Annotated in this window: 50 protein-coding genes and 1 pseudogene; 27 read left to right on the forward strand and 24 right to left on the reverse strand. The window is 65.0% G+C overall.

The window, feature by feature from the left end; all coding sequences use genetic code 11:
• Positions 1-472: 472 nt before the first annotated feature.
• The 4 genes from I2488_RS09590 (at position 473) to I2488_RS09605 (ending at position 2,545) form a co-directional block, all read left to right on the forward strand.
• Positions 473-1,063 carry a hypothetical protein gene (locus I2488_RS09590; protein WP_196275572.1) on the forward strand — a complete coding sequence of 197 codons (591 nt, stop codon included), beginning with the start codon at positions 473-475 and terminating at the stop codon, positions 1,061-1,063.
• A 140-nt stretch (positions 1,064-1,203) separates the two neighbouring features.
• A complete protein-coding gene (locus I2488_RS09595; RefSeq protein ID WP_196275573.1) occupies positions 1,204-1,383 on the forward strand; it encodes a hypothetical protein in 180 nt (59 codons plus the stop codon).
• 383 nt (positions 1,384-1,766) lie between these two features.
• A complete protein-coding gene (locus tag I2488_RS09600) occupies positions 1,767-1,937 on the forward strand; it encodes a hypothetical protein (RefSeq protein ID WP_196275574.1) in 171 nt (56 codons plus the stop codon).
• Positions 1,938-1,984: 47 nt separating this feature from the next.
• A complete protein-coding gene (locus I2488_RS09605) occupies positions 1,985-2,545 on the forward strand; it encodes a recombinase family protein (RefSeq protein WP_196275575.1) in 561 nt (186 codons plus the stop codon).
• Here the strand turns inward: I2488_RS09605 and I2488_RS09610 are convergent.
• The gene (locus I2488_RS09610; protein WP_196275576.1) at positions 2,486-3,205 is read right to left on the reverse strand and encodes a hypothetical protein; all 720 of its coding nucleotides are present in this window, start codon (positions 3,203-3,205) and stop codon (positions 2,486-2,488) included. The two genes, I2488_RS09605 and I2488_RS09610, sit on opposite strands and share 60 nt — an antisense overlap.
• Positions 3,206-3,294: 89 nt before the next feature.
• Positions 3,295-3,951 (reverse strand): annotated as a pseudogene (locus tag I2488_RS09615) (magnesium chelatase domain-containing protein); the annotation flags it as partial.
• 161 nt (positions 3,952-4,112) lie between these two features.
• Here I2488_RS09615 and I2488_RS09620 point away from each other — a divergent pair.
• Positions 4,113-4,811, forward strand: coding sequence for a hypothetical protein (locus I2488_RS09620; protein WP_196275577.1), 699 nt, complete (start codon positions 4,113-4,115; stop codon positions 4,809-4,811).
• Between the two features lie 3 nt (positions 4,812-4,814).
• On the opposite strand, the gene polA is transcribed toward I2488_RS09620, so the two are convergent.
• Complete coding sequence (gene polA / locus I2488_RS09625; RefSeq protein WP_196275578.1) at positions 4,815-7,652, reverse strand: DNA polymerase I; 2,838 nt, start codon at positions 7,650-7,652, stop codon at positions 4,815-4,817.
• A gap of 280 nt (positions 7,653-7,932) precedes the next feature.
• Between polA and I2488_RS09630 the strand changes: the two genes are divergently transcribed.
• Positions 7,933-8,115, forward strand: coding sequence for a hypothetical protein (locus I2488_RS09630; RefSeq protein WP_196275579.1), 183 nt, complete (start codon positions 7,933-7,935; stop codon positions 8,113-8,115).
• Positions 8,116-8,263: 148 nt separating this feature from the next.
• On the opposite strand, the gene I2488_RS09635 is transcribed toward I2488_RS09630, so the two are convergent.
• Complete coding sequence (locus I2488_RS09635) at positions 8,264-9,232, reverse strand: serine hydrolase (RefSeq protein WP_196275580.1); 969 nt, start codon at positions 9,230-9,232, stop codon at positions 8,264-8,266.
• Between the two features lie 216 nt (positions 9,233-9,448).
• On the opposite strand from I2488_RS09635, the gene I2488_RS09640 reads away from it, so the two are divergent.
• Both I2488_RS09640 and I2488_RS09645 read left to right on the forward strand, forming a co-directional pair.
• Positions 9,449-10,768: a phosphotransferase gene (locus I2488_RS09640; RefSeq protein WP_196275581.1), complete on the forward strand. Its 1,320-nt coding sequence runs from the start codon at positions 9,449-9,451 to the stop codon at positions 10,766-10,768.
• On the forward strand, positions 10,768-12,069 hold the full coding sequence (locus tag I2488_RS09645) for an acyl-CoA dehydrogenase family protein (RefSeq protein WP_196275582.1): 1,302 nt from the start codon (positions 10,768-10,770) through the stop codon (positions 12,067-12,069). Before I2488_RS09640 ends, I2488_RS09645 begins: the two co-directional genes overlap by 1 nt.
• Before the next feature lie 54 nt (positions 12,070-12,123).
• On the opposite strand, the gene metK is transcribed toward I2488_RS09645, so the two are convergent.
• From metK to hisS, 6 genes are all read right to left on the reverse strand, one after another.
• Positions 12,124-13,335, reverse strand: coding sequence for a methionine adenosyltransferase (gene metK / locus I2488_RS09650; RefSeq protein WP_196275583.1), 1,212 nt, complete (start codon positions 13,333-13,335; stop codon positions 12,124-12,126).
• A 72-nt stretch (positions 13,336-13,407) separates the two neighbouring features.
• Positions 13,408-14,988 (reverse strand): apolipoprotein N-acyltransferase, encoded by a 1,581-nt coding sequence (gene lnt, locus I2488_RS09655; protein ID WP_196275584.1) that lies wholly within the window; start codon positions 14,986-14,988, stop codon positions 13,408-13,410.
• Between the two features lie 62 nt (positions 14,989-15,050).
• Entirely contained in the window at positions 15,051-16,007 is a 957-nt protein-coding gene (locus I2488_RS09660; RefSeq protein ID WP_343071026.1) for a DUF4167 domain-containing protein, read from the reverse strand.
• Between the two features lie 196 nt (positions 16,008-16,203).
• Positions 16,204-17,070: a peptide chain release factor N(5)-glutamine methyltransferase gene (gene prmC, locus I2488_RS09665; RefSeq protein ID WP_196275585.1), complete on the reverse strand. Its 867-nt coding sequence runs from the start codon at positions 17,068-17,070 to the stop codon at positions 16,204-16,206.
• Positions 17,071-17,079: 9 nt separating this feature from the next.
• On the reverse strand, positions 17,080-18,144 hold the full coding sequence (gene prfA / locus I2488_RS09670; protein WP_196275586.1) for a peptide chain release factor 1: 1,065 nt from the start codon (positions 18,142-18,144) through the stop codon (positions 17,080-17,082).
• Positions 18,145-19,503 (reverse strand): histidine--tRNA ligase, encoded by a 1,359-nt coding sequence (gene hisS, locus I2488_RS09675; protein WP_196275587.1) that lies wholly within the window; start codon positions 19,501-19,503, stop codon positions 18,145-18,147.
• 101 nt (positions 19,504-19,604) lie between these two features.
• Here hisS and I2488_RS09680 point away from each other — a divergent pair, with 101 nt between their 5' ends.
• From I2488_RS09680 to ppa, 3 genes are all read left to right on the forward strand, one after another.
• Positions 19,605-21,563, forward strand: a complete 1,959-nt coding sequence (locus I2488_RS09680) for a M61 family metallopeptidase (protein WP_196275588.1) — start codon at positions 19,605-19,607, stop codon at positions 21,561-21,563.
• 4 nt (positions 21,564-21,567) lie between these two features.
• Entirely contained in the window at positions 21,568-22,218 is a 651-nt protein-coding gene (locus I2488_RS09685; protein ID WP_196275589.1) for a DUF1345 domain-containing protein, read from the forward strand.
• A gap of 87 nt (positions 22,219-22,305) precedes the next feature.
• Positions 22,306-22,842: an inorganic diphosphatase gene (gene ppa, locus I2488_RS09690; protein ID WP_196275590.1), complete on the forward strand. Its 537-nt coding sequence runs from the start codon at positions 22,306-22,308 to the stop codon at positions 22,840-22,842.
• A gap of 22 nt (positions 22,843-22,864) precedes the next feature.
• Here the strand turns inward: ppa and I2488_RS09695 are convergent, their stop codons facing one another.
• The 3 genes from I2488_RS09695 to I2488_RS09705 form a co-directional block, all read right to left on the reverse strand.
• Complete coding sequence (locus tag I2488_RS09695) at positions 22,865-24,205, reverse strand: mechanosensitive ion channel domain-containing protein (RefSeq protein WP_196275591.1); 1,341 nt, start codon at positions 24,203-24,205, stop codon at positions 22,865-22,867.
• 57 nt (positions 24,206-24,262) lie between these two features.
• Entirely contained in the window at positions 24,263-25,609 is a 1,347-nt protein-coding gene (locus I2488_RS09700; protein ID WP_196275592.1) for a TldD/PmbA family protein, read from the reverse strand.
• Positions 25,610-25,696: 87 nt separating this feature from the next.
• A complete protein-coding gene (locus I2488_RS09705; RefSeq protein ID WP_196275593.1) occupies positions 25,697-26,062 on the reverse strand; it encodes a hypothetical protein in 366 nt (121 codons plus the stop codon).
• A 230-nt stretch (positions 26,063-26,292) separates the two neighbouring features.
• On the opposite strand from I2488_RS09705, the gene lptB reads away from it, so the two are divergent.
• Both lptB and rpoN read left to right on the forward strand, forming a co-directional pair.
• Positions 26,293-27,069 carry an LPS export ABC transporter ATP-binding protein gene (gene lptB / locus I2488_RS09710; protein ID WP_196275594.1) on the forward strand — a complete coding sequence of 259 codons (777 nt, stop codon included), beginning with the start codon at positions 26,293-26,295 and terminating at the stop codon, positions 27,067-27,069.
• A 43-nt stretch (positions 27,070-27,112) separates the two neighbouring features.
• A complete protein-coding gene (rpoN, locus tag I2488_RS09715; RefSeq protein WP_196275595.1) occupies positions 27,113-28,600 on the forward strand; it encodes an RNA polymerase factor sigma-54 in 1,488 nt (495 codons plus the stop codon).
• A gap of 4 nt (positions 28,601-28,604) precedes the next feature.
• Here rpoN and I2488_RS09720 read toward each other — a convergent pair whose 3' ends face one another.
• The 4 genes from I2488_RS09720 to I2488_RS09735 are packed head-to-tail and all read right to left on the reverse strand — an operon-like array spanning position 28,605 to position 34,854.
• On the reverse strand, positions 28,605-29,465 hold the full coding sequence (locus I2488_RS09720; protein WP_196275596.1) for a phosphodiesterase: 861 nt from the start codon (positions 29,463-29,465) through the stop codon (positions 28,605-28,607).
• A gap of 20 nt (positions 29,466-29,485) precedes the next feature.
• The gene (locus I2488_RS09725; protein WP_196275597.1) at positions 29,486-31,369 is read right to left on the reverse strand and encodes a cytochrome c3 family protein; all 1,884 of its coding nucleotides are present in this window, start codon (positions 31,367-31,369) and stop codon (positions 29,486-29,488) included.
• Between the two features lie 7 nt (positions 31,370-31,376).
• Entirely contained in the window at positions 31,377-32,273 is an 897-nt protein-coding gene (locus I2488_RS09730; protein WP_196275598.1) for a hypothetical protein, read from the reverse strand.
• 4 nt (positions 32,274-32,277) lie between these two features.
• On the reverse strand, positions 32,278-34,854 hold the full coding sequence (locus tag I2488_RS09735) for a cyclic nucleotide-binding domain-containing protein (protein WP_196275599.1): 2,577 nt from the start codon (positions 34,852-34,854) through the stop codon (positions 32,278-32,280).
• Positions 34,855-35,103: 249 nt separating this feature from the next.
• On the opposite strand from I2488_RS09735, the gene I2488_RS09740 reads away from it, so the two are divergent.
• Together I2488_RS09740 and ctrA are read left to right on the forward strand one after the other, a co-directional pair.
• On the forward strand, positions 35,104-36,114 hold the full coding sequence (locus I2488_RS09740; protein ID WP_196275600.1) for a tetratricopeptide repeat protein: 1,011 nt from the start codon (positions 35,104-35,106) through the stop codon (positions 36,112-36,114).
• A gap of 307 nt (positions 36,115-36,421) precedes the next feature.
• On the forward strand, positions 36,422-37,123 hold the full coding sequence (gene ctrA, locus I2488_RS09745; RefSeq protein ID WP_011443965.1) for a response regulator transcription factor CtrA: 702 nt from the start codon (positions 36,422-36,424) through the stop codon (positions 37,121-37,123).
• A 75-nt stretch (positions 37,124-37,198) separates the two neighbouring features.
• Here ctrA and I2488_RS09750 read toward each other — a convergent pair whose 3' ends face one another.
• Positions 37,199-38,017 carry a helix-turn-helix domain-containing protein gene (locus I2488_RS09750; protein ID WP_196275601.1) on the reverse strand — a complete coding sequence of 273 codons (819 nt, stop codon included), beginning with the start codon at positions 38,015-38,017 and terminating at the stop codon, positions 37,199-37,201.
• Between the two features lie 112 nt (positions 38,018-38,129).
• Between I2488_RS09750 and trmB the strand changes: the two genes are divergently transcribed.
• The 3 genes from trmB to I2488_RS09765 all read left to right on the forward strand — a co-directional run bounded on the left by trmB (position 38,130) and on the right by I2488_RS09765 (position 40,378).
• Positions 38,130-38,849, forward strand: a complete 720-nt coding sequence (trmB, locus tag I2488_RS09755) for a tRNA (guanine(46)-N(7))-methyltransferase TrmB (RefSeq protein WP_196275602.1) — start codon at positions 38,130-38,132, stop codon at positions 38,847-38,849.
• A gap of 104 nt (positions 38,850-38,953) precedes the next feature.
• Complete coding sequence (locus I2488_RS09760) at positions 38,954-39,721, forward strand: sulfite exporter TauE/SafE family protein (protein ID WP_196275603.1); 768 nt, start codon at positions 38,954-38,956, stop codon at positions 39,719-39,721.
• A 129-nt stretch (positions 39,722-39,850) separates the two neighbouring features.
• Complete coding sequence (locus tag I2488_RS09765; RefSeq protein WP_196275604.1) at positions 39,851-40,378, forward strand: hypothetical protein; 528 nt, start codon at positions 39,851-39,853, stop codon at positions 40,376-40,378.
• A gap of 10 nt (positions 40,379-40,388) precedes the next feature.
• On the opposite strand, the gene nadB is transcribed toward I2488_RS09765, so the two are convergent.
• Both nadB and I2488_RS09775 read right to left on the reverse strand, forming a co-directional pair.
• The gene (gene nadB / locus I2488_RS09770; RefSeq protein WP_343071029.1) at positions 40,389-42,011 is read right to left on the reverse strand and encodes an L-aspartate oxidase; all 1,623 of its coding nucleotides are present in this window, start codon (positions 42,009-42,011) and stop codon (positions 40,389-40,391) included.
• A gap of 385 nt (positions 42,012-42,396) precedes the next feature.
• Positions 42,397-43,356 (reverse strand): ABC transporter ATP-binding protein, encoded by a 960-nt coding sequence (locus I2488_RS09775; protein ID WP_196275605.1) that lies wholly within the window; start codon positions 43,354-43,356, stop codon positions 42,397-42,399.
• Between the two features lie 71 nt (positions 43,357-43,427).
• Here I2488_RS09775 and I2488_RS09780 point away from each other — a divergent pair, with 71 nt between their 5' ends.
• The 5 genes from I2488_RS09780 (at position 43,428) to ispG (ending at position 47,062) form a co-directional block, all read left to right on the forward strand.
• A complete protein-coding gene (locus tag I2488_RS09780; protein WP_196275606.1) occupies positions 43,428-43,628 on the forward strand; it encodes a zinc-finger domain-containing protein in 201 nt (66 codons plus the stop codon).
• Between the two features lie 49 nt (positions 43,629-43,677).
• Positions 43,678-45,117, forward strand: coding sequence for a metalloprotease TldD (tldD, locus tag I2488_RS09785; protein WP_196275607.1), 1,440 nt, complete (start codon positions 43,678-43,680; stop codon positions 45,115-45,117).
• Between the two features lie 70 nt (positions 45,118-45,187).
• Positions 45,188-45,331, forward strand: coding sequence for a hypothetical protein (locus I2488_RS09790; protein WP_214652308.1), 144 nt, complete (start codon positions 45,188-45,190; stop codon positions 45,329-45,331).
• Positions 45,332-45,372: 41 nt separating this feature from the next.
• Complete coding sequence (locus tag I2488_RS09795) at positions 45,373-45,885, forward strand: GNAT family N-acetyltransferase (RefSeq protein ID WP_196275609.1); 513 nt, start codon at positions 45,373-45,375, stop codon at positions 45,883-45,885.
• A 40-nt stretch (positions 45,886-45,925) separates the two neighbouring features.
• Entirely contained in the window at positions 45,926-47,062 is a 1,137-nt protein-coding gene (ispG, locus tag I2488_RS09800; RefSeq protein ID WP_196275610.1) for a flavodoxin-dependent (E)-4-hydroxy-3-methylbut-2-enyl-diphosphate synthase, read from the forward strand.
• Positions 47,063-47,066: 4 nt separating this feature from the next.
• Here the strand turns inward: ispG and I2488_RS09805 are convergent, their stop codons facing one another.
• Positions 47,067-47,573 carry a hypothetical protein gene (locus I2488_RS09805; protein ID WP_196275611.1) on the reverse strand — a complete coding sequence of 169 codons (507 nt, stop codon included), beginning with the start codon at positions 47,571-47,573 and terminating at the stop codon, positions 47,067-47,069.
• A gap of 66 nt (positions 47,574-47,639) precedes the next feature.
• Here I2488_RS09805 and I2488_RS09810 point away from each other — a divergent pair, with 66 nt between their 5' ends.
• Both I2488_RS09810 and I2488_RS09815 read left to right on the forward strand, forming a co-directional pair.
• The gene (locus I2488_RS09810; protein ID WP_196275612.1) at positions 47,640-48,143 is read left to right on the forward strand and encodes a GNAT family N-acetyltransferase; all 504 of its coding nucleotides are present in this window, start codon (positions 47,640-47,642) and stop codon (positions 48,141-48,143) included.
• A gap of 81 nt (positions 48,144-48,224) precedes the next feature.
• A complete protein-coding gene (locus tag I2488_RS09815) occupies positions 48,225-48,818 on the forward strand; it encodes a murein L,D-transpeptidase catalytic domain-containing protein (protein WP_246465585.1) in 594 nt (197 codons plus the stop codon).
• A gap of 207 nt (positions 48,819-49,025) precedes the next feature.
• Here I2488_RS09815 and I2488_RS09820 read toward each other — a convergent pair whose 3' ends face one another.
• Positions 49,026-50,414, reverse strand: a complete 1,389-nt coding sequence (locus I2488_RS09820; RefSeq protein WP_196275614.1) for a L,D-transpeptidase family protein — start codon at positions 50,412-50,414, stop codon at positions 49,026-49,028.
• A 180-nt stretch (positions 50,415-50,594) separates the two neighbouring features.
• On the opposite strand from I2488_RS09820, the gene I2488_RS09825 reads away from it, so the two are divergent.
• Entirely contained in the window at positions 50,595-51,524 is a 930-nt protein-coding gene (locus I2488_RS09825) for a DMT family transporter (protein WP_343071030.1), read from the forward strand.
• 235 nt (positions 51,525-51,759) lie between these two features.
• Positions 51,760-54,432, forward strand: coding sequence for an aconitate hydratase AcnA (gene acnA, locus I2488_RS09830; protein ID WP_196275615.1), 2,673 nt, complete (start codon positions 51,760-51,762; stop codon positions 54,430-54,432).
• 218 nt (positions 54,433-54,650) lie between these two features.
• On the opposite strand, the gene I2488_RS09835 is transcribed toward acnA, so the two are convergent.
• Both I2488_RS09835 and dnaA read right to left on the reverse strand, forming a co-directional pair.
• Positions 54,651-55,418, reverse strand: coding sequence for a HesA/MoeB/ThiF family protein (locus I2488_RS09835; protein ID WP_196275616.1), 768 nt, complete (start codon positions 55,416-55,418; stop codon positions 54,651-54,653).
• Positions 55,419-55,612: 194 nt separating this feature from the next.
• Positions 55,613-57,001 carry a chromosomal replication initiator protein DnaA gene (dnaA, locus tag I2488_RS09840; RefSeq protein ID WP_039333734.1) on the reverse strand — a complete coding sequence of 463 codons (1,389 nt, stop codon included), beginning with the start codon at positions 56,999-57,001 and terminating at the stop codon, positions 55,613-55,615.
• Between the last annotated feature and the right edge of the window lie 116 nt (positions 57,002-57,117).

Raw genomic sequence — 57,117 nt, forward strand, 5'->3', positions numbered from 1 at the left:
GTCTGTCTTCGCTCCTCTGGCTGGTCTCCTCTCCCGGTGGTCTTTGCCAAGGCCGACCGCGACACCCCACAGGAAACGATAGGAAACCCCATGACCATTAGCGTCAGCCTTCGCGCGGCCATCAACGCGAAGTGCAAATCTTGCCTCTACGATCCAGACTGCCGAGGCTGCGGCCATTGGCGCGAGCAAGTGGAGGACTGTGCGTCCGCTAACTGCCCTCTTCACGCTGTCCGACCCCGGTCGAAGGCTGCCAAGGCCGCCTAGGAGTGCCAGAAGGCCACTTTTGCGACCGTAGAGCGCAAATTGGGGCGGCCACGCCCCCTGACTACCCAATTCCCATGTTCCCCCGCTCCTTGCCCTCAAAAGTGGGTGAGGGGCCGTCCTGTGAGGGACCGCCGCTCCGGTTGTGGCTGCCGGGGCGGCGGAAAGACATGGGCTCAAGCCACAAGCCATCTTGAACACGGAAACTCACATGGACGACATCAACGACTTAGACAGCATCCCCGGTATGCCCTCTGCCGAGAGCATCCGCACCGAATTGCTCCGAACCGCCGGGCCCGAGTATTGGCGCCCGAACGGGGAGCAGGACGGCAAGCCGACCGACTTCACTGGTCTACCGGAAGAGACCCGTAACAAGGTTCTTGGGGCCCGCGTCCTGCAAGGGCCGGGGCCATCGGCCACGCCCTACCAGCAAGCGATTTTCGATCAGCACCAGAAAGCGATTGCGCTCGAGAAAGAGGAGGCGCGGCTCCTCGAGCGTATGACCGAGATCAAGGGCTATGACCGCGACACCGGCGAGGGCATATCCAGCACGAGCGAGGATCAGATGGTCGCCCTCTCTCACTTGCTGACCCAGGTGCAGCGGGAGCGCGCTTTGCTCATGGGCGAAGGCGGGCAAATCCGCCTCCGGCGGAAGCTAGAGGAGTCCGTGCGGAAGGTTCAGGAGCGACACCGCGAAGCCTACATCATGGCCGAGGCTAAGCGCCGCGCCGCGGCTGCTGAGACCGAGGAGCGGATTGCCGCCATGGCTGCGGGCATCCGTAGGACCAAGACCAACAAGTGACCGACCGGCTTGCCCGCATCGCGAGCCGGGTTGCCCGTAAGAAGGCGAGGGGCGTAAGCCCTTCGCCGTGGGCTATCACAAAGGACCGCGCGCCTGACTTCGATCCTTGGGCGGACATTCCCGAGGATCAGCGTAGCAAGGTGACCGAGAGGCTCCCCAACGGAACCTTGGCTGAAACCTACGTTGATACGCTGGACGAGTTCCAGTTCGTTCCTGACGATCCCGAGCCCGAGGAGCCCGAACCGGTCGAGCCGGCCGGCGATCCCGAGCGGGCCGCCAAGGCGACGCAATGGACCTTCCGGGGTCAGACCTACGATTGATTTTGGCGCGAAATTCCGAACGCCCATATTCGCGCCTCACTCTTGGCCGCTCCCCCGTAGGGGGTGGCCGGTCCCTCTTTCCCCGCCGCGCGCCGGACAGCGCTACGGGAAGGGCGGGCGGGCGGCTCCCTAGACCGGTAACCCGTGCTCTTTGCCGGGGAGGGTGAGCCCCGCCCGCAAACTTTCCCGCCGTGCTGTCCTTTGCGCCTCCTAGGGGGACCGCACGGCGGGCCCTTGTCCCTGTCCAAGAAGGTATACCCATGGCGGACGTCCGGCCACTTGAGGGAAAGTGTCCGATTAGGGTTGACAGCGATTTATCGGACAGGCAATTAGAAAGGGTCTAGACCCAAATCGGACGGTCTAGCAGGATAGGAGATGCTACCATGACCACCGAGACCGCTACCGCCCTTCGCATCCGCGACGCCATCCGCTCGACCGTTGGCGCGCCCCATATCGCTCCCCGGTTCAACGTGGAGGCAGACGGCTCCCCGGAGGCTGCCACAGCGCTCCGTATTCGCACCTCGCTAGACCGCTTGCTTGGCCTTGCGGACTGACAAGGGACGGGGCCGCAAGGCCCCTTCCCGTCAAAGGAGGACAGGACATGGCACTTGTCGGATATGCCCGCGTCTCTAGCGTCGGACAGTCGCTAGAGGTTCAAGAGACCGCGCTCCGGGATGCCGGATGCACCAAAATCTTCGCCGAGAAGAAAAGCGGGAAGGGCCGCGCCGGGCGCCCTGCCCTAGCCGACGCCCTCGATTGGATCAGGGAAGGTGACACGCTGGTCATTACCCGACTAGATCGGTTGGCGCGGTCCGCCGGGGACCTTCACAACATCATCGCCCAGGTGCATTCCAAAGGCGCTGACTTTCGGGTCCTACAGCAAGGCGGAATTGATACCGCAACGTCTACCGGCAAGCTCCTCTTGGGGCTCTTGGCAGTAATCGCCGAGTTCGAGACCGACATACGCGCCGAGCGCCAACGCGACGGCATAGAGGCTGCAAAGGCCAAGGGCGTCTACAAGGGCCGTCCCGCGACGGTTGACGCCAAGGCCATACGCGCCGCCCTTGCGGCTGGCGAAGGGCCCGCATCGGTCGCCAAGCGGCTAGGGATTGCTCGCTCTACCGTCTACCGGCTTGCTGGTCCCCCGGACGGGGAGCGTTGATGCGGGCATTGCTTGGTTCGGGCGCGTTTGCGCGTTGGCCTGCTTTTTTTCGATCCGCACTTTCTTGATGTGCAACACGTCGTCCCACTTCAAGAGCACTACTTCGTCTGACGAGGTAAGGAGTGCCGCCCGTTCGCTGTCTGCCTCCACGATCTCACCGCGAAATCGCCCCTTGACGGTTAGCAACTCGGAGCACTCCGCCTCGCAGACCTCTCGCCGCTCGATACTAGCAACCACCCCGGCATAAAAGCCCGGCAGGACGTAGAGAGAATAGAGGACGAGCGTTGCACCGTAGAACAGCCAAATCGTGCGCCCTGCGCGAGTGCCTGACCCTACAACGATTTGACCTTTTACCCCCGCCAACCAACTTTGAGGAAGGACGGTAGCAAGCGGTCGTAGGAACCGAGAAATCGAGTAAACGATTGCGTAGGTGCAGCCCACAATGGCCAAACCCAAGGGCCCGACGGCCAGCACACTATACAGGTCAGGCGTGATAGCGCCCCTTAAATTAAAGGCCCTGAGATGCCCCCTGTAAAACGAGAGGCCCGCGAGATAGTCCACACCAACTAACGCGGGAACAACGGCAGCAAAAAGGCCAGCATGTGCTGAGACCGTCCCCAACAGCAGTTTAGCGCGGCTCTCCATCACGTCTTCGTTCATCTGCCCCCCAAGCGTCATGGACCGCGAGGATAGCGCGCCCAAAGCGCCGCAAGCAACTCCCCTTCAATATCAGCAAGTTCCGCTAGGGGTCCTTGCGTTCCTCTCATCAGCAGGTTGTGTCCACCAGCCGCGGCAATCTCCAGCGCGCGCTTGGCGGTTTCCTGGCCTTTGACCTGCTTGAGGTCAGGCATGCGGCGCGGCGGCTCTGCCACGCCCTGCGACGGTTGAGGCAGGCGGTGCTGCCCCTTGAGGTGATTGAGCAGGCCGATCAGGTCCGGCGCGGCGATCACGTCGATCCCGCTGGCCCAGCGCGCCTCCGGCCCCTGCGCGGCGGGGCAGATCAGGCCCTTGTCCTCGCCACTGGCATGGAGCGCGGCAAGCAGCACGCCCGGAGAGGGCAGCACGCGCCCGTCGAGCGCGAGTTCGCCCACCGCCACATAATCGGCGATCTGTTCGAGATCGACCACGCCCATCGCCGCCAACAGCGCGAGCGCGATCGGCAGATCGTAGTGCGAGCCTTCCTTGGGCAGATCGGCAGGCGAGAGGTTCACCGTGATCCGCTTGGGCGGAAGCGCCAGGCCGAGCGCGGACAGCGCCGACGAAACCCGCTCCCGGCTTTCGCCCACGGCCTTGTCCGGCAGGCCGACCAGCCGGAACGCGGGCATGCCCGGCGCCACCTGGCACTGCACCTCGACGCCACGCGCCTCCAGTCCGAGATAGGCCACTGTCGAGACCAGCGCGACCATCGATCCTGCACTCCATCCGCAATGCTACGTAGCCTAGCAGGGCGAACGACAGTGCGGCGGCGGGATGCGGCCATTTCCGAGGCATTCCCCCAACATGGTGAAGCGATCTTAACCGCGTCCCTTGGCAATTCGGCAAGTCGTGCGCGCGGAGAAGGTGCACCATGCTCCGCCGCGCCCTCCTTCCCGCGATCTGCGCCATGCTCGCCTGCCAGCCGGTGCTGGCGCGCGAAGTGACGACGCGGACGTGGGTGGAGAACGGCGTCACCTGGACCGAAACGACGGTCGTCGAAGTCGAGGAGCCGGGATCCGAACGCATCGCCGGCCTGCCCCGCGCCGCGGTCAAGGGCGTTGCCAGCTTCGGTCCGTTCGAAGTGCTCGACGGCAGCCGCGCCGCGCTTGTGGCGGAAACTGACAGCTACTCGCCTGCGGACTTCCAGAAGATGCTCCGCGCCTTCCCCGGCATCCATGTGCTCGAGATGCCCGACTGCCCCGGCACGGTCGACGACCATGCCAACCTTCGCCTCGGTCGGCTGATACGCGCGGCGGGCCTCGCCACGCTGGTGCCGGAGCACGGCTCGGTCCGCTCGGGCGCAGTCGAACTGTTTCTCGCCGGGGCGAGCCGCAGTGCGGCGCCAGACGCCGAATTCGTCGTCCACTCGTGGATCGACGACGAGGGCCATGAACCCGACGATTTCGCCGCGTCAGACCCGGTCAACCGCGCCTATCTCGACTACTATCGCGAAATGGGCCTCGGCCCCGACAAGGCCTCGGCGTTCTACGCGCTGACCAACTCGGTGCCGAACGATCAGGTCCTGACGCTCGGCACCGCAGATCTGGCAAGATACGCGGCGCTGAACTGAAGGTCAGTGCGCCGCGCCCCATGACAGGCCGGTACCGATCTCCACGCCAAGCGGCACGCTGAGCTTCACCGCAGGCTCCGCCGCCGTCGCCATCACGCGCTCGATCACTGGCCGGGCCTTTTCCACATCGCCTTCCGGAAGCTCGAACACGAGTTCGTCGTGGACCTGCAGCAGCATCTTCACGTTGGGCAAGCCTGCTTCGGCCAGACCGGGCATCATGCGGGCCATGGCGCGCTTGATGATGTCGGCGCTGGTGCCCTGAATCGGGGCGTTGATCGCGGCGCGTTCGCTGCCCTGGCGCTCGGCCTGGTTCTTCGAGCCGATGCGCGGGAACCATGTCTTGCGGCCGAACAGGGTCTGCGAATAGCCGCACTCGCGCACGCTCTCCAGGGTTTCGTGGATGTAGCGCTGGATACCGGGGAAGCGCTCGAAGTAGCGATCGATCATCGCCTGCGCCTCGTCTGCGCTGACGCCGAGACGCCCGCCAAGACCCCAGCGGCTGATGCCGTAGAGGATGGCGAAGTTGATCGTCTTGGCGCGCCCGCGCGTGTCACGATCGACCGTGCCGAACATCTCCATCGCGGTGCGTGCGTGGATGTCCTCGCCAGCAGCGAAGGCTTCCTTCAGCGCCGGAACGTCGGCCATATGCGCGGCAAGGCGCAGTTCGATCTGGCTGTAGTCCGCCGCCAGCAGCACGTTGCCCGGCTCGGCCACGAAGGCATCGCGGATCTGGCGGCCGATCTCGGTGCGGATCGGGATGTTCTGGAGGTTTGGCTCGTTCGAGGACAGGCGTCCGGTCTGCGCGCCGACGAGGCTGTAGCTGGTGTGGACGCGCCCGGTCTCGGGATTGATCGCCGCCTGCAAGGCATCGGTGTAGGTCGACTTGAGCTTGGACAGCTGACGCCATTCCAGCACCAGTGTCGCCACTTCCGCCCCTTGTGCGGCCAGCCCTTCCAGCACCGACTGATCGGTCGAGTACTGCCCGGTCTTGCCCTTCTTGCCGCCCTTGTAACCGAGCTTGTCGAACAGGATCTCGCCCAGCTGCTTGGGGCTGCCGATGGTGAAGCTCTGCCCGCACTTCTCGAAGATCACGCCTTCGAGCCGGGCGATCTGCGCGGCGAACTCGGTGGAGAGGCCGGAGAGCCGCTCGCGGTCTACCTTGATGCCATTGCGCTCCATCATTGCCACGACCGGCACCAGCGGGCGGTCGACCTTCTGGTAGATCCGCATCCCCGCCTCGTCGACCAGACGGGGCTGGAACAGGCGATGGAGGCGCCATGTGACGTCGGCGTCCTCGGCCGCATAGCGCGTGGCGTCAGCCAGCGGCACTTCGGCGAAGGAGATGGCCTTCTTGCCAGTGCCGCACAGGTCCTTGAACTTCATCGTAGTGTGCAGCAGGTGCCGCTCGGCCAGTTCGTCCATGCCGTGCCCGGCAAGGCCCGTCTCGCTGCGTCCGGCATCGAGGCAGAAGCTCATCACCATGGTATCGTCGATCGGCGCGACATGGACGCCGTGGCGGGCGAGGATGTTGAGGTCGTACTTGATGTTCTGGCCGACCTTGAGCACCGCATCGCTTTCCAGCAGCGGCTTCAACGCGGCCAGCGCTTCGGCGCGGTCAATCTGCACCGGCTTTTCGGCGAACATGTCCGCCCCGCCATGGCCGAGCGGAATGTAGCAGGCATCGTTGGGGCCAAGGGCGAGGCTGACCCCCACCAGATCCGCGCGCATGGCATCGAGCGCGCTCGTCTCGGTATCGATCGCCACCACGCGCGCTTCGAAGGCCCGCGCGATCCATTGCTGCAACTCGCCCATGGACTGGACGCAGGCATAGGCGCCGAGATCGACCGCAGGCCACGACGGCAGCGACTGGCGATTGCCCGCAGGCGCGGCCGGAGCCGCCTTGTTCTCGGGCTTGGCGGGATTGAGCTGCGTCTTCGGCCCCGGGCTGCCCTTGCCGTCGTCGAGGCGACGCAGCAGGCTGGTGAAACCGTGCTCTTCGAGAAAAGCAGCCAGCGGATCGCGCGGAATCTGCCCGAGCGCGAAGTCCTCGATAGGGATGGGCAGCGGGCAATCCTCCTTGAGCTGCACCAGCACGCGCGAGAGGCGGGCCATCTCGGCCTGCTCGATCAGGCTCTCACGCAGCTTGCCAGCCTTCATCGAGGGAGCAGCGGCGAGCGCCGATTCGAGATCGCCGTATTCCTGGATCAGCTTGGTCGCCGTCTTGGGGCCGATGCCGCGGATGCCGGGCACGTTGTCGACCGAATCGCCCATAAGCGCGAGAACGTCGCCGACCTTCTCCGGGGGCACGCCGAACTTCTCGACCACCTCGGGAATGTCGATGCGCTGGTTCTTCATCGTATCGAGCATGTCGATGCAGCCACCACCGGTGGCGCACTTGCCGACGAGCTGCATCAGGTCCTTGTCGGAGGAGACGATCGTCACGTCCCAACCCCGCAGCGTGGCGGCGCGAGCGTAGGAGGCGATCAGGTCGTCCGCTTCCAGCGCGTCTTCCTCGATGCAGGCAAGGCTGAACGCCCGCGTCGCATCGCGAATCAGCGGAAACTGCGGCACCAGATCCTCTGGCGGCGGCGGACGGTTGGCCTTGTACTGATCGTAGAGGTCGTTGCGGAACGATGTGCCGGCCTTGTCCAGAATCACCGCGAGGTGCGTCGGGCCGTCAGCCTTGTGCAGATCCTCGGCCAGCTTCCACAGCATCGTCGTGTAGCCATAGACCGCGCCCACGGGCGTGCCCGCAGGATTCGTGAGCGGCGGCAGGCGATGATAGGCGCGGAAGATATAGGCCGATCCATCGACCAGATAGAGATGCTGCTTTTCGTCCATCAGCGGGTGTTAGCAGGGCCGGGAGCCGCCGTCATGGGGTTGCAGGACCCGCTGTCACAATCGTTTTGGCGCACGCCAAGGTCGGCTCAACGCACGGAAATCGGGCAAAAAAAAGGCCATCCGGCCCAAACGAGTGGCAGAACGCGACAGAATGCATACGTCTTGTGCTTGCAACGCGATGAATTGCCGATTAATTGGGTCGCGAAGTCTACCGACTGAGTAGGCTTTGCGGCGGGCTGCTTGCCCGGCGCTGGTCACTTCAATCCAGGGATTGTAACGCATGCGCAAGCTCATCCTCGCCGCTGTCGCCGGCACCGCCTTCGCTCTCGCTGGCTGCTCGGAAAAGCCGGCTGCTGAAGCCACCGAAGCTGCTGCCACCGAAGCTGCCACCGACGTCGCTGCTGACGCTTCGGCTCCGGCTGCTGACGCTTCGGCTGAAGCGAGCGAAGCTGCTTCGATGTAATCCGCGCCCGCAAGGGCAGGTTACATGAGATAGAAGGGGCGTGGTCTTCGGACCGCGCCCCTTTCTCTTTGGGCCTGTGCCACGGCGCAAGACAAAGGGCGGCAGTCTGCACTGCCGCCCTTTGTCTTGCTTCAAGGAATATCAGGCCTCAGCGGCGACGGACGAGGTCCTGCGTGCTCTTGGCCGCCGGCGTGCTGTAGCCATCATAGATCGTGCGCATCATCCGCGCGATCAGCCCGGCGTGGGCCGTGTGGCCTTCCGGCCCGGTCACGAAGAACACCACTGCCAGATGCCGCCCGTCGGGCAGGCGGACGATGCCGACATCGTCGGTAACGCCGGCCAGCGTGCCGGTCTTGTGCGCGACAAGCGTGCCTTCGGGCAGGCCGGCACGAATCCGGTTCTTGCCCGTGCTTGTCCTCGTCATCGTGTCGAGCAGCACGGCGCGGCTTTCGGGGCTGAGGGCATTGCCGCGATCGATCGCCGAGAGCAGTGCCAGCATGGCACGCGGGGTGCTTGAAGTACGCACGTCAACAACCCGAGCCGGATCGACCCTGCCATCATCGCGCACCAGCGTGGCCATGGTGTGATCGAGCCGCTGGCCGGTGATGCCGCGCGACGTCAGCCAGCGATTGACCTTGTCATAGCCGCCGACCGCACGGATCAGCCCGTCGGTTGCTTCGTTGTGGCTGCGCGTGATGGAAAGCTCCATCAGGCTCTGCGCCGTCATCATCTCGCCCGCACGGAGCGGAGCCTCGGCGCTGCGCGCGCCGGTTTCGCGCACAGGCATCATCATCGGGAACTGCTGGTCGAGCCGTGCCGAGCCCTTCTCGACAAGATCGAGGAACGTCGCCGCCACGGCGATCTTGGCAGTGCTGGCCATCGGGAACGGCATGTCGGCATTCACGAAGATCTGGCCGCCGCCGTCGAGATCCATCGCGGCAACGCCGATCCGTCCGCGCCCTTCGGCGGCAATGGCGGCAACCTGCTGCTGGATCGCCTGATCGCGCTGGTCCTGCAGCGATACCGTGGCGCGGCTCTGCACCGCAGGCACGGTGGCGACCAGCGCGGGCGCCGCGACCATCAACGCGGCAATGATTCGTGCGGTGCGGAACTTCATGCCTTGCTGTACCCCGACCCCGGTTTATCCGTCTTTAACAAAGTAACGCATTGCGATTCACAGGCAAAGTGCCTTTCGGACCATCTCGGCGCACGCCTTGCGCGGATGGGCGCAAGTGCCGGGAACCAAATTCCGCCAGCGATTCGCACTGGACTTTAATCGATCGGTTAAGGATAGTGCCATTCGATCGGCAACGAAGCCGACGATGGAGAGGCGATGGAAAGGCTGCTCGAAGCGGTCATGGCGCGGGCGGGACATGTGGGCCGGATCTCGGACCTGCAACGGCTGTCTGGCGGCGCCAACATGGAATCCTGGGCTTTCGCCTGTGGCGGTGGCCGGTTCGTGCTGCGCCGTGCACCCTCGGCCGAATGGATCGCCGCACGCCCGCTTGGCATGGACGGCGAGGCGGAACTGATCAGGCAGGCCCATGCCGCCGGGGTAAGAGCGCCGGAAGTCGTCGCCGAACTGGTGCCTTCAGACGGGCTCGGCATCGGCTTCGTCATGGGTTGCCTGCCGGGCACGGCCGATCCCGAAGTCGCGCTGTCGTCACCCCCGCAACTCGCTTCCGATCTGGCAACGGCCATGGCTGGTATCCACGCCTTGGCACCAGACAAACTGACTTTCCTGCCGAAGCTTGACCCGGCGCAGGGCGTGGAGGGCCTTGCCCGCCAGTTCGAGGAAGCAGGCGGAGACCGTCCGGCGATAGCGCTCGGCCTGGCCTGGCTGCGCAGCAACCTCCCTCCCCCAGCTCCGCCGGTTGTCGTCCACGGCGATTTCCGCATCGGCAACCTGATGGTCCATGAGGGCCGCCTGTCCGGCGTGCTCGACTGGGAACTGGCGCACCTCGGTGATGGGCATGAAGACCTTGCCTATGGCTGCATGACCGTCTGGCGATTCGGCAGGCTCGACCGCCAAGGCTTCGGGCTGACCGACGTCGATACTCTGGCGCGTGCATACCAGGACGCCGGCGGCGAACCGTTTGACCCCGCCCGATTCCGCTTCTGGCTGGTCTATCGCACCGTGTGGTGGGCGCTCGGCTGCCTGTCGATGGGGCAATCGTGGCGGAGCGGGACAGACCGCTCGCTCGAGCGGGTTGTCGTTGCGCGGCGCTGTGCCGAACAGGAACTCGACCTGCTGCTCCTGCTGGAATACGAAGCGCCCGAGGCGGAACGGCAGCGCCCGGTTCCATCGACATCGCAGCCCGCCCGCGAAAGCAAGGGCGAGCCCGAGGCGGCTGAAATACTGACGGCAGTTTCCGAATGGCTCGCCGCCACGGTCAAGGACAAGCTCTCCGGGCGGGAGCGCTGGGAGCTTGCCGTTGCCCAGAACGCCTTGGGCATCGTGCGACGCGAGCTGGCCGGCCGCGCCGACCCTGCGGACAAGGCCCTTGCCGAGGACATCCTTGCCGGACGCCAGTCGCTCCGGACGGAGGGCCTCCTCGCCACGCTGCGCGCCCGAACCTTGTCCACCCTTTCCGCCGACATGCCCAAGTACCCGGCGCTCGGCCCCGCCCGCGCTCTCTGGAGCCAAGCCTGATGGACTTCGACCTTCCCCAAGACCTCGTCGCCTACCTCGCCGAACTCGATGCCTTCATCGAAGCCGAGATCAAGCCGCTCGAACAGGCGGACGACAACATCCGCTTCTTCGACCATCGCCGTGAATGGGCGCGCACCGATTTCGACAACGGCGGGTTGCCGCGCCACGAATGGGAGGCGCTGCTCGTCGAAGCCACCCGCCGCGCCGACGCCGCCGGACACTGGCGCTTTTCCGCACCCAAGAAGTATGGCGGCAAGGATGGCAAGAACCTGTGGATGGCGGTGATCCGCGACCACTTCGCCGCCAAGGGGCTGGGGCTGCACAACGATCTGCAGAACGAACACTCGATCGTCGGCAACTTCCCGTTCGTGAACATGTTCGAGCATTTCGGCACGCCCGAACAGCAGGACGAGTTCATCAACGGCGGCTTTGCCCGCACCCGCCGCACCGCATTCGGCCTGACCGAGCCCAACCACGGCTCGGACGCCACACACATGGAAACCCGCGCCGTGCCGGAAACGCGCGATGGCGTGCCCGGCTGGCGCATCGATGGCGAGAAGATGTGGACCACCGGCATGCATGTGGCGACCCACTGCGCCACCTTCGCCCGCACCAGCGGTGCGGATGGCGACGCGCGCGGCATCACCTGCTTCCTCGTGCCCAACCCCACGGAGGGCCTCGTCATCGAGGAATACCTGTGGACCTTCAACATGCCGACCGACCACCCGCGCGTGTCGTTCACCAACGTCTGGGTACCCGAGAGCGCGATCCTCGGCCCGGTCGGCGGCGGCCTCGCCATTGCGCAGAGCTTCGTCCACCAGAACCGCATCCGGCAGGCGGCTTCATCGCTCGGCGCGGCGACGTTCTGCGTCGAGGAATCGGTGCGCTATGCGCGGGAACGCAAGCCGTTCGGCGAGGAACTGGCGCGCAACCAGGCGATCCAGTTCCCGCTCGTCGAACTCGCCACGCAGTGCGAGATGCTGCGCCTGCTGATCCGCAAGACCGCCTGGGACATGGACCGCCTCGAAGCCGAGGAAGGTGGCCACAAGCGCATCGAGCGCGAACTGTCGGACAAGGTCTCGATGTGCAATTACTGGGCGAACCGGCTGGTCTGCGAAGCCGCCGACCGCGCCATGCAGGTTCACGGCGGCATCGGCTATTCGCGTCACAAGCCGTTCGAGCACATCTTCCGCCACCATCGCCGCTACCGCATCACCGAGGGCGCAGAAGAGATCCAGATGCGGAAAGTGGGCGCCTTCCTGTTCGGCTATCTCGGGCCGAGGAAGGGCATGTTCGGATAAGGGGATGTTCGGTTGGGCGGGGGAACCGTCAGCGGCTCCCCCGTCTCCGAAAGTTCAGGCCAGTGCGGCCTTGAGATCGTCGACCAGGTCGGTGCGCTCCCACGGGAAGAAGTCGCCTTCCGCCTTGCGACCGAAGTGGCCATAGGCCGCAGTCGGCTGGTAGATCGGCTTGTTGAGGCCGAGGTGCGTGCGGATCGAACGCGGGGTCAGACCGCCGAGCTTGGCGATGCCGAGGATCGCCTGTTCGATCTTGTCGTCGCCGACGGTGCCGGTGTCATGGGTGTCGACATAGAGCGACAGCGGCTTCGACACGCCGATGGCATAGGCGATCTGGATCGTGCAGCGCGTGGCGAGGCCTGCGGCAACCACGTTCTTGGCAAGATAGCGGGTGATATAGGCCGCCGAACGGTCAACCTTCGTCGGGTCCTTGCCCGAGAACGCGCCGCCGCCATGCGGAGCTGCGCCGCCGTAGGTGTCGACGATGATCTTGCGACCGGTCAGGCCAGCGTCGCCATCCGGGCCGCCGATCTCGAAGCTGCCGGTCGGGTTGATGAAGTATTCGGTCTCGCGCAGCAGCACCGGCGGGATCACGTCGGCGATCACGCCCTTCACGTAGGCTTCGAGTTCGGCCTGCTTGGCCGGATCGTTCTCGTCATAGCCGGCCTTGTGCTGGGTCGACACCACGATCGCGGTGGCAGCGACCGGCAGCGAGCCTTCATAGCGCAGCGTGACCTGGCTCTTGGCGTCCGGCTCGAGGAACGGCGCCGCGCCGGAGTGGCGGTCGGCGGCCATGCGCTCGAGAATCTTGTGGCTGTAGTAGAGCGTGGCGGGCATCAGGCCCGGCGTCTCGTCGGTGGCGTAACCGAACATGATGCCCTGGTCGCCCGCGCCTTCGTCCTTGTTCTCGCCGGCATCGACGCCCTGCGCGATGTGGGCCGACTGGCCGTGCAGGCGGTTGATGAATTCGAACTTCTCCCAGTGGAAGCCGTCCTGCGCATAGCCGATGCGCTTGACCGTCTCGCGCACGGTCTTCTCGATCTCGTCCTGCGCGCCCGGCGCCCATTCACCGTTCTCGTAGACGCCCTTGCAACGGATTTCGCCGGCAAGGACGACAAGCTGCGTCGTGGTCAGCGTTTCGCAGGCGATGCGTGCTTCGGGGTCCTTCGAGAGGAACAGGTCGACAATGGCGTCGCTGATCTGGTCGGAAACCTTGTCCGGATGGCCTTCGGAAACGGATTCGGAAGTGAACAGGTAATCGGTGCGCATCGGGAGTCCTATGCCAAGAGGGCCTGTGCTGTGAGACAAGCGATATAAAGAAAGCTTTATGTCCCTTCCCGCTTAGCGTTTCCGCGTAGCACTTGCAACCAGCGCAACAAAAAGAAGCACTACTGCCCACAAAAGGGCGAGCATGTTCCCGGTGCGCGCGAACAGGGTCGGCGCGTGCGCTGGTGGCACCTTGCCGTCGATCCGCCCTGCCCGATGCTGTGGTACCAACTGGCGCACGACGCCATCGGCATCGACCACGGCGCTGATCCCGGTGGTGGTCGCACGCAGGACCGGAAGCCCCTCCTCGATCGCGCGCATCCGCGCTTGGGCAAGGTGCTGCGGCGGCCCCCACGCACCGAACCAGCCATCGTTCGAGGGGTTGAACAGGTAATCCGGCCGGTGCGTCCGATCGACGACCTGGCCCGAGAAGATGATCTCGTAGCAGATCTGCACCCCCGCCTTGCCATAGCTGCCGAGATCGAGCGTGCGCGGGCCGGGCCCTGCGAAGAAATCGAGACTGCCCGCGACCAGCCGGGACAGTCCCAGCGGTTCGAGCACCGATCGCATCGGCAGGTACTCGCCATAGGGAACCAGATGCGCCTTGGCATAGGAACCGCGGATCGTGCCCGACGAATCCAGCGCGGTCACGACGTTCCATGCGCCGGTCACCTTCCGCCCCTCAACCGCCAGATCTGTTGACCCGGTCAGCAGCAGTCCGCCGCTTCCAGTCACGCGTCCCAGCCGCTCGCGCGCCAGCACCGGGTCTCCGGCATAGGTCGTCTCGTCGTACCAGAACTGCGCATAGCCCTCGCGCAGGAAGTCGGGCACCCCGCTTTCGGGCCAGAGCAGCAGCCGCTTCTCGCCCGGCTTGCGGGCCAGCGACAGCTGCGCCGTCTTCTGGAACTGGTTCTCGAAATTGGCGGGATCGTTGAGCAGGTCCTGCCGCACGTCGGGCTGGACCAGCGTGAACGGCAAAGTGCCTTCCAGCCGTTCGCCATGCAGCGGCAGGATCATCAGCAGGGCCGGTCCCAGAGCATATGCGCCCGATGCCCATTTCTGCCCGCACCGCCAGGCACGCAGCGCGAACAGCCACCACCCGGCCAGCACCACGACCAGGCCCGAAAGCGCATAAGTCCCGGTCCACTGCGCTGCCAGCGCCAGCCCCGGCCGGTCAAACCCGCCCAGCGTGACCATCCCCAGCGGGTTCCAGGCAAACCCGGTGAACACCCACGAGCGCAGCCACTCGGCCACGATCCACGCCGCCGCAAAGGCGGGCAGCAGCATCGCCCGGCGGGTATTGGCCAACCACCAGCCACCCCAGGTCGCCAGTGCCGGAAATACCGCGAGATAGAGCGCGAGAAGGAATACCGCGATCCAGCCGAGCCATGTCGGCATTTCCGCCTGATAGGTGAATGCCGTGGCGATCCAGCCGTTGCCGACGGTGAAATGCCCTACCCCGAACAGCCATCCGGCAAGCAGCGCCTGCCGCCAGGCCTTCACCACATGCAGGCGGTGGATCAGGTACGCGAAGGCCGCAAGCGTCAGCGGCCACAGGCCCAAAGGCTGAAAGCCGCAGGCGGCAAGGCCACCGGCGGCAATCGTCAGCAAGCTGTCACGGGACGGAAGGCGGGAAGAATGGCGGGGGGCTGTCATGCCTCCCTGCTATGGGGTGCGCCGGGAGAGACCGCAAGCAGCCTCCCCCAGAGCGCCGGAATTCAGCCTTCTGCGGCCTCGGTCGCTTCGGCAACCGGAGTCTTGCGCGGACGTCCGCGTTTCTTGGGCGCCGGCGCTGCAGCTTCCTCGGCCACCGGCTCGACGGCAGGGCCGGGCTCGGCATCAGCCTTGGCGCTGATCGAGGGTGGCAGGAACGACGCATCGAGCGTGGCGGGCGCCTCGTCGGCCTCCACCTTGGCTCCACGCGGGCGACGCTCGGTGCGCGGACGCAGTCCACGCGAAGCGCGGGTCACGAACGGATTGTCGTTGGCATCGGCAATCGGCTCGCCCTCGATGGCCGGAACGCCTTCGCCGGGCAGAGCCTCGGCAACCGGAGCCTCGGCTTCTGCATCGCGATTGCGGTTGCGATCAAAGCGGCGGTTGCCATCACGACGGCCTTCACCGCGCTCGGCCCGATCCTCGCGCTGGCGCTCCTCACGGGGACGATCCTCGCGGGGCCGCTCGTCACGCTGGCGGTCTTCGCGATCACGGCGACCTTCATAGCGGTCACCACGCTCCTGACGCTCGCCGCGCTCCTGGCGCTCACCACGATCTTGGCGATCTTCGCGGTCCTCACGCTCACGCCGCGTCGAGACCGGGCGGTCGAACGCCGGGAAATCACCCTCGACGCTGAAATCGTCGGTGCCTTCTTCCGAATCCTGATCCTGCCAGCGCTCGCCGCCGTTCTGGCGGGCGCGCTGCTCTTCCTGGCGGAGACGGGTATCGGCGATCACGCGGAAATAGTGGTCGGCGAACTGGAGGTAGTATTCGGCCTGCACGCGGTCACCATTCAGGTGGGCGTCCTGCGCGAGCTTGCGATACTTCTCCAGCATCTGGGGGGCATTGCCCCGCGCACGGCTGTCGATCCGGTTGAGCTGCTGACCACCGTTCTGGGGACGACCGTTGTTGCCCCGACCGCGACGGCGGTTGTTACCACGATTGTTATTCAACTCAGGCACTTCCTTAAATGGGGCGGCCTCTCGTAAAGCTTGAGCAACCCGTAATGCCGCGCAACCCTCCGCCACCGGCTCGCGTCGTGCGAATCGGGGTTCCCAGCATCTGCGCTCGTCCCGGCCCATCTGGCCGATATTCCCTGCAAATGGTGGATTTGGCCGGGACGGGAAGCCTTCGTCCGTCCCCTGCCTGAAAACACAATTAGTGAGCCGCAGGTCCCTTGCCAAGAGGAATATTGGGAATCTGCGCCATTTCGACCGCCCTTTTTCGCCCGGCAAGGTCGACATGAACCCGCGTCGTCATACCTGCAGCGCGCGCGATGTCCGAAACGGCATCCGCCTGCGTCCAGCCGATTTCGACGATTGCCACGCCCCGCTCGCTCAGCAAGCCGGGCAATTGCGGCACGAGAATGCGGTAGTCATCAAGGCCTTCCGGCCCCGAAAACAGCGCAGAAGCAGGCTCATGCTCGCGCACCGAGGCATCGAGTTCCGCGTCTGCCTCGACATAGGGCGGATTGGACAGCACCAGATCGAACGTGCCCAATCCCTGCGCCCAACCGGCCCGGGTCCAGTCACCTTCCAGAACCCGTGCGGTCGGCGCATGACGCAGTGCATTCGCCCTCGCGACTGCCAAGGCCTCGGACGATCGCTCGATAGCAACGCCCTCGGCTTCCGGCCAGAGCGACAAGGCCGCCAGCAGCAGCGCTCCGGAACCCGTCCCCAGATCGAGAACGCGTGCCGGTGCCGCCTTGCCCGCAAAAGCCTCGCGCGCCGCCTCGACCAGCGCCTCGGTATCCCCGCGCGGGATCAGCACGGCAGGGCTTACGGCGAGTTCGAGTCCGTAAAACTCGGCACTGCCGGTGATGTAGGCGACCGGTTCATGGCCCATCCGCCGCTCGACCAGTGCAGCGAAGCCATCGGGCACTGGCGCGGCCATAAGCCGCAGCAGCAAGTCCGTGCGCGAACAGCCAAGCGCGTGCGCCATCAGCACTTCGGCATCGAGCCGCGCCGTGTCAGACGTGGCCGACAGCCGATCGGCCGCAGCGCGAAGGGCCTCGCCGACTTTCACTGGCAGAGGTCACGCATCCATCGCCGCCAGCCGCTTGGCCTGATCCTCGGCAATCAGCGCGTCGATCAGTTCGGCAAGGCCCGGCCCTTCAAGAATCTCGGGCAGGCGGTGCAGGGTCAGGTTGATACGATGGTCGGTCACGCGGCCTTGGGGGAAGTTGTAGGTACGGATGCGTTCGGAGCGGTCGCCCGACCCGACCATCGCCTTGCGCGCTTCGGCCTCCTCGCCCTGCGCGGCATCGCGCTGCGCTTCGAACAGGCGGGCGCGCAGGACCTGCATCGCCTTGTCCTTGTTCTTGTGCTGGCTGCGCCCGTCCTGACAGGTGACGACGGTGCCCGTCGGCAAGTGGGTAATGCGCACGGCGGAATCGGTCGTGTTCACGTGCTGCCCGCCCGCGCCGCTGGCCCGGTAGACGTCGATCTTGAGGTCCTTGTCCTCGATCCTCACGTCCACTTCGTCCGGCTCGGGCAGGACGGCAACAGTGGCCGCAGAGGTATGAATTCGCCCCCCGCTCTCGGTCACCGGCACGCGCTGCACGCGGTGAACGCCGCTTTCGAACTTGAGCTTCGCGAAGACGCCGCTGCCGGTGACGTTGGCGACGACTTCCTTGTAGCCGCCCAGATCGTTGGCGTTGACCGAGACCACTTCCACGCGCCAGCCCTGCTCGGCGGCATAGCGTTCGTACATGCGGAACAGGTCCGCCGCGAACAGCGCCGCCTCGTCACCGCCGGTGCCAGCGCGAATTTCCAGCATGGCCGGGCGGCTGTCCGCCGCATCGCGCGGCAGCATGGCGATGGCGAGCCGATGCTCGGCCTCGGGCAACTCGGCATTGATCCGCCGCAGTTCCTCGTCGGCCAGTTCGCGCATGTCGGGATCATCAAGCGCGGCAAGGCCGACGAGTTCGGCGCGCATATCCGCAATCTCGCGGGCGACGCGGGCGACCGGTTCCAGCTCGGCATAGTCACGGCTGGCCGCAATGAACTCCGCGCCTTCCAGCGTGCCCGATGCCAACCGCGCTTCGAGTTCAGCGAAGCGGTTTGCGATCTGGGCGAGGCGGGCTTCGGAAACGCTCACTCAACGACGCTCGCGCAAAATGCCGTCCAGCCAGTACCCTTCAAGTGCACGATCCATGCGGACGATTTCGAAGTTTTCTTCCAACACCTTGAAGATGAGGTCTCGATATTCGATTGGAGCTGCTTGAAAAGAGTCAGGCTGATTAACAACGACGTGGTGCCCCAGCCGTTCTGGGATTCCTTCCTCTGCAGATCGCCTGATAACTAATCGCGCCCGTGAGCCGTTCTTTTTTGCGATCTCAAAGCGACGCTTGGCGTTACCACGGAACGCAATATCGGTGTTGATCCCAGCACGACGCAGCAGCGCTGCGATCTTATTGGCAAGAACCTCGTCTTCGGCACGATCAGGTATGACCGTGAGCAAAGGGTGATCTGCACCAAATGCTTCCGAGTCGCTCACCAGCATCGCCAGCCGCTCGATCCCCGCCGCCCAGCCGACCGCCGGGGTCGCCGCACCACCGAGAGCTTCCATCAGCCCATCGTAGCGCCCGCCGCCGAGCACGGTCCCCTGCGCACCCAGCCGATCAGTGACGAATTCGAAGGCAGTGTGGCGGTAGTAGTCGAGGCCACGCACAAGCGATTCTGAACGTTCGTACTTGACCCCTGCGGCTTCCAAACCGCTCTTCACTTTGGTGAAAAAGTCCTGCGCCTCCTCGCTCAGGAAATCGTCGATCTTCGGCGCCTCGGCCGTGAACACCTTGTCGCGCGGGTCCTTGCTGTCGAGGATGCGCAAGGGGTTGCGTTCGAGGCGGTCCTGCGAATCCTCGGACAGATCGCCCTTCACCGCGCGGAAGTAATCGACGAGCGCGGCGCGCCATGCTTCGCGGCTTTCGGCATCGCCCAGCGTATTGAGCTGCAACGTCACCCCCTCGGCGATGCCCAGTTCCTTGAGCAATTGATCAGCCATTACAAGCAGTTCCACATCCGCCTGCGGCTCGCCCGCGCCGATGATCTCGGCGTCGATCTGGTGGAACTGGCGGTAGCGGCCCTTCTGCGGCCGTTCATAGCGGAACAGCGGGCCGTGCGTCGCAACCTTCAGCGGCGCGTACTGCTGCCAGCCGTCGGTAATGAAGGCCCGCGCGATGCCGGCGGTGAATTCGGGCCGCAGCGTCAGCGATTCCCCGCCGCGATCCTCGAACGAGTACATTTCCTTCGAGACCACGTCGGTCGTCTCGCCCAGCGAGCGGCTGAAAACCGCCGTCTTTTCAAACACCGGCATTTCGACGCGGCGGAAGCGGTAGAGCTTGCGCACGCGCTCGAAGGTCTCGACGACGAAGGCAAAGGCCTCGGCATCGGGGCCGAAGATGTCCTGGGTGCCACGGATAGCGCTCGGCGTCTTTGGGGGTGTCTGCGTGCTCATGGGCGCGCGATTAGCCCGAAAGTGCGAAAACGGAAAGCACTCACAAAAAGGCGAACGAGACTGGTTGCGGATGCGACTTCTTCGGGCCATGAACATGCGCCATGAAGACAAAGCTCGCGGTCGCCCCGCTCCTCCTCGCCCTTTCCGTGTCAACTCAGGCGTTTGCGGCCAACTCTGCACCGATGGCCGTGCCCATCCAGCAGACCGTTCCGGACGCGCAGGACGTCGCCTATCCCGGCACGATGACGCTCGATATCGACGCGACCGACGTGGCGCGCGGCGACTACAAGGTGACGCAGACTATCCCGGTCGCCTCGGGCGCGAAGGAACTGATCCTGCTCTATCCGCAGTGGCTGCCCGGCAACCACGGCCCGCGCGGTCCCTTGGCCGAGCTGGTCGGCGTGCAGTTCTTCGTCGATGGCAAGCCGGTGGAGTGGAAGCGTGACCGGGTCGAGGTCTATGCCTTCCATGTCATGCTGCCCGCTGGCGCGAAGGAAGTCGTCGCCAAGCTGATCCACACCTCGCCGCTGCAGAGCTCCGAGGGCCGCATCACGATGACGCCCGAGATGCTCAACCTGCAGTGGGAGAAGATGAGCCTCTATCCCGCAGGCCACTACGTCCGCCGCATCCGCGTGAAGCCCACCGTCACCCTGCCGCAAGGCTGGACGCCCGCCACGGCGCTCGACGGCATGAGCATGAGCGGCAACCGCGTGACCTGGGCCGAAACCGACTACGAAACGCTGGTCGATTCGCCGATCTTCGCCGGCAAGTACTTCAGGAAGTGGGACTTGGGGCAGAACGTCACGCTCAACGTCGTGGCGGACAAGGCCGAGCAGCTCGAAGCCAAGCCCGAGCACATCGCCGCCCACAGCGCGCTGGTGCAGGAAGCGCGGCTGGCATTCGGGGCCAACCACTTCGATCACTACGAATTCCTCCTGGCCCTGTCCGACAAGATCGGCGGCATCGGCCTTGAGCATCACCGCTCGAGCGAGAACCAGCTCGAGCCCGAGGCCTTCACCGAGTGGGCCAAGCAGGAGTGGGATCGCAACCTCCTGCCACACGAATACTCGCACTCGTGGTCGGGCAAGTTCCGCCGCCCGGCGCGCCTGTGGACGCCCGACTATCGCCAGCCGATGCAGGGCGACCTGCTGTGGACCTATGAGGGTCAGGACCAGTTCTGGGGCGCGGTGCTGGCCGCGCGTTCGGGCATGCAGGGCAAGGACATGGTACTGGGCATGCTGGCGGCATGGGCCGGTGGCTTTACCCAGCAGCCGGGGCGCGAGTGGCGCTCGGTCGAGGATACGGGCTTCGATCCGGTCTTCGCCTCGCGCAAGCCCAAGCCCTATTCCTCGCTCGCCCGCAACGAGGACTACTACACCGAAGGCGCGCTGGTCTGGCTCGAAATCGACCAGATCCTGCGCGAAGGCACCGGCGGCAAGAAGTCGATCGACGACTTCGCCAAGGCGTTTTTCGGCATGAATCCGGGCGACTACGGCCAGATCCCGTTCGAGGTGGACGAGATCGTGACCAAGCTCAACGCGCTCTACCCCTATGACTGGGCCAAGCTGATCGACACCCGCATCAACCAGCCGGGCCAGCCCGCGCCGCTGAACGGGATCGAGAAGGGCGGCTACAAGCTGGTCTGGAAGGAAGAGCCCAACCCCTACATGAAGGCGGCGTTCGACTTCGGAAAGAGCCTGAGCCTTGCCAACTCGATCGGCATCTCGCTCGACAAGGACGGCAAGGTCACCGGCACGCGCTGGGACAGCCCGGCCTTCAACGCCGGAATCGTGACCGGAACGCAGATCATGGCAATCAATGGCACGGCCTACAGCGCCGATGACATGAAGAAGGCGATCACTGCGGCAAAGGGTGACAAGGGCGCCCTGCTTGAGCTGCTCGTCAAGCGCGGCAGCCGGTTCGAGACCATCAAGCTCGATTACAAGGATGGCCTGCGTTATCCGTGGCTCGAACGGGTGGCCCCGGGCAAGGCGCCGACCGGGCTCGACCTGCTGCTGACGCCACAGCGTCCGGGCGCGGCAGCTGCAAAGAAGAAGTGATCGCATGAAAGGTGGCGGCGCAACGCTGGGCAACCGGCTGGCGCCGCCGCGCTTCGTGCTGTTCCTGGTCCTGCTGACAGGAGGCTTCTTCGGCTTCCTGCACCTTTCGCCCGACGCGGGCCTCGCCGATGCGGCAGCGATGGGTTTCGACCTTGCGGCAGCGGCCTTCCTGCTCTCGCTGCTGCCGCTGCTGCGGGGCGGGACGGTTGCCAACATGCGCCAGCAAGCCGCCGCCAACGATGCCAACCGCGTGCTGGTGCTGGCCATCACCACGATCGTGACAATGGTCGTGCTTGCCGCGATTTCCGGCGAATTGCCAAAGGCTTCGGCGGGCAGCCACGAGGCGATGGTCAAGCTCGTCGGCACGCTGCTGCTGACCTGGCTCTTCGCCAACACGGTCTACGCGCTGCATTACGCCCACCTCTACTATTCCAGCCGCGATGGGGCAGATGCCGGAGGGATCGACTTTCCCGGCACGAAGACGCCGGACTACCTGGACTTCGCCTATTTCAGCTTCACGCTGGGCATGACCTTCCAGACCTCGGACACGCAGATCACCGCTCGCGCGATCCGCCGCATCGCCACGCTGCATTCCTTCGCGGCGTTTGTGTTCAACATCGGGGTGATCGCATTCACCATCAATGCGCTGGGGTAGGCGTTTCGCCATAAGTCTTGTTGCGGCGCACAAGCGGCTTCGCTAGGGGCGGCGCATTCTCTCCACCCTACAAGAACGGGGCCACAGATGCGCATCGACATGATTCCCACCGGTGACAATCCGCCGGAAAGCCTCAACGTGATCATCGAAGTTCCCGTCGGCGGCGAACCCGTGAAGTACGAGTTCGACAAGGCCTCGGGCGCCTTGTTCGTCGACCGTATCCTGCACACGCCGATGCGCTACCCGGCGAACTACGGCTTCGTGCCACACACCCTCTCGCCCGATGGTGACCCGCTTGACGCGCTGGTGATCGCACGCTCGCCCTTCGTCGCAGGCTCGGTGGTCCGCGCTCGCCCGATCGCTGTCCTCAACCTCGAGGACGAGCATGGCGGCGACGAAAAGCTGGTCTGCGTGCCGGTCGATTCGACCTTCCCGTACTATTCGGACGTGAAGGAGCGCGACGACCTCCCCGAGATCGTGCTGCAGCAGATCGAGCACTTCTTCACCCACTACAAGGACCTGGAGAAGGACAAGTGGGTCCGCGTCGGCACCTGGGGCGGTGCAGAAGACGCCAAGCGCATCACGATCGAGGCGATCGAGCGCGCCAAGTCGGCCAAGGGCTGACCGAAATTCGATTTCCCGCCGCTCACTCCGTGGGGCGGCGGGAATCGAGAAGATCCTTTCCTTCCACGTCCGCACCGCGCTCGGCATGGACCATGCGATCCATGTGATGATCGGGCGCCACGTCCTCGGCATCGACCGTCGCCTGCCCTGCGCTCTTGGGAGCGGACGATTGCGGCGGCTCATGATCGAGATGGATGCGGTATTCGGGACTTTCCGCCACGAACCCCGCTTCGCGCAAAGCCTTGCGCACCGCTTCCATTGCGCGGGTCCGGCTCTTGCCGAAATCTGCCCGGGTCTGGTCGATCCAGCCATTGAAGCGCAATACCTGCACCGATCCGGAAATGTCGGCAATCTCCGCCCCCGGCTTCGGCTCGTCCAGAACCCAGTCGAGATTTCGCAGCGTTTCCAGAGCGACCGCCTGCGCCCGGCACGGATCGGCTTCATGGTCGATCGCATAATCGAACGCGAAGCGGCGCTGCGGGTTCGTGGTGAAGTTGGTGATGACCGCCTTGAACACCGTGGCGTTCGGAATGCGCAGATGATTCCCGTCCGGAGTCAGCAGCAGCGTCGCCCGGCTGGTCAGGCGCAGCACGCGGCCTTCGTGGCTGTCGATCTTCACGTTGTCGTTGGCACGGAACGGCTGGCGCACCGACAGCATCAGCGACGAGAAGTAGTTGTCGATCGAATCGCGCACGGCAAGTCCGACCGCGAGGCCCAGGACGCCAGCGCCGCCGAGCACGGCCCCCAGCATTGCCGTCGCGCCGACGATATCCAGCGCCAGGACGATCCCGGCGACGACGAACACAAATCGGATCGCCGTCGCCACCAGTCCGGCAAGGAAGGGATTTGGCGTGACCCGCTCCCACAGCCGTGACTGCCTTGCCAGCGCATAGCCCAGCATGCCGACAACCACCGCGACGGCGATGGCCACGCCCAGAAGCGGCAGGGCGCGCAGAAAACCATTGATCCTGCCTGTCACGCCCGACAGCGCCGGGTTCAGGTTCTTCTCGACATCGAGATTGCGCTCGAGCCGGTTCTGCACGGTGACCACGCCGTTGAGGCGCGTCGCAATCGCTTCTGCCTGCTGGATGGTCTTCTCGTCCGGCACCTGACCGGTCAGGGTGACCACCCCTGCCGCCACCCTGACGCCAGTGCCTTTCAGCGCCGGGATCTCGTCGAAGATGGCCCGGATCCTCGCGGCGAGGCGGGCGTCCTCGTCTGGCGCGGGCTGAGCAGCTATCTCGGGCGCATCTGCCGAGGCGCTGGCGCTCGGGCTGGCCGTGGGGAGCTTCGGGAGAGCTTGCGCCAGCGCCGGAGCGGGCAGCGACAGGCAAAGTGCGACCAGGAACCGGATAAAGCGCATGCGCAGACAAGTAGCGCGCGCGCCTGAAAGTTCCCGCCCGGCCTGCAGGCTGGGCGATCAGTCCCCGGCCACGCTCATCCCGTCAACGCGCAAGGTCGGCGTGTCTATGCCGCGATAGACTTCGAGATCATTGGCCGCCGTGAGCGCGGCGAACATGTCGATCAGATTGCCCGCAACCGTGAATTCGGCGATCGGCCCGGCAAGCTGGCCGTTGACGATCCGGAAGCCCGATGCGCCGCGGCTGTAGTCGCCGGTCACGCCATTGACCCCCTGCCCGATCAGTTCGGTGACGTAGACCCCGTCGGCAATGTCGGCCATCAGCTCCGCAGGGGTCACACTGCCTGCTTCCAGAACCACGTTGCTGGAGGTGACATGCGGTGCGCCGGAGGACCCGCGCGAGGCATGGCCGGTTGGCGTGGCGCCCAGCTGGCGTGCAGCTGCCGCGTCCATGAGCCAGCCGGTGAGATGTCCCGCATCGACCAGCTTGCGTGGTCCGGTGGGCAGGCCTTCGCCGTCGAACGGGCGCGAACGCATGCCGCGCGTGGCCAGCGGATTGTCGAAGATGGTGATCGCGCTGTCGAAAAGCTTCTCGCCATCACGATCCAGCAGGAAGCTGGCGCGCCGGGCTATGGAAGCGCCGCTGATGGCGCCGAGGAGATGGCCGACCAGCGTGTTGGCCACGCGCGGATCGAACACGACCGGCATCGGCCCGGATTTCACCCGCCCGGGGTTGAGGCGGCTCACCGCACGCTCGCCTGCCTCTCGGCCGATTTCTGCCGGAGTCTTCAAGTCGGCCGCATGCCGCGTGCTGCGCCATGAATAGTCGCGCTGCATGGCGCTGCCTTCCCCGGCGACGACGCTGGCCGAGATGCTGTGGCTCGAAGCGGCATAGGCACCGGAAAAGCCGTGGCTGGTGGCAAGGGCGAACAGGCCCCGGCCCGCGCTGGCGCCGCCGCCTTCGCTGTTGGTCACGCCCGAAACGGCGCGCGCGGCGTCTTCCGCTTCTTCGGCAAGGCGGCGCAAGTCAGCCGGGCTGCGCTCGGTCTGGTCATCGAGATCGAGATCGGGAGCCGGGCCCTTCAGCAAGAGCTCTTCCGGAGCCAGCCCCGCGAACTTGTCCGCCGGGGCGAGGCGCGCCATTGCCACTGCGCGGCTCGCCAGCTCGTCGAGAGCCGCATCGCCAAGGTCGGTCGAGCCGATCGATGCGGAGGCACCGCCGACGAAGACGCGCAAGCCGATGTTCTCGGATTCGGAACGCTCGACATCTTCGAGCGACCCGAGGCGAACCGAGACGGATTCGGAGGAATTGCCAAGATATACCGCATCGCCCGCATCGGCCCCGGCACGGCGCGCGCGCGCGATCAGCGCTTCGCAGCGCTCCTGGGCTTCGGCGGGTGACAGCATGGACAGACCTTTTCGCAAGCGGGACGGCTGCGCGGTCTAGCGCCCGCAAGGGGCCGGGGCAATCAATTGGTCAGGAAGGGGGCAAGATCAGAACAGGGCGGAAAGCACCTTGAAACCGCCGGTGATCAGGAACGGCAGCACGCCGGCAAGCACCCAGACCTTGATCTGGTCGCGCTTGAACGCCGCAGCATAGGCGGGATCGTGGGCCTGATCGTCGGTCAGATGCTCCCACCGGCGCTCGAAATGGCGGAACATCGGAATGATCGCGGCAACAAGGACCACCAGCACGAACACCGGCAGGATCGAGGCGCTGCGCTCCTGGAGCTCGTGCATTGTCACGAAGATCTGCAGGGCCGTGTAGATCAGCAAGCCATAGGCGACATTGTTGCTCATCTTCTTGCGCCAGTCGACCGGTGCCGACTTTGCCGCCTGCGAATGAAGGGCCTTGTTCATGGCTCCGTTCCTCGTGTTTATCCTGCTCCTCGCGCAATAGATCATGCAGCGCGCCGACCTGCAAGATCAATTCCAATTCGGAGTGTTCCGCCGCGGAAAGTCATCGCCGTTCACCTGTCGACAAGCAACGCCATGCATAAATCCTGCCAATTGCGCTTCACGGGGTTTGCCGCGCCGGATTGAAGCGTTATTGGAGGCCACAAGTGCCGGAAAAAGCAGAGCCCATGCCAATGACCGTGATCGACGACACTCCCGCAGCAGCGAGCGCTGCCCCGCCGATCCCGCAGGGCGGGCTCGAAGTCGTGTCGATCGCCAAGTCCTACGACAAGCGCGCGGTGCTGACCGACATCTCGCTGTCCGTCGGCAAGGGCGAGGTTCTCGGCCTGCTCGGGCCGAACGGTGCCGGAAAGACGACCTGCTTCTATTCGATCATGGGCCTCGTCCGCCCTGATTCGGGCCGCATCCTTCTGGATGGCGTGGATATCACCAAGCTGCCGATGTACCGCCGCTCCATCCTCGGCCTCGGTTACCTGCCGCAGGAAACCTCGATCTTCCGCGGCATGACGGTCGAACAGAACATCTCGACGGTGCTCGAACTGATCGAACCGGACAAGGCCACGCGCGAGGCAGAGCTCGAGCGCCTGCTCGACGAATTCGGCCTCACCCGGCTGCGCTCCAGCCCCGCCATGGCGCTGTCGGGCGGCGAGCGGCGGCGTTGCGAGATCGCGCGGGCGCTTGCCGCGCGGCCCTCGATCGTGCTGCTCGACGAGCCTTTCGCCGGGATCGACCCGCTTTCGATCAGCGACATCCGCCATCTCGTGAAGGACCTCAAGGGGCGCGGCATCGGCGTGCTGATCACCGATCATAACGTGCGCGAAACCCTCGATATCGTTGACCGCGCCTGCATCATCTATGGCGGACAGGTGCTCTTCGCAGGCAGCCCGGAAGCGCTGGTGGCCGATGCCAACGTGCGCCGGCTCTATCTCGGCGAAGGCTTCACGCTGTGAGGCCCGGCGGCAACTGATGCGAGCTCCGGGGGGACTCTGACGTATGGCGCTCGGGCCTCGGCTGGACATCCGGCAGACCCAGTCGCTGGTGATGACGCCGCAGCTCCAGCAGGCAATCAAGCTGCTGGCGTTGTCCAACCTCGAAGTCGAAACCTTCATCGGCGAGGCGCTCGAAGCCAATCCCCTGCTGGAGATCGGCGAAGCTGCTCCGGCCGAGCCGCTGGAAGTCGCCCCTGAGGAACTGCGGCGAACGCACCTAGAATCCTCGCCCGTTGACCAGCTCGTTTCCGAAGGCCGTGTCGAGGAAGACCAGCCGCTCGATATCGACGTCTCCGCGCTCGACCGTGACCGCGATACCGGTGACGGCGGCTCCTTCGAACTGTCCTCCTCGCGCGACTTTGCCGCAGGCGGCGAAAGGCCGGACATCGACGAGCGTGGTCGCTTCGAGGAAACGCTGGCCGAACACCTTCATGCGCAGATCGGCACAACAACCTCCGATCCGCAATTGCTGTTCGTGGCACGCTGGCTGATCGACCAGCTCGACGAGGCCGGGTATCTGGGAATTGCCCTGAGCGAGGTCGCTGAATCGCTTGGGCTTTCGGCAGTGGTGATCGAACGCGCGCTCGGCCTCGTCCAGTCGCTTGATCCGACCGGGGTTGGCGCCCGCAATCTTGCCGAGTGCATTGCGCTGCAAGCTCGCGAGGCAGATCGTTACGATCCGTGCATGGCGCGGCTGATCGACAATCTCGATCTGGTTGCACGCGGCGAAGTCGCGCGGTTGAAGCGGCTGTGCCAGGTCGATGACGAAGATTTTGCCGACATGCTGGCCGAGCTGCGCAGCTATGACCCGCGTCCGGGCCTGCGCTTCGGCGGGGGAGCGGCCGAAGCCGTGGTACCAGACATTCTGGTGCGGGCGGCCAAGGGGGGCTGGGACATCGCGCTCAATCAGGCGACCTTGCCGCGCCTGATCGTCAACCGCAGCTATTACGTCGAAATGCGCGGGGCCTGCGTCAGCAAGGATGCCAAGGCCTGGCTGGGGGAGAAGCTGGCCGACGCCAACTGGCTGCTCAAGGCGCTTGACCAGCGACAGAAGACGATCCTGAAAGTGGCGAGCGAACTGGTGAAGCAGCAGGACGGCTTCTTCCGCAATGGCGTTGCGCATCTGCGCCCGCTGACGCTCAAGACCGTGGCCGAGGCGATCTCGATGCACGAATCGACCGTCAGCCGCGTGACTTCGAACAAGTACCTGCACTGCGAACGCGGCACGTTCGAGCTGAAGTACTTCTTCACCTCGGGCGTCGGCTCTTCCGATGGCGAGGGTGCCTCGGCAGAAGCGGTGAAGGCAGCGATTCGCCAGTTGATCGATGCGGAGGACCCCAAGGCGATCCTCTCGGACGACGCGCTGGTCGACCTGCTGAAGGCAAAGGGCTTCGACCTCGCCCGCCGCACGGTGGCCAAGTATCGCGAGGCGATCGGGCTGGGCAGTTCGGTCCAGCGGCGCCGGCAGAAGGCGCTCGCCGGAGTGCGCTGAAAGCTCAGTGGGGCTGCGCGCCCGGACGCTCTGCCAGCATGTGCTGGATCATGCCCTGAAGGTTGGCGTCGTAGCGCGCGAGGACCTGATGGTCCTCGGCCGTGTCCCAGTGGGTGACCAGTTCACGACCGTTGAACCAGTGCAGCGCGTATCCCGGCGGATCGGCGATGATCAGATTGCGCTCGTCAGGAGCATTCGGATCGATCGGCCTGAGATCGAGCGCGACCTGTGGTGCCGTTGAAGGGCAGGTGGCGACTATCGTGCCTTCCCACGCCGTGGTGACGGCGCGATGGATATGGCCACAAACGATGCCCACCACGTTGTTCCGTCCACGCAGGCACCCGGCCAGCCGTTCGACCCAGGGTTCGGCCGGGTCGGTGTTCATCCAGGGGATGCCGACCTCTACCGGCGGATGGTGCTGGACGATCAGGGTGCGCGCGTCCGGGGCTTCATCAAGCCGCGCGCTCAGCCAATCGGCGCGCGCTTCGCAGAAGGCACCGCCATGGCGGCCTTCCTCCAGCGTATCGAGAACGATCAGGCGTAGCGGACCGGCATCGACCACGTACTGCAGGAAACCGCCATCAAAGGCGATCTCGGGGAAAACCTCTTGGAATGTCGCGCGCTCGTCGTGATTGCCGAGCGCGTAATGGACTGGAAAGGGCAGATCGGAGAAAGCCTCGCGCAGGCGTTCGTAGCTGGCCTTGTCGCCACGGTCGATCAGATCACCGGTCGCCAGCAACAGGTCAGGCTGCGGTTGCATCGCTGCCAGTTCCTCCAGCACGCGGTCCAGCCGCTGCCGATTGAATTCACCGGGCGAATCAGGTTCGAACCCGAGGTGAATATCGGTGACCTGTGCGATCAGCATCGTCCCCCCGCCCCGGCGCCTTATCGCAGCTTTACCGGGAACCGGGGCCTTTCAGCCACGGCAACGGTTTGCGCCACGTCCTTCTTCCGGTCCTTCTTCGGCGCCCAGGGAGCGCCTGCATCCATGTGATAGGAGTGGCACATCGCGCAGGAGGAATCGACAGGGTCTTTCACGGATACGGATGCAAGCTTCGCCCCCTCGCCGCCGACGTGGCACGAGCGGCAGCCGCCCTTGCCGTCGATGCCGGGCACAAGCAGGTCACTCGCCTTGTTCGAGGTGGCGGCGTTGACGTGGCAATCGGCGCAATCGCTCTTGTTGTGCGCCTTATGGTCGAACCAGCCCTTGTGGTAATAGCGATCGTTCTGGGCGACGGGCTGCACGGTGAAGCCGCCGCTGGCCATCGAGCCGCCGCGATTGACGGTATGGCAGTCATAGCACATGCCGCCCTGCGAGAAGACCTGAGCCACCGCCTGTTCCGCGCGCGTCGGATAGAAGCGCACGGCGCGGGCATAGTCGGCAGCGGTGGAACGCAGCGCGGCATCGCCCGGCACGCGGCGGGCGAGACCTGACAGGTTCGCCGGACGTGCTGGCGCTCCGCCGCGATAGAACGCGCGCAGATCGGCTACGACCAGTTCCGGCTCGCCATGGCGCAAGGTGCGGAACGTGCCGCCGACCTGATCGAAGCTCAGCGAGTGGCAGGACTGGCACGAGTCCTCCATCACCACCGGCTTGAAGCGGGTGCCAGTGGCGTCGGACTTGTGGCAATCCTTGCATTGAAGCGCATCATTGGCGGCGAAGCGACCCGGCATGCGGCGGACCATCTGCGCGATGCCGTTGGTCTTCGACAGGTGCTGGCCGTGGGTGAACTTGAGGCCGTTGTTCTCGGTCAGTCCCGGCGTCCAGCTGGCGCGCTGGAACAGGGGCTTCTTGCCGTTCATGCCGCTGATGATCATCGGCTTGAACTGGGGATGGGCCGTCCCGAAATCGGCGGCATCGGCAAGTTTGGTATCGCCCAAGCGACTCTTCATCCCGTTGTGGCAATCCGCGCAGAATTGCTGCTGAGTGGCGGGCATAGCACCCGCGCCCTCATGCTCGGTGTGACAATCGACACAGCGTCCGGCGGGGCGATTGAAAGCGGTCGCAACCGCACGCTGCAATCGCGCCATGCCTTCCGGCTCGCCGCGGGCCTTCAACAGGCGCGACTTGTCGGCGATGTGATCGTGCGCGTCCTTGGTGTGACAGGTGAGGCAGGCTTTGTCGGTCACCGCGACGAAGGCCTGCGTATGACAGGCCTGACAATCGCCGCCGAGGTTCTTGTGGGCAAGGCTCAGCGGACCGGACGACCACGTCTGGTCGGCATGGAAGCCATCAGGCCGCCGCGCCTTTTCCTGCATCGCCAGCGGCTTGTAGGTCATGTAGCTGTAGATCGGGAAGGCGAGGAACGAGACCAGCACGAGGATCGCAAAGGTCCACGCCGACATGCGCTTGCCGGGCAGGAGGCCCTTGAGCGTGTAGACGGTGGTGATGTCCTTGTCCTCGGCGGAATCGGACACCGCCTCGACGCGGCGCACGGTGAATGTCGCCTCGCCGCTTTCGGCATCCACCGAAACCGAGATGCGGTGTCCGCCGAAGGTCAGCTCCGCGCCCGCCACCGGATCGAGCGGGCTTTGCGTGGTGCTGCGACCATTGACCTCGAAGGGCTGCGCACCAATCGAGGCAATCACGAGGCTACCGTCGCTCTGGCGCGTGACCTGCGCGTGGCGCGGATCGACGGCAAGGTCGGGCAAGTGGATGTCGCATGCGGCATCGCGGCCGATGGTCAGGACATCGCCTTCGACCGTGGTCGGCCGGACGATCTCCTCGCCACTGGACTTGAGCGCGATCTGGCGGACTAGAAAGCTCATCTTGCGCTCACCAGTAGAAGAAGACGCTGACGATATGGGCGGAGAGCGCCGCAATCAGCGCAAAGGTCACGGGCACGTGCACGTAAAGCCAGGCCTGCAACCAGGACTTGAGTTTGAGGTGCCGTCGCATTCGCCCGAGCATCGCCTCCTTGCGCGTCAGCAGCGCATCGACCTTGTCGAGCGGATCGTTGGCGATGCGCGGCCGGTAGGCGCGGATACGGCGCAGTTCCGCAGCCGTGCTGCGCGTGGCGCACTTCGGGTAAGTGCCGGTGATGCGGTTCCAGAAGGTCCCGGCGAAAGGGTCCTCGTCAAGGCTCTTGCCCACCAGAGTCGCCGTCTCGGGATCGAGCGGCTGCGCGGCATCGTGGATCTGGCGATCGAGGGAGCGCAGTGCTTCGATCATCTGCTTTTCGGTGATCGCGCCTTCTTCGTCATAGCGGTTGGACGACAAGGCCTGCGGCAGGGTGGCGTAGACCCAGATGCCGAAAATGCCCGATGCGATCACGATCAGCATCAGCGCCCAGGCCAGGGTGTGGACATTCCAGCCGAGGTGGAAGCCCGAATGCAGCGTGCCGATCACGGTAAGGCACAGGCCGAGGTAGACGTGCGCCGAAGTCCAGCCCTTCAGGCTCCAGCGCCCGGGCGTGATCGCGCGCTTGCGCATGCCGAGCATGGTCAGCCACAGGATCAGCAGCGCACCGATGGTGCCGAGCGTGTAGCCTAGCCAGCTCGAGCCGAAGTGCGTGCCCGGCAGTGGCACGAAAATATACAGCGCAATCAGCGCGACCGCGAGGGCGGCGGACAGCTTGGCCCAGAACAGATTGCGGTGGGTGAGGAAACCCTCGTGCGTGGACGTACGCTGGCGGGTGGCGCCGGTACGCTTGCGGGGTGCAATGCTCGCCATCGGCTCAGACTCCCTCGTTCTCGAGCCGCGCGACGGTCAGGAACTCGTCGGGCGATACGCGGATGGCGGCGCCGGTCGGGCAAGCGCGGACGCAGCTCGGGCCGCCTTCGATCCCGGCGCACATGTCGCACTTGATCGCCTTCTTGCGGTCGAGCAGTTCGTCGACCGCCGGGTCGCCGGTGTACTTGGTGTTCTTCTTCGACCACTTGTACGGCGGCTCGCCCGGCCCGGGGCCGGACCCGAAGAACAGCCACGAGAGCAGCGACGGCTTCTTCGGCGGCACCTTGTCCATGCGGATCACGCCATAGGGGCAGTTGCGCTGGCAGTTTCCGCAGCCGATACAGGTATCGTTGATGAACACCTCGCCGTCCGGCCCGCGGTGGATCGCGTTGGGCGGGCAATCGGCCATGCAGTGCGGGTGCTCGCAGTGGCGGCACGATGTCGGCACGTGGAGGTGCGCGAAGCTCTTGCCGGCCTCGCGATCGAGCCGCGAGAGGCCATCATGGCTGTCGGCGCAGGCCTTCTCGCAATTGTCGCAGCCGACGCACAGCCGTTCGTCGATCAGCAGGACGTCGGTCGCCTCGCCAAGACCTTGGCTGACGAGGAACTTGGCCTGTTCGGAATAAAGATCGACGACGCCCGAGAAACTGTCCTTCTTCGATTCGATGAAGGCGTTGGTGGCTCGGCGGACCTCCATGTCCTTGCGCGCACGGTCGAGCAGGGCGGGCTTGGCAGCAAGAACGCGGCCAAAGGCCTCGCCATCGATGCAGATGACCTCGCTCTTGATCGCGGCGCGCACGGTGGCGGTGCGGCGCCCGCCATCGATCAGCGCCATTTCGCCGACGTAGGAACCGGCGGGAAGGTAGGACAGGAATACAGGCTTGCCGCCGACTTCCTTCTCTACGACCATCGAGCCGACGCGGATGACGTAGATGTCCTTGTCCTCGTCGCCTTCCTTGATGATCGCGTCGCCGGCGCGCACGGCCATGATCTTCGAGGTTTCGACGACTTCGGCAATGTCGGCGCTGGTGAGCCCTGAGCCGAACATCTGCAGGATCTGGCGCTCGGTGGAGATGCGTTCGATCGCGCGCTTGGCCGTCGGCACCTGGCTCTGCAGCTTGAGCGCGGCGTTGCGGCTGATCTCGACACAGATCGTGTCCTCGGCGGCCACGATGGTCGCACCGCGTTTGCGGCCCGAGATCAGGCCGACTTCGCCGAAGATCGTGCCCGCCGGGATCGGCACCACCTTGGACGGGTCCTTGGGATCGAGCCGGACGTGGACTGACCCGGAGGCAATGGCGAAGAGCGATGAACCCGGATCGTTCTTCTCGAACACCGTCTCACCCTTGGCATAGGCGCGGGCGGCCGAATCGAGCATGAACTCGCGCAACTGCAGCGTGGTCATGCCATCAAGGATGGTCACGTTGGTACGCAGGAATTCCAGCCAGTCGTTGACCGAACGATTGCCCGGCAGCCCTGCAAACTTGGCCTCAAGCAGCGGCTCGTCCGCCGGCTTGAGGTCAGTGTTGCCGTTGATGAACTCGACGACATCGTAGCCCTGATTCATGCAGTGCTTGATCAGCGGATAGCCCGCCAGAGCGCCGATCACGAAGATGCCGGGCGCCGTCGATTCGAACTGCGGCGACAGCGTCGGGAAGGCGAGCCGATCCGCGCTGGCGAACTCGATGCCGCAGCCTTCGACAAAAGCGCGCGGCGGGGCAGAGCCGATGCGGGCGATGATCCGGTCACAGCGGATGCGTTCCTCGCCGTCACGCGTGGAAAGGGTGATCCAGCCCGGTTCGATCGCCTTGGTTTCGGTCTCGTAGCGGATCCTCAGCTTGCCGGCCGCGTCGTCCTCGACCAGCGCCTTGGCGTTGGGCTCCTTGGCGGTGGCGAAGCTTTCTCGGACGTTGGTCGATTTCGGGCTGCGGTTGAGCACGGTCACGACGTTGCCCTGCGCCGGATCCTCCACCAGACCGCGCGCATTCTCGATCCCGGCGTCACCGGTGCCGACGACGACGATGTGCTGGTCGAGCACGGCGTAGGGATCATCAAGCTGGTAGGTGACGTGGGGCAGGTCACCGCCGGGGCAGCGCATGAGGTTCGGGTTGCCCTGCGTACCGATGGCGAGGACCACGTTCTCCGCCATGACGGTCTCGCCATTGGTCAGTTCGATGGCGTAAGGCGGAGCAAAGCGCTGAAGTTCGGTGGTGGTGGTCGAACCATCGCGCGCACGGCTGACGATCTTCTGCACCGAACCGGGAATGGCCTCGCCGGTGCCCTTGATGGATTTCACCTCGGCATTGTACTTTACGTTCACGCCAAGTTCGGCGGTGCGGCGGTTCCATTTGTCGAGGATGTCTTCCTTCTTCCCCGCATCGAACTCCTGATCGGACCGGAGGATCAGCTGCGATGGCGTGGCCATCACATGCTTGCCCTTCTGGTACTTGAAGATCGTGTCCGAGAGGTGATCGGTCTTTTCGAGCAGGACGTGGCTCAGCCCGAGCTGCGCCGCGCGGCCAGCAGCGCTCATGCCCGCCGGACCGGAGCCAATGATCGCAACCTTGAAAACCTCGCCCACCGGTATGCGTCCCCCGCATCGCGAACCGACGGTGCTGTTCCCGCACCTGCCTGTTCAAAAAACCGATTTGCGACCCCTGTCCGGCGACTTTAGCCGAAGAGACGCGCATTGCCAGCCGCAATTTGCGAGGAGGCGCAAAGCCGGACCCACCGGGCGGAGCAATTGCGGTGGCGCTTGCAAGTTCCCCGCCCGGCACGATATGCGCCGCACTACACGGGCGCCGCGCCGGGCGTTCGACAGGAGTGCGTGATGACCGATCCCCAGCCAGCCAGCGACCCGCGCGAGCCTGCTCAGCGCGATTCGGCACAGGGGACGTCGCGTGTCGGCCGCTATGCGCTGATCGCGGCAGGGCTGATTGCGCTGGGCGCCGGTGGCATTGCCATGTTGCGCGGTCCGGAAACGCCTCCTCCTCCGGCAGTCCCGCCGCCGTCGGCGCCAAGCCAGCAGCCCTCTGTGGACGACGTCATTGCCAAGCTCGAGGCCAAGCTCGCCGAAAAGCCCGACGATGCCGAAGGCTGGCGCATGCTCGGCTGGTCCTACTTCCAGACCGAGCGCTATGCCGAAGCGGCTACCGCGCTGAAGAAGGCGACGAAGCTCGATCCGGACCATGCCGAAACCTGGTCGTTCCTGGGCGAGGCGCTCGTCCTTGCCAGCAAGGAAGAGGGCCGCATGCCGCGCGATGCCAAGGCCGCGTTCGACAAGGCGATCAAGCTCGATCCGAAAGATGCACGCGCGCGCTATTTCCAGGCCGTGGCGATGGACCTGTCGGGCCGGCACCGCCAGGCCATCAACGCCTGGTTCAGCCTGCTCGAGGACACTCCGGCCGACGCGCCCTATGCCGAGGACATCCGCGAGGTTATCCGCAACGTCGGCGAGAAGCGCAAGATCGACGTGGAAAAGCGCCTTGCCGAAGCCAAGTTCGCCGCGCCCGCCAATGGCGTCATCACCGACGGACCGCACAAGGCCGCGGCTGGCATTCCGGGCCCGACCAGCGAACAGATGAAGGCTGCCGGGGGCATGCCCAAGGGCCAGCAGGAGGCGATGATTCGCGGCATGGTCGACGGGCTGGAAGCCAAGCTCCAGGCCAACCCCGGCGATGTCGACCGCTGGATCATGCTGCTGCGCAGCCGCATGCAGCTGGGCGAACCGCGCAAGGCGGCAGAAGCCCTTCAGAAGGGGCTTGCCGCTTTCCGGAACGACAGCGCCAGCGCCCGAAAGTTGCGTGAAGCGGCGTCCAGCCTTGGCGTGGCGGGGGCCTGATCCGGCTCGGGCGAATCAGTTTTCCGTCCTGCCGGAGCGCAAACCGTTAACCGTGCGGTGCGGTGGGGCAGCGACCTGATTCATTACGGGACACCCGCAAAACCGGACCTTTGCGTGCCGAAATGAGTCACCTTTGCGCCGAATTGAATCACATTTCCGGCACTTGTGCGTTAACGCGTGCGAAACCGCTTCGTCGCTTTACAACAAATTAACCTTTCATGTTCATTCCTCCTATGGTTAATGGCGGGCAACCCGGATTGAAGACGGGTTAATTGCCACGGGGACATGGCAATCAAGGGGCGGTTCAATGCGCGTACTGCTGATCGAGGATGAACCTACAACGGCCAAGGCGATCGAGCTCATGCTCACGACCGAAGGCTTCAATGTCTATTCCACCGATCTTGGCGAAGAAGGCCTCGATCTGGGCAAGCTCTATGATTACGACATCATCCTGCTGGACCTGAACCTGCCGGACATGCACGGATATGACGTGCTCAAGAAGCTGCGCGTCGCCAAGGTGCAGACGCCGGTCCTGATCCTGTCGGGCATTTCGGAAATGGACAGTAAGGTCCGCTCGTTCGGCTTCGGCGCCGACGACTACGTGACCAAGCCGTTCCACCGCGAAGAGCTGATCGCGCGCATCCATGCCGTGGTGCGCCGCTCGAAGGGCCATTCGCAGTCGGTCATCCGCACCGGCAAGCTTTCGGTCAACCTCGATGCCAAGACGGTCGAGGTCGATGGTGCCCGCGTGCATCTGACCGGCAAGGAGTACGCGATGCTCGAGCTGCTTTCGCTGCGCAAGGGCACCACGCTGACCAAGGAAATGTTCCTCAACCACCTTTATGGCGGGATGGACGAACCCGAACTCAAGATCATCGACGTGTTCATCTGCAAGCTGCGCAAGAAGCTGGCCCATGCCTGCGGCGGCGAGAACTACATCGAAACCGTCTGGGGCCGCGGCTACGTGCTGCGCGATCCGGACGACATGAGCGCGATCGAAGCGGCCTGACCGGCCCGGCGCCAACGCCATCCCTGGGACGGCCCGCCCTCATCGGCGGGCCGTTTCCGGTTTGAGTGCCAGCGCTTAACCGACGCGGTTGAAATAGGTCGTTTCCATCTTGGGCATGGTCTTGTCGGCCCAGACGATCGTCTCGGTCATCGACTTGCCGTCCCGGGCAACGGTGTAGACGCGCGTCGCGACGGGCGCGCCGCCTTTGCCCAATGTCATGACCAGCGTGTTGGAAGCTGGCTGGCGTAAAGACACCGCGTCGAAGATCGGAATGTTGCCCGAGATCGGCACCGCCACGCCGTCAGGCCTCGCGGTCGAGCTTGCAGTCATCGTGCTGCCATCGGGCGCAACGATGTCGACGCGCGTGCTCCACTGCTGGTCAGGCGAGACGCGGAACGCAATCGTCACGCTGCGAGGCCGCTCGTCCGCCGGAATGCGCGCAGTATCCAGCGACCATGTACCGGCCAGCGGAGAGGTCAGGACAGACGGGGGATGGCTGACAGTCGGCGTCTCGGTCTGATGCGTCACCGAGGACACCAACATGACTCCAGCGGCAAGGGGTAGCAAAGCAAGCATGGCGATCTTTCCTTTCGGCCAATAGCGCGCCGCAGATGCGGGCTGCTCATCGACGTCACCCAGGTCGCCCGCTGGGGACAGATCAGTTTTTCTGGGCCAGTTTTCCTGTCCTGCAACCAGCCGCGCCAGTTCCCGGCTGCTGCCGACCCCGGTCTTGCGCCGCGCATCGCGCAGGCGCTCGTTGATCGAGGCTTCGCTGCGGCCAAGAACCGCAGCGATGGATTTGATCGTGTGGCCTGCAGTGAGCAGACGCAGGACTTCGAGTTCCCTGTCGGTCAACGCCGCAGTCGCGCGGTGCGCAGGATCGGTGCCAGACATGCGGTACTGATCACCACAGCCGGCAAACACCGTCCAACCAATTTTCTTGTCCTGCGGTGCGGGGGAGTGATCGTATTGACCCCTGCGGGCGGCCCTGCCAAACGCCGCCGCCATGACAGCCTACAAACCCGGCGATCCGACGACGATCAACCGCCTCTATGGCCGCGCCAAGGGCAAGCCCCTGCGGCAGGGCCAGCAGGCGCTGGTTGACGAGCTGCTTCCGCAGATCGCGATGCCTGCCGAAGGACCGATCACGGCCGAGGCCCTGTTCGGCGAGCCGCGCCCGCTGCATTTCGAGATCGGCTTCGGCGGGGGCGAGCACATGGCCTTCCGCGCCGACATGCTGCCCGACCATGGCTTCATCGGGGCAGAGCCCTTCCTCAACGGAGTGGCGCAGGCGCTCACCCACGTTTCCGGCGACAACGGTGCGCATCCGCCGATTCCGAACGTGCGCATCCACCACGGCGATGCGCTGGAAGTGCTGCGCCGCATTCCCGATGGCTCGCTGTCATTCCTCTACCTGCTGCACCCGGACCCCTGGCCCAAGGCGCGCCACGCCAAGCGGCGCATGATGAACGACGGGCCGATCGACATGTTCGCGGCCAAGCTCAAGCCGGGCGGCGAGTTCCGCTTCGGCACCGACCATGCGATCTACCTGCGCCATGCGCTCATGGTCATGCGCCGCCACAAGCACCAGTTCGAATGGCTGGCACGTGAGGCAAGGGATTTCCAGGTCCGCCCCGGCGGCTGGCCCGAGACTCGCTACGAACACAAGGCGCGCACGGTTTACGGGCATGAGGTGTGGTACTTCCGCTATCGCCGACGGGGCTGACGGTTCGTCGCAAAAAACTCTCCCTTTGCGGTAGAGTTTAAATTCTTTCTTTCCGGTAGAGATTTCCTCCCGCTAGGTCCGCTGCGCAATCAGGGGTGGATTCGATGGATTTTCTGGCCGGTTTCGATCTTTCGGCGCTGCTTCCGTTCATCGCGGTCGGCTTTGCCGCGCAGATGGTCGATGGTGCGCTCGGCATGGCCTTCGGGGTCATTTCCAACACCCTGCTGGTCGGCGTGCTCGGCGTGCCTCCTGCACTCGCATCGCAGCGCGTTCACATCGTCGAGTGCTTCACCACCGCCACCTCGGGCATCAGCCACCTGCTCCACGGCAATGTCGACAAGAAGCTGTTCTTTCGTCTGCTCCTTCCTGGCATGGCGGGCGGGATTCTCGGGGCCTATGTCCTGTCTTCGCTCGATGCCTCGCTGGTGAAGCCCTGGGTTCTGCTCTATCTTTCGGCTATCGGCATCTACCTGCTGGTTCGCGGCATCTTCTATCCGCCCAAGATCAAGGAAGCTGGCTGGGTTGCACCGCTCGGCCTCGTCGGCGGCTTTCTCGATGCGGCGGGCGGCGGCGGCTGGGGCCCCGTCGTCACCTCCAACCTGCTCATCCAGGGCGCCGATCCGCGCAAGGTCGTGGGCACCGTCAACACCGTCGAGTTCTTCCTGACGCTTACCGTGTCGGCCACGTTCATCTGGCATCTCGGCGTGGCTGACGTTGCCGGTGCCACGCTTGGCTTCCTCATCGGCGGTCTTGCCGCGGCTCCGTTCGGCGCATGGGCCGCCAAGCACATCCCGGCCAAGACCATGCTCATCATGGTCGGCGTCGTCCTGACCGTGACCAGCCTCTACGGTGCCTATCGCGCTTTTGCCTGACGATTGCGGGAGGGGTTCGTAGTGCTGCGCAGCCTCTCCCAAGGCTATCGGTTACCAGCCATTAACCATCCGCTGCCATGATCCGGAGGCGTCGCTGGCAAGGCCCTGCGGCAACCGGAGGGCACGATCATGGCGCAGTTTGGCGCTAGCGGCATCACCATTGCGGAAATGCGCGAATTCGCGAGCTTCACGCCCGCCGAGCAGCGCTACATCCGTCGCAGCCTGGATGTTGCCCGAGGCCGCAGCGACGCCATCGCACGCTGGGCGCGCTCGCGCGAGGAAGGCGCCTCGATCCGCGAGCAGGCCGACATCTACCGCGAGATCGCGCTGATCCGGCAACTCCTGCCCCACGCCGAAGGCATCGACAGCGTCGAGCCACTCTTCGGCCCGCTGCTCAGATTGACCGCGTTCGACCTCGCCCAGGATCGCATCGCCGGCTTTTCCGCCTATCGCTTCCTCTACGAGCGCCTGATCGGAGCCGTCGCGCGTCCATGGCTGCCCGGCGCCTTCTGCGGCGCCGCAGCCCTGCCGGTGATCCGCCCGGACCGCCGCCGCGCCCTGCTCCAGTCGATCAGCGAGGCCGCCGCGACCGCCCATGGGTGGTCGCTGCGCGAGCCGGTGTTCTATCCCGAATTCGTCGAGGCCGAAGCAGCCTAGGGCCTGAGGCCTACGGGACAAGCACCGTATCGCGCGCGACCGGGTCGGTCTGCGGATAGTCCAGCGTGTAATGCAGTCCTCGGCTCTCATGCCGCGCCTGTGCGGAGCGCACGATCAGTTCGGCGCTTTGCAACAGGTTGCGCAGTTCGATCAGGTCGGTCGTAACGCGGAAGTGTCCGTAGTAGTCGTTCACCTCGCCGCTCAGCATCTGGATGCGGTGGGCGGCGCGCTCGAGGCGCTTGTTGGTCCGCACGATGCCGACGTAGTTCCACATGAACCGGCGGATCTCGGTCCAGTTCTGCTTGATCACCACCTCCTCGTCGGAATCGGTAACCCGGCTTTCGTCCCATGCCCGGACTTCGGGCGGAGCTTCGAAGGTCTCCCAGTTTTCAAGGATGTCGCGCGCCGCAGCATCGCCGAACACGAAGCATTCCAGCAGGGAATTCGACGCCAGGCGATTCGCGCCATGCAGCCCGCTCTCGGTACATTCACCCGCCGCATAGAGACCGGGAAGGTCAGTCCGTCCGGCGAGATCGATCAGGATGCCGCCGCAAGTGTAGTGCTGCGCCGGCACCACCGGGATCGGCTGCCGGGTCATGTCGATGCCCAGGCCGATCAGCTTCTCGTAGATATTGGGGAAATGACCGCGCACGAAGTCGGCCGGCATGTGGCTGATGTCGAGATGGACGAAGTCGAGGCCGAACTTCTTGATCTCGGCATCGATGGCACGCGCCACGACGTCACGCGGGGCAAGCTCCAGCCGCTCTGCATCGTAGAATTCCATGAAGCGCGTGCCGGTACGCGGGTTGATCAGGCGTCCGCCCTCGCCGCGCACCGCCTCGGTGATCAGGAAGTTCTTGACGTCGAGATTGTAGAGGCAGGTCGGATGGAACTGCATCATCTCCATGTTGGAGACGCGTGCGCCAGCCCGCCATGCCATGGCAATGCCATCGCCGGTGGCGCCGCGCGGCGCGGTGCTGAACTGGTAGACTCGGCCCGCCCCGCCAGTCGCCAGAATGGTCGCGCGGGCCGTATGCGCCTCGACCGTCCCGGTCGCCTCGTTCAGCGCGTAGACGCCCCAAACCCGGCCCGACCCGGAATATCGCGCCGCCTCATGACGACCGGTGATAAGGTCGATGCAGGTGCGGCCGGGCATCAGCGAGATGTTGGGATGTTCCTGCGCGGCCTTGAGCAGGGCCTTCTGGACAGCCGCACCGGTTGCGTCATCGACGTGAACGATGCGGCGGTGGGAATGGCCGCCCTCACGCGTGAGATGCAGCGCACCAGCTTCGGCATTGAAGGGTACGCCCAGCTCGGCAAGGCGGCGGATGGCCTCGGGCGCGTTCTCGACCACGAACTCGACCGTCTCGCGACGATTGAGCCCGGCCCCGGCAATCATCGTGTCCCGGATGTGGTTCTCGAACGTGTCGCCCTCATCCAGCACCGCAGCGATGCCGCCCTGGGCCCAGTTGGTCGAACCCCCGTCGAGTCCGCCCTTGGCCAGCACGCGCACCTTGCACTTCTCGGCCAGGACGAGCGCGGCGGTGAGGCCGGCTGCACCGGACCCGACGATCAGGACGTCGACATCCTGCAGTGCCGATGCTTCGGCTTTACCAATTGCCTTGCCGCTCACGCGGTTCTCCATCCTGCCTTGCGACCTGTGCCGGTCCTGTCACCTGAAGCCGAAGCCCTAGCCGCTGAGCCACCCGGTAGGAAGTGGCACGATGTCCATGCCGGGATCCACGCGGTCCAGCTTTAATATTCTTAACTATTCGCGTCGCTTGTTTCGCACTCGCAGCATGATAAGTAATTGTCCGTAGTGCCGCGGGTGCGACGGGGACAGCCCAATGCCATTTGCAAGATTGCTTTGCCTGTTCAATCGCCATCGCCCGCAACGTGCGGGTGTGGAGTGGGATGGCCGTACCTTTGTCGGAACATGCCGACATTGCGGCAACCCCATTCGCCGCCAGGAACGTGGCGGCTGGCGCGTAGGCCGCAGCTAAGCTGGCATCGCCCAACTATCCGGCCGACTTCGGCATGCTCGTCAGGCTGACGAAAACGTCCTCGAGATCTGCTTCGCGCGTCGAGACGTCGACGATCGCATAGCCTTGTCCCTGCACCAGTGACATCACTTCTCCGGCGTTGGTGCGGTCTTTGTCGTAACTGATTTCGACCTGACGCTCGCCTGCCAGATGACTCCGGACGAACGCTTCATGTTGCGGTGCAGCATCGACGTCGCGATCCAGCGTCAGCACGACAATCTTTTCTCGCGCCATATCAACGAGTTCGCGCGTGGGCTTGTTGGCAATCAGCTTGCCGTGATTGATGATCGCGATTCGGTCGCAGAGTTCCTCTGCCTCTTCCAGATAATGCGTCGTCAGGACCACCGTGACGCCATCCCGGTTGAGTTCGCCAACCAGCTCCCACAGTTGCCGCCGCAATTCCACGTCGACGCCGGCAGTGGGCTCATCGAGCACCAGAACCGGCGGGGCGTGCACCATCGCCTTGGCAATCAGCAGGCGGCGCTTCATGCCACCCGACAGTGAACGCGCGTAAGCATCCGCCTTGTCGGCAAGGTGGACGGCGCGGAGCAGGTCCATCGTCCGACGCAACGCTTTCGGCACGCCGTAGAGCCCGGCCTGATTCTCCAGCACTTCGGCAGGCGTGAAAAAGGGATCGAACACGATCTCCTGCGGGACGATCCCGATGGAGGCCTTGGCGTTGCGGACATCGTGATCGATGTCGTGCCCCCAGATCTCGACGCTGCCCGAGGTCTTCATCACCAGCCCCGCCAGGGTGTTGATGAGCGTCGATTTGCCTGCACCGTTGGGCCCGAGAAGGCCGAAGATCTGCCCTTGCGGCACGTCGAAGCTCACCCCGTCCAGTGCCAGCTTTCCCGGCGCCTTGCCCGTCGGAGCATAGCGCTTCACCAGATCGCGGATACGGATTGCGGGGGGAAGTTCGTCAGTGCTTGCCATGGCCGCTGCCTGCACCACTGCCAGCGAAAACGCAATTGTCTGCAGCCCGCCGATTTGCTAGCCGCGAGACCATGATTCAGGCACCCGAAACCGTCTATACCGATCATCATCGCGTAAAGTGCGATGGCGCGTCCGACATCCGCGGCGGCGCTGCCCTCGGCCACCCGCGCGTCTGGCTTGAGATTGACGAGAAGGGCTATGTCGAGTGCGGTTACTGCGACAAGCGCTTCGTCCTCAAGGGCGGCCCTGCGGATAGCGCCGAGGCGGCTTAAGCCTCTTCGCTCTATGGCCTTTGCGCCCTGAGCGCTTATATCGGTCTCCATGACCGATCTCGATACCCGTTCGCTGCTCTACCGCTCCGGCCTCCTCTCGCCCGAAGAGGCGCAGCGGCTCACCGCCAATGCGCTCAAATCCTGCGATGACGGCGAACTCTACCTTCAGTTCATCGCCAGCGAGAGCTTCGGCTTTGACGATGGTCGCCTGAAGACGGCAGACTACTCCCGTGATGCCGGGTTCGGCCTGCGCGGCGTCTCGGGCGAGATGACCGGTTTCGCCCATGCCAACGAGATTTCGGCTGCAGCCATCGCCCGCGCGGGCGAGACGCTGAAGCTGCTCGATCCGGCCAAGGGCCAGCCGGCCCCGCCGCCGCGCAACAACAATCGCCACCTCTACACCGAGGCCTCGCCACTTGATGCCGTGCCGTTCGAGGCCAAGGTCAAGCTGCTCGAGACCATCGATGCCGCCGCCCGCGCCCGCGACCCCCGCGTCGCGCAGGTTTCGGCTTCGCTCTCAGGCTCATGGTCGGTGGTCGAGATCGTCCGCGCCGACGGCTTCGTCGCTCACGACGTGCGTCCTCTGGTGCGCCTCAACGTGTCGATCGTGGCCGAGCAGAACGGCCGCCGTGAGACCGGGTCTTTCGGCATCGGCGGGCGTCGCCTCTATGACGATCTGTTCTCGCCCGAAACCTGGAACCGCGCGATCGACGAGGCGCTGAACCAGGCGCTGGTCAATCTCGAGTCGGTCGCCGCACCCGCCGGTGAAATGACCGTGCTGCTTGGCCCGGGCTGGCCGGGCGTGCTGCTGCACGAGGCGGTCGGCCATGGCCTCGAAGGCGATTTCAACCGCAAGGGCACCAGCGCCTTCTCCGGCCGCATCGGCGAACGCGTTGCTGCCCCCGGCGTCACCGTGATCGACGATGGCACGCTGCTGGGCGTGAATGGCCAAGGCCGTCGCGGCTCGCTGTCTATCGACGATGAAGGCACACCGACTCAGGAGAACGTGCTGATCGAGGACGGTATCCTCAAGGGCTACATCCAGGACCGCCTGAACGCCCGCCTGATGGGCGTTGCCCCCACCGGCAACGGCCGCCGCGAAAGCTTCGCCCATGCGCCGATGCCTCGCATGACCAACACCTTCATGCGCGGCGGCAACGACGATCCCGCCGAACTGCTCTCCCGCGTGAAGAACGGCATCTTCGCCAAGTCCTTCGGCGGCGGACAGGTCGATATCACCAGCGGCAAGTTCGTGTTCTCCTGCACCGAGGCCTATCGCATCGAGAACGGCAAGCTCGGCGCACCGATCAAGGGCGCCACGCTGATCGGCGACGGGCCGACCTGCCTCACCAAGGTCACCGGCATCGGCAACGACCTCGCGCTCGATGAAGGCGTCGGAGTCTGCGGCAAGGGCGGACAGAGCGTGCCCGCAGGCGTGGGCCAGCCAACCCTTCTGGTCGAAGGCCTGACGGTCGGCGGTACGGCCTGATCGAAGGATGCCGGTCGCTGCGGCGTTGTGTGGTCAGCGCGGGTTAAGCCGTTGTGCGCTAAACGACATCATGGTGACCACGCCGTGGAACGCGCAGCTCTGCAACGTCGATATCGTGCGCATGGTTGACCGGAACGTCGGCTTCTGGCGCGGTTCGGTCGGCCTCGGCAAGTTCGTGCCGTATACCAAGGTCAAGGCTGACAAGGCCGGCTGATCCGGTTGAATTCGCGCGGCACAAGGCGCTAAAGGCGGAGCATGACGCTCCGCCTCGCCACTCCCGCTGACGCACCAGCCCTTGCCGACCTTGGCAGGCGCGCTTTCATCGCCAAGTTCGGCCATCTCTACAGCGCCGAAAATCTCGGCCGCTTCCTCGAAGAATCGCACTCGGAAGCGACGGTCAACGCGCAGCTCAGTGATCCCGCAATGAAGATCGCGGTGATCGAGGAAGACGGCGTTCTCGCCAGCTTCTGCAAGATCGTCCGCACCAGCTCCCTGCCCGAAAAGACTGAAGCCAGCTCGCCGATGGAGCTCAAGCAACTCTACACCGACCCCGACCTGATCGGTCGCGGCGCCGGCGCCCGCTTGATGGACTGGGCCTTTGCCGAAGCCCGCGCGTGGGGCGCGGACGAGATGCAGCTTTCGGTATATGCGCACAACCCGGACGCCCAACGCTTCTATCGCCGCTACGGTCTGGAAAAGGTCGCCGATATCGAATTCTGGGTAGGCGACCACTGCGATCCAGAATTCATGTTCGCAGGGCCGCTTTAGACGCCTTCCGGACGGGCATCGAAATCCCTATAGAGGGCGCATGTCCTCGATCCGTCCATGGCGCGATATCGCGCGTCGCAAGAGCCGTCAGATCATGGTCGGCAGCGTCCCCGTCGGCGGCGATGCTCCGATCACCGTCCAGACGATGACCAACACGCTGACGTCCGATCCGGTGGCGACGATCAACCAGATTCGCCGCTGCGAGGATGCAGGTGCCGACATCATCCGCGTGTCCTGCCCCGACGTCGAAAGCACTGCCGCCCTTGGCAAGATCACCAAGGCCGCGCGGGTGCCGATCGTCGCGGACATCCACTTCCACTACAAGCGCGCGCTCGAAGCCGCCGATGCCGGGGCCGCGTGCCTGCGCATCAATCCGGGCAACATCGGCAGCAACGATCGCGTCGCCGAAGTCGTCCGCGCCGCCAAGGCCAATGGCTGCGCCATCCGCATCGGCGTGAACGCGGGCAGCCTCGAGAAGGACCTGCTCGAGAAGTACGGCGAGCCCTGCCCCGAAGCGCTGGTCGAATCTGCGCTCGATCACATCAAGCTGCTGCAGGACCACGATTTCCACGAATACAAGGTGGCGGTGAAAGCCAGCGACGTATTCCTGGCGGTCGCTGCCTACATGGGCCTTGCCGAAGCTGTCGATTGCCCACTGCATCTGGGCATCACCGAAGCGGGCGGGCTGATCGGCGGTACGGTCAAATCCTCCATCGGCATCGGCAACCTGCTCTGGGCCGGCATCGGCGACACACTGCGCGTCTCGCTTTCGGCCGAGCCGGAAGAGGAAGTCCGCGTCGGCTTCGAAATCCTCAAGAGCCTCGGCCTGCGCACGCGTGGCGTCCGCGTGGTCTCCTGCCCCTCGTGCGCACGCCAGGGCTTCGACGTCATCCGCACGGTCGAAGCACTCGAATCGCGCCTCAGCCACATCAAGACCCCGCTTTCGCTCTCGGTCCTCGGCTGTGTGGTCAATGGCCCCGGCGAAGCGCGCGAAACCGACATCGGCCTGACCGGCGGCGGCAACGGCAAGCACATGGTCTACCTCTCGGGCGTGACCGACCACACCGTGCAGTCCGAGGAGATGCTCGACCACATCGTGTCGCTGGTCGAGAAGAAGGCTGCCGAAATCGAAGCGGCGACGACCGACGCCGGGAGCGTGACCGAGGCGGCGGAGTAATCTGTCAGCGTCCGGCCATCGGCTTGTAGATGTCGATATAGTCGGTCAGGCCGTCGCACCATTCGAAGGTCCGCAACCGCCAGTAGGGGCGGTTCTGGGTCACCGCGAAGCGCCAGTCGTCGCGCGTTGCCTCGCACTTGCGACCGGCATCGGGCGTGTCGGTGATGCGGATCGTGCCCGAGAAGACAAAGTAGTCCGCGCCCACCTCGGTCACCCGGCCATCTAGCCACAGGCGCCCCGGACCTGTCGCCGAGGCCTGGCTTGCGGTGAGCCTGATTGTGCCTGCTTCATCGCGGGCGTTGGCGGTGCCGCGCGTGTTCCAATCGATCCATTGCAGGGTAACCCCGGCGTTGTGCAGCAGCTGATCCGCCGCCGCCCGGTCGAGAACACGGGTAGCGACTGCCGACTGCGCTGGCGCAGGCGCTGCAGTTTCGAGCCTCGGACCGTTCCCGGTCACGCAACCGGCGAGCGCAAGAAGCAGCGGGGCATAGGCAAGGGTAATGCGGCTCATGGCGGTCATGTCTTTCGCAATCCGGAGAGACTGGCAAGGTTCCCCGTGAATCGCTAGGTCCGCCCCATGAACATCTCGATCCGCGCAGCGACTGCCGCCGACATCCCGTTGATAGCCGAACTCATCCGCGCCCTCGCCGAGTACGAGAAGCTCGCCCACGAGGTCCGTTTCGACGAGGCCGTGCTTGCGGCCAAGCTGTTCGGCCCGCGCCCCTACGCCGAAGTCGTGATCGGCGAACTCGATGGCGCGCCGCAGGGCTTTGCCCTGTTCTTCCACAATTTCTCGACGTTCGAGGGCAAGCCCGGAATCTATCTCGAAGACCTCTTCGTGAAGCCTGAGGCGCGCGGTTCCGGTCTCGGCAAGGCGCTACTGTCTCACCTCGCTGCCTTGGCGGTCGAGCGTGACTGCGCCCGCCTCGAATGGTCGGTGCTTGACTGGAACGCGCCGGCCATCGGTTTCTACAAGTCGCTCGGCGCAAAGTTCATGGACGAATGGACCGTCATGCGCGTCGAGGGCGCGGCGCTGACGCAGCTTGGCGCAGGCGCTGGAAATCCGGTCGCAAATGCATAGAATATGTCTCGTTCACGCCCGATAAGGGGGCGGCGTGTTACGGGACTCGGCATGACGGACGGAGTGAACAGGCGAACGGTAATGACAGGCCTTGCGGCAAGCGCCGCTGCCGCCGTGTTCCCGCCGCGCGTTGCCGCTGCCACCTACTACCCCAACGAGCAGCACCGCGAAGTCCTGCGCATCGCCGCCGAGCAGGTCGAGAAGCATCGCGCTTCGCTATGGCGCACCGACATCGTCGGCATCGCCGATTTCGCCCTGCCCTCCTCGCTGCCTCGCTTTCACTTCGCCAATCTCGAACGCGGCGAAGTGCGATCCTTCCTCGTCGCCCACGGACGCGGGTCGGACCCGGAGCATGACGGGTTCCTCAAGACCTTCTCCAATGACGTCGGCAGCCTTGCCACCTCGCGCGGGGCCTATGTCACCTACGAATGGTACAAGGGCAAGTACGGCACCTCGATCCGGCTGGGCGGCCTGAGCCCCGAGAACTCCAACGTGCTCGATCGCGCGATCGTCCTGCACCCGGCCTGGTACGCCAATCCCGACATGCTGGAGAAGTGGGGCAAACTCGGCCGCTCGGACGGTTGCTTCGCGATGAGCGAGGCGGACTTCAACGAAGCGCTGTGGCACTTATCCGGCGGACGCCTCATCTACGCCGACCGACTGGGCCTGGGCTGAACCTGACGGCTGCGGACGCGGCACGCGCCGCCCCTTGGTCCGGCTCGTCAGGTGCCAGGCAAAGCAGCGATCACAGCGATAGGCATGCAGGACAAGTCCGCTCGCCTGCGCAGCTCCGAAAGCATCGTCCTTGCTGCCGAAGCGCTGCTTGCGCTGGCAGACGCTGAGCCTTGTCCTCACCACAGGCGCGTTGTCACAGGGGCCGAATCACAGGGGATTATCGAGCTTGATCACTTCCTCGTTGCTCTTGCGCTGCGTGGTGTGCAGCTGGCGCGGCTGGGCGAAGCTGGCCAGCACCGGCGCATCGCGGCCGTAGATGTCCGGGAACGAGCGCAGCATGCCGGTCACGTCACGCGCCACGGTGAAGTAGGTAAGGTAGACCGGGAACGTCTTGGTCATCGGCACCTTGGTGTAGACCTTCGAGGTGTGCGCCGTGACGGCATCGTCCGGCGTGATCCCCGCGCCGAGAATCGCCATGGTCATCGCCAGTTCGGTCGCCCGCTCCACGCGCACGCAACCATGGCTGAGCGCGCGGGTCGGCAGGTTGAACAGATTGCGGTTGGGCGTGTCGTGCAGGAAGATCGCATGCTCGTTGGGCATGTCGAGCTTCATGCGGCCCAGCGAGTTGGTGTCGCCCGGCTGCTGCACGACATAGATCGTGCCGTCCGCCGCCTTGGTCACCTTGTAGCCCTCGCGCTCGGCCTGCTTGGGGTTGTTCACCAGGCGCGCGCCCAGCCCTTCGCCGACGACGATCGACTGCGGCACGGTCCAGGTCGGATTGAAGATCACGCCCTCGACCGTCTCGGCCAGCTGCGGCGTCGCGGTCTTGCCCGGCTTGCCGACGATGACCTTGTAGGTGCTGATGATCTTGTTGCGCACCGTCAGCCGCAGCATCTGCTCGGGCACGTTGGCCAGCAGGTACTGAGTGCCAAGGTCACGCGCCAGCCAGCGCCAGCGGTCCATGTTGGCGCGGATCAGTGCGGCCTGCTTGGGCGTCTGCGCCTTGGGCAGCGCGGCCTTGAGCGCCGCGTAATCCGGCACGGTCGGCAGCAGGGCCATCAGCGCGCCCTTCACATCATGCCGGAGCAGGGCGTCGGCCAGAATGATCGAAGTGGGGTTCACGTCCTGATCTGGGTCGACGGCAAACCACTGCACGCGCGCGGTCATCGGCGTGCGGCCATCGCGCAGGTCTTCGGCCAGCCAGCCGAACAGGCGCGTTGCGGTCTCGTCGAGAGCAGGGCCTTCGCCCTTGACGATGGCGGCCGACAGCACATCCGGCTGGTAATCGCGCGGGAACAGGCCTTCGGCACCAATGCCCTTGATCGTTGCCAGCAGGCTCTGCGCATCGCTCTGCGTCCAGTGCGGTGCGGGCACCGGCGGCAAGGCGTCTGCCGGAGCGGCAGCGGCGGCAACCGGAGCCGCAACGATCGGCGGCACGACTGGCGCAGGCTTGGCCTGCTTCGTCAGGTCCACCGGACCTGCAGACGTCGCAGTCTGCGCTGCCAGCGGCTGGGCTGCGATGGAAAGCGCCACGAACGCCACGCCAAACTTGCCGGAAAGGCCGGCACCAACGATCGCACGCTTCACGCTTTGCATTTCCCTGTTCACTCGCACCTGCAGGCGAAGATCGGAGCAAGGCGCCCGTAACTCCACCGGTATCGTCCTGCCCCAAGGCCCGATGACGATCAAGCCATCGCACCATTGAACTTCGCCATTTGGGCAGACCATCGAACATCCGGCCTTTCTGGAGGCTGAATTGGGCGCTCGCCGCACAAGATGGTTTCAAGTCGCAACCAGTTTGCCTATGGCACCGTGATGAACGACGTGCGCTTTCCCCTGTTCCCCGTACTGGCCGCATTGCTTGGTCTGGCGTTGTTCTCCGTGATGGACGGGGTCATGAAGGCGGCCTCTATCGCGGTCGGCGCCTATGCGGCCATGTGCTGGCGCGGGCTGGCTGGTTCCTTGCTGATGCTGCCGCTGTGGCTCTGGCGTGGACAGGGATGGCCTCCCGCGAGCACGCTCAAGGTCCACGTGCTGCGCGGTACCGTCGCCTCGACCATGGCGGTCCTGTTCTTCTATGGCATCGTCCGGCTACCGCTGGCCGAAGGCATTGCCCTGTCGTTCATCGCCCCGCTGATCGCGCTCTATCTCGCCGCGATCCTTCTTGGCGAGAAGGTGCGCCCCGCAGCCATCGGCGGCTCGCTTCTCGCGCTGGCGGGCGTCGCGGTCATTGCCGGTGGGCAGTTGAACGGTCCGTCCGATGCCGAAGCCGTCAAAGGTCTTGTCGCCACACTGATATCGGCCGTTCTCTATGCCTGGAACCTCGTGCTGCAACGCCAGCAGGCGCTGCTGGCCAAGCCTGAGGAAGTCGCCTTCTTCCAGGCCCTCGTCCAGTTCGGCTTCCTTGGGCTCGGCGCGTGGTGGTTTGCCCCGCTCCCCAGCGCATCGGTGTGGGGACTGCTGGTCATCTCCGCGATCCTCTCGGCCGCATCGCTGATGCTGTTGAGCTGGGCCTATGGCCGGGCGGAAGCGCAAGTGCTGGTTCCGCTCGAATACACCGCGTTCATCTGGGCAGCCATCGTCGGCTGGATCGCCTTTTCCGAACCGGTCACGCCGACCATGCTGATCGGCGTTGCCCTGATCGTGGCTGGCTGTCTCCAGGCCACGCGCAAGGCCCCACCAGTGACTGCAACCACTGCGCCATGACCAGATTGGCCGGACGCTCTTGCTATTGAAAATCAATAAGCGGAATTCGACGCGATTCCCGCCGTGCTGGCAAGATTTGCGCCCTTCCCGCCCTTGACGCAGGTGCGCTTTGCGCGCATCGCCCTCTCGCTTTCAGGCCGTAACTTGCCGCGCCGCCACGGGCCTTTGGTCCTAGAGCGATTCCCCGCGTGGCACCGTACAGCAACGGCCGCGACAGGAGGGAAGACGCAAAGCCATGACCCAGGTCGGACAGGATACGCTCGGCACCCGCAGCACGATGAACGTGGGCGGCAAGGACTACGCCTATTACTCGCTCAAGAAGGCTTCCGAGAAGTTCGGCGATGTTTCGCGCCTGCCCTTCTCGATGAAGGTCCTTCTCGAAAACCTGCTGCGCTTCGAGGACGGCGGCTTCACCGTCTCGGCTGACGACGTGAAGGCGATCGTCGACTGGCAGAAGAACCCCACCGAATCGAACAACGAGATCCAGTACCGCCCGGCGCGCGTGCTGCTTCAGGACTTCACCGGTGTGCCCTGCGTGGTCGACCTTGCCGCGATGCGCGATGCCATCGCCACGCTCGGCGGCGATACCAGCAAGATCAACCCGCTGGTTCCGGTCAACCTCGTCATCGACCACTCAGTCATGGTGGACGAGTTCGGCCACCCCAAGGCCTTCGAAGAAAACATGGAAATCGAATACCAGCGCAACATGGAGCGCTACGATTTCCTCAAGTGGGGTTCGAAGAGCCTCAACAACTTCTACGCCGTGCCCCCGGGCACCGGCATCTGCCACCAGGTCAACCTCGAGAACATCGCGCAAGCCGTGTGGACGAGCACCGACCAGAACGGCGCGACCGTCGCCTACCCCGACACCTGCGTCGGCACCGACAGCCACACCACCATGGTCAATGGCCTCGGCGTGCTTGGCTGGGGCGTTGGCGGCATCGAAGCCGAAGCGGCAATGCTCGGCCAGCCGGTCTCGATGCTCATCCCTGAAGTCGTCGGCTTCAAGTTCACCGGCGAACTCAAGGAAGGCGTGACCGCCACCGACCTCGTGCTGACCTGCACCAACATGCTGCGCAAGCATGGCGTGGTCGGCCGCTTCGTCGAATACTACGGCCCCGGCCTCGCCGCGCTCAGCCTTGCTGACCGCGCGACGCTCGCCAACATGGCTCCGGAATACGGCGCCACCTGCGGCTTCTTCGGCATCGACGAGAAGACGCTCGACTACATGCGCCTGACCGGCCGCGAGGAAGCGCAGATCGCGCTCGTCGAAGCCTATGCCAAGGAGCAGGGCTTCTGGATCGATCCGGCGGTCGAGCCGATCTTCTCCTCGACGCTGGAACTCGATCTCGGCACCGTCGTGCCCTCGCTCGCCGGCCCCAAGCGCCCACAGGATCGCGTCTCGCTTCCCGAAGTCGACGACGTGTTCAACGCCGACATGGCCAACACCTACAAGAAGACCCCGGCCCGCGTGCCCGTCGAAGGCAAGGACTTCGACATCGGCGATGGTGACGTGACCATCGCCGCGATCACCTCGTGCACCAACACCTCGAACCCGGGCGTGCTGGTTGCTGCAGGCCTCGTCGCCAAGAAGGCCAACGAACTCGGCCTCAAGCCCAAGCCCTGGGTGAAGACCTCGCTCGCCCCCGGTTCGCAGGTCGTCACCGACTACCTCAACAAGGCCGGCCTGCAGGAGCACCTCGACGCCGTCGGCTTCAACCTCGTCGGCTACGGCTGCACCACCTGCATCGGCAACTCGGGTCCGCTGGCCGAACCGATCAGCAAGGCGATCAACGACAACGGCCTCGTCGCCGCCGCCGTGATCTCGGGCAACCGCAACTTCGAAGGCCGCGTTTCGCCCGACGTTCGCGCGAACTTCCTCGCCTCGCCGCCGCTGGTCGTTGCCTATGCGCTCAAGGGCACGGTGATCGAGGATTTCACCACCACCCCGATCGGCAAGGGCAACAACGGCCAGGACGTCTACCTCAAGGACATCTGGCCCTCGAACAGCGAAGTCGCCACCACCATGGCCGGCTGCATGGACCGCGCCATGTTCCAGGCCCGCTACGCCGACGTCTACAAGGGCGATGCGCACTGGCAGGCGATCAACGTCACGGGTTCGGAAACCTACTCCTGGCGCGCCGGCTCGACCTATGTCGCCAACCCGCCCTACTTCGAAGGCATGTCGATGACGCCGGCTCCGGTCAGCGACATCATCGAGGCCAAGCCGCTGCTGATCCTCGGCGATTCGATCACCACCGACCACATCTCGCCGGCCGGTTCGATCAAGGCCGACAGCCCGGCGGGCAAGTGGCTGATGGAGCACCAGGTCGCGAAGGCGGACTTCAACTCCTACGGCGCCCGCCGTGGCCACCACGAAGTGATGATGCGCGGCACCTTCGCCAACATCCGCATCAAGAACGAGATGGTCCCCGGCGTCGAAGGCGGCTTCTCGCGCTACGGCGACGAAGTCGGCTCGGTCTATGACGTGGCCATGAAGCACAAGGCCGACGGTACGCCGACGGTCGTGATCGCGGGCAAGGAATACGGCACCGGCTCCAGCCGCGACTGGGCGGCCAAGGGCACCAACCTGCTCGGCGTCCGCGCCGTGATCGTCGAAAGCTTCGAGCGCATCCACCGCTCGAACCTCGTCGGCATGGGCGTGCTGCCGCTGCAGTTCAAGGACGGCCAGAACCGCACCTCGCTGGCGCTCTCGGGCGACGACACCTTCACCATCAAGGGCGTCGCCAACCTCCAGCCGCGCCAGGACGTGGAAGTCGAAGTCACGCGCAAGGACGGCACCAAGCTGACCTTCACCGCGCTGTGCCGCATCGATACCGCCAATGAAGTCGAGTACTTCATGAACGGTGGCATCCTGCACTACGTGCTGCGCAAGCTCGCCTCGTAAGAGGCGGCTTCATGCCAAAGAGAAAGGGCGCGGCGGACACAAGGTCCCCGCGCCCTTTTCTTTGCGACTTGAATTCACTCACCACCCCTGTTCGTCATTGCGAGGAGGCGCAGCCGACGAAGCAATCCAGAGCGTGGTGCAGGACGCTCTGGATTGCTTCGCTACGCTCGCAATGACGCTCGAGAGTGTTGGCGAGGGAACGTCGCCAACAGCCCACCTCAGGGACGAGAACCACACCCGTTGCACTCCGGGTCACGGGCGATGCGCATCGTACGCAGCGAGGGTTTAAGACCGTCCATGACGTGCAATTGCCCCCACTGCGGATCGCCCAGCGTCGAGACGCCCTCCAGCAGCACGCGCATCGCCGCCATTGCCCCGAAAGCCCCGACCATGCCGACCATGGCGCCCAGCACGCCGAGATCGGCGCAAGTGTCGCAATCCTCGGCATCGAAGGCATCGCCGACGAAACAGCGGTAGCAAGCCTGTCCCTCGCGGTGCCCGGCAAAGTTCGCGACCTGCCCCTGAAACCGCCCCAGCGCCGCGCTGGTCAGCGGCACGCCCGCCTTCACGCAAGCATCGGAGACAGCAAGCCGCGTGGCGAAGTTGTCGCAGCCGTCCAGCACCACGTCGGCTCCGGCGATCAGGCTTGCAGCGTTGTCTCGGTTGATGCGCAGGACGTGCGCCGAAACCTCCAGCGCCTGGTCGAACGCCCGCACCCAGTCCGCTGCCGCCTCGGCCTTCGCCTTGCCGATGTCAGCCTCGCCGTAGATCGTCTGGCGCTGCAGATTGCTCGCCTCGACCACATCGTCATCGACCAGCGTCAGCCGCCCGACGCCTGCTCCGGCAAGATATTGCAAGGCGGGCGAGCCGATGCCGCCCATGCCGATCAGCACGACATGGCTCTGCGCCAGTTTCGCCTGCCCCATCGCGCCCACTTCGGGCAGGACGATATGGCGGGCGAAGCGATCGAGGCGGTCTGGCGTCATGCGACGCAGTTAGGGAAGAAAGGGAGGAAATGCGAGGGGCTAACCCCTCGCGCTCCCGGGAATCGGCGTCTGGTCTATCCGAGGCGCCCCGACGAAGTCGGAATGATAGTGCCGCTTCGCGGATTGGCGAGGCCTAAACGTCCAGCGCCAACTCATGGGAGCGCGAGGGGTTAGCCCCTCGCATCCCCTACTTCTTAGTCTTCCAGCTGCCGCAGCAGCGTCCGCACGTCGCCGTCCATGTCGGCATCGCGCGTGCGCAGTTCCTCGATCAGGCGCACGGCGTGAATCACCGTCGAGTGATCGCGTCCGCCGAACTTGCGGCCGATCTCCGGGTAGGAGCGGGGGGTAAGCACCTTGGCGAGGTACATCGCCACCTGGCGCGGACGCACCACGGCGCGGGCGCGGCGCTTGGAGGCCATTTCCGTGCGGTCGACCCGGTAGAACTGGCAGACCGTGCGCTGGATCTCGTCTATGGTGATGCGGCGGCGATTGGCCGAGAGGATATCGGTCAGTTGCTCTTCGGCCAGCTGCAGCGACACCGGCTGCCCGGTCAGCTGAGCATAGGCGATCAGCTTGTTGAGGCCGCCTACCAGTTCGCGCACGTTGCGGTTGATCGTGCGGGCAAGGAACTCGATCACGTCCGCGGGCACCTGGGTGTTGCCGAAGCGGCCCAGGCGATGCTCGAGGATCTTGCGGCGCAGCTCGATGTCGGCGGGCTGGATGTCCGCGACCAGGCCCATCGACAGGCGCGAGAGCAGGCGCTGCTCGACGCCGTCCAGCGCCTGCGGCGCGCGGTCGGCCGCCACGACGAGGCGCTTGCCCGCGCTCATCAGCGCGTCGATCGTGTGGAGGAACTCCTCCTGCGTGCTGGCCTTGCCGATGATGAACTGGATATCGTCCACCAGCAGCATGTCGAAGCCGCGCAGGCGCGCCTTGAACTCGATCATCTCGTTAGAGCGCATGGCCTGGACGAACTCGATCATGAACCGCTCGGCCGAGCAGTAGAAGATGCGCGCACCGGGCTTGTTGGCGGCAAAGGCATGGCCGATGGCGTGGAGCAGGTGCGTCTTGCCCTGCCCGGTCGAGCCCTTGAGGTAAAGCGGCGAGAACTGCGGCGTTTCCACAGCGGCCATGCGCTGCGCGGCGTTGACGGCCAGCACGTTGGCGGAACCCGAAACGAACTCGGCGAAAGTAAGCGAAGGGTCGAGACCGGACAGCGCCGAATCCAGCATAGCCGGCGCGGCATGGACCGGAGCACGCGGGGCGATCGGCGCTTCGCCACCGACGCGCAGTTCGGGCATCGAACGACGGCGCGGGTGCACGGTGATGCGCACCTGGCGCACTTCGGAACGCGCGATCTTCCAGGCCAGGCTCAGGCGATCGGCAAAGCGGTCTGCCACCCAGTTTGCGGAGAACTCGGTCGGCAGGAACAGGTCCAGCGTGCCCGTCTCCTTGCAGAACGAACCCAGCTGAATCGGCTTGATCCACTGCGCATGGAGCTGCGGCCCCAGGTCCTTCTTGAGACCCTGGCTGATGTCGGCCCAGTCTGCTGCCAGATCCAGCGCTTCCTGGTCCTCGATCATTGTACTGTCACGTCCCTTCCTGATGGCATTGTTCCGGTCGCCGTTGCTCCCGGCCCCCCCTGCGAAATCATCGATCTTCACGCGTCGCTGCCCCGACTTCCCTGCCCGCACGCTGT

The sequence above is a fragment of the Novosphingobium jiangmenense genome (genome assembly GCF_015694345.1).
In the GTDB taxonomy this organism is placed as follows: domain Bacteria; phylum Pseudomonadota; class Alphaproteobacteria; order Sphingomonadales; family Sphingomonadaceae; genus Novosphingobium; species Novosphingobium jiangmenense.

Bases quoted from the DNA above. Each gene is read 5' to 3' on its own strand.
- I2488_RS09610 (WP_196275576.1), bottom strand. From the start codon at position 3,205: ATGAACGAAGACGTGATGGAGAGCCGCGCTAAACTGCTGTTGGGGACG.
- I2488_RS09790 (WP_214652308.1), top strand. From the start codon at position 45,188: ATGGTGACCACGCCGTGGAACGCGCAGCTCTGCAACGTCGATATCGTG.
- I2488_RS09590 (WP_196275572.1), top strand. From the start codon at position 473: ATGGACGACATCAACGACTTAGACAGCATCCCCGGTATGCCCTCTGCC.
- I2488_RS09835 (WP_196275616.1), bottom strand. From the start codon at position 55,418: ATGACGCCAGACCGCCTCGATCGCTTCGCCCGCCATATCGTCCTGCCC.
- tldD (WP_196275607.1), top strand. From the start codon at position 43,678: ATGACCGATCTCGATACCCGTTCGCTGCTCTACCGCTCCGGCCTCCTC.
- ppa (WP_196275590.1), top strand. From the start codon at position 22,306: ATGCGCATCGACATGATTCCCACCGGTGACAATCCGCCGGAAAGCCTC.
- lnt (WP_196275584.1), bottom strand. From the start codon at position 14,988: ATGACAGCCCCCCGCCATTCTTCCCGCCTTCCGTCCCGTGACAGCTTG.
- I2488_RS09775 (WP_196275605.1), bottom strand. From the start codon at position 43,356: ATGGCAAGCACTGACGAACTTCCCCCCGCAATCCGTATCCGCGATCTG.
- I2488_RS09705 (WP_196275593.1), bottom strand. From the start codon at position 26,062: ATGAACAAGGCCCTTCATTCGCAGGCGGCAAAGTCGGCACCGGTCGAC.
- I2488_RS09720 (WP_196275596.1), bottom strand. From the start codon at position 29,465: ATGCTGATCGCACAGGTCACCGATATTCACCTCGGGTTCGAACCTGAT.
- I2488_RS09630 (WP_196275579.1), top strand. From the start codon at position 7,933: ATGCGCAAGCTCATCCTCGCCGCTGTCGCCGGCACCGCCTTCGCTCTC.
- lptB (WP_196275594.1), top strand. From the start codon at position 26,293: ATGACCGTGATCGACGACACTCCCGCAGCAGCGAGCGCTGCCCCGCCG.
- ispG (WP_196275610.1), top strand. From the start codon at position 45,926: ATGTCCTCGATCCGTCCATGGCGCGATATCGCGCGTCGCAAGAGCCGT.
- I2488_RS09780 (WP_196275606.1), top strand. From the start codon at position 43,428: ATGATTCAGGCACCCGAAACCGTCTATACCGATCATCATCGCGTAAAG.
- I2488_RS09815 (WP_246465585.1), top strand. From the start codon at position 48,225: ATGACAGGCCTTGCGGCAAGCGCCGCTGCCGCCGTGTTCCCGCCGCGC.
- acnA (WP_196275615.1), top strand. From the start codon at position 51,760: ATGACCCAGGTCGGACAGGATACGCTCGGCACCCGCAGCACGATGAAC.
- I2488_RS09640 (WP_196275581.1), top strand. From the start codon at position 9,449: ATGGAAAGGCTGCTCGAAGCGGTCATGGCGCGGGCGGGACATGTGGGC.
- I2488_RS09740 (WP_196275600.1), top strand. From the start codon at position 35,104: ATGACCGATCCCCAGCCAGCCAGCGACCCGCGCGAGCCTGCTCAGCGC.
- I2488_RS09600 (WP_196275574.1), top strand. From the start codon at position 1,767: ATGACCACCGAGACCGCTACCGCCCTTCGCATCCGCGACGCCATCCGC.
- ctrA (WP_011443965.1), top strand. From the start codon at position 36,422: ATGCGCGTACTGCTGATCGAGGATGAACCTACAACGGCCAAGGCGATC.
- I2488_RS09635 (WP_196275580.1), bottom strand. From the start codon at position 9,232: ATGAAGTTCCGCACCGCACGAATCATTGCCGCGTTGATGGTCGCGGCG.
- I2488_RS09805 (WP_196275611.1), bottom strand. From the start codon at position 47,573: ATGAGCCGCATTACCCTTGCCTATGCCCCGCTGCTTCTTGCGCTCGCC.
- I2488_RS09820 (WP_196275614.1), bottom strand. From the start codon at position 50,414: ATGCAAAGCGTGAAGCGTGCGATCGTTGGTGCCGGCCTTTCCGGCAAG.
- I2488_RS09810 (WP_196275612.1), top strand. From the start codon at position 47,640: ATGAACATCTCGATCCGCGCAGCGACTGCCGCCGACATCCCGTTGATA.
- hisS (WP_196275587.1), bottom strand. From the start codon at position 19,503: ATGAGCACGCAGACACCCCCAAAGACGCCGAGCGCTATCCGTGGCACC.
- polA (WP_196275578.1), bottom strand. From the start codon at position 7,652: ATGGACGAAAAGCAGCATCTCTATCTGGTCGATGGATCGGCCTATATC.
- I2488_RS09695 (WP_196275591.1), bottom strand. From the start codon at position 24,205: ATGCGCTTTATCCGGTTCCTGGTCGCACTTTGCCTGTCGCTGCCCGCT.
- I2488_RS09645 (WP_196275582.1), top strand. From the start codon at position 10,768: ATGGACTTCGACCTTCCCCAAGACCTCGTCGCCTACCTCGCCGAACTC.
- I2488_RS09825 (WP_343071030.1), top strand. From the start codon at position 50,595: ATGGTTTCAAGTCGCAACCAGTTTGCCTATGGCACCGTGATGAACGAC.
- I2488_RS09750 (WP_196275601.1), bottom strand. From the start codon at position 38,017: ATGTCTGGCACCGATCCTGCGCACCGCGCGACTGCGGCGTTGACCGAC.
- rpoN (WP_196275595.1), top strand. From the start codon at position 27,113: ATGGCGCTCGGGCCTCGGCTGGACATCCGGCAGACCCAGTCGCTGGTG.
- I2488_RS09730 (WP_196275598.1), bottom strand. From the start codon at position 32,273: ATGGCGAGCATTGCACCCCGCAAGCGTACCGGCGCCACCCGCCAGCGT.
- I2488_RS09605 (WP_196275575.1), top strand. From the start codon at position 1,985: ATGGCACTTGTCGGATATGCCCGCGTCTCTAGCGTCGGACAGTCGCTA.
- I2488_RS09765 (WP_196275604.1), top strand. From the start codon at position 39,851: ATGGCGCAGTTTGGCGCTAGCGGCATCACCATTGCGGAAATGCGCGAA.
- metK (WP_196275583.1), bottom strand. From the start codon at position 13,335: ATGCGCACCGATTACCTGTTCACTTCCGAATCCGTTTCCGAAGGCCAT.
- I2488_RS09680 (WP_196275588.1), top strand. From the start codon at position 19,605: ATGAAGACAAAGCTCGCGGTCGCCCCGCTCCTCCTCGCCCTTTCCGTG.
- I2488_RS09620 (WP_196275577.1), top strand. From the start codon at position 4,113: ATGCTCCGCCGCGCCCTCCTTCCCGCGATCTGCGCCATGCTCGCCTGC.
- I2488_RS09725 (WP_196275597.1), bottom strand. From the start codon at position 31,369: ATGAGCTTTCTAGTCCGCCAGATCGCGCTCAAGTCCAGTGGCGAGGAG.
- trmB (WP_196275602.1), top strand. From the start codon at position 38,130: ATGACAGCCTACAAACCCGGCGATCCGACGACGATCAACCGCCTCTAT.
- I2488_RS09795 (WP_196275609.1), top strand. From the start codon at position 45,373: ATGACGCTCCGCCTCGCCACTCCCGCTGACGCACCAGCCCTTGCCGAC.
- I2488_RS09700 (WP_196275592.1), bottom strand. From the start codon at position 25,609: ATGCTGTCACCCGCCGAAGCCCAGGAGCGCTGCGAAGCGCTGATCGCG.
- I2488_RS09685 (WP_196275589.1), top strand. From the start codon at position 21,568: ATGAAAGGTGGCGGCGCAACGCTGGGCAACCGGCTGGCGCCGCCGCGC.
- I2488_RS09760 (WP_196275603.1), top strand. From the start codon at position 38,954: ATGGATTTTCTGGCCGGTTTCGATCTTTCGGCGCTGCTTCCGTTCATC.
- dnaA (WP_039333734.1), bottom strand. From the start codon at position 57,001: ATGATCGAGGACCAGGAAGCGCTGGATCTGGCAGCAGACTGGGCCGAC.